The organism is Agrilactobacillus fermenti, from assembly GCF_021030645.1.
Classification (GTDB): Bacteria; Bacillota; Bacilli; order Lactobacillales; family Lactobacillaceae; genus Agrilactobacillus; species Agrilactobacillus fermenti.
Genome location: NZ_JACGCJ010000025.1, coordinates 1 through 41,125, shown reverse-complemented (window position 1 = coordinate 41,125; position 41,125 = coordinate 1). Strand labels below are relative to the sequence as shown.

Genomic DNA, 41,125 nt, shown 5'->3' with positions numbered 1-41,125 from the left:
TCACAGCCCATCAAGAAGTTACTGAGAAGACGGGGATCGAGTTTTACTTTCCAGATGCCCATGCTCCTTGGCAAAGAGGAACTAGTGAGAATACCAATGGTTTGATCCGGGAATATTTACCCAAGGGCCAAGATATCACAGCTTCCGATAGAGAGATTGCTCAATACACAAGCCAATTGAATCACCGGCCAAGGAAATGTTTAGGTTGGGAAACACCCTACGAAGTATTCTACGATAAGAGTTTGCGTTTAATTTGACAATTCAAGACCTTAAAAGCGACTGCAAACAAATTCTGCAGTCGCTTTTAATATGCTTATTCTAGCGAAGAAGTGATCGAATAGGTCATTGTTGCGGTATATTTACCACTTTTTAGGACATTTGGTGAGCGCAAAGTCACATTATTGGTAGATTTTGTGTCTTCACCATCAGTACTATCATCACTGTTACTACTATTGGTGCTAGTAGTCTCTGGTTGATAATTTAACACTAGATTCGTTGGGGCCGTCTGATCCTCAATCGAACCATCGCGATAATAAACTACTTGGGCAATATTATCTGACGTTAACTCTTGACTCGTATGATACGTTTCAATTTGTTGTAAAGTTTGACCTGTGTAGTAATCACTTAAATTATAGGCTTCATCAGATCCCGACTTATCGGCGTCGTAAAGACTAGGCTGCCCCAGATTTAACTTAAAGTTATTAGTAATCTCGGGGTCATTATCAGTACCATTGAGTTTGAAAGGCGACAGTTGTGCACTCAAGGTCCAATTGCCCTTATAGCTGGCTGGGTTATAAATCATTAATTGAGCCTGCTTTTTGCTAGCATCAGTCAAATTAAAGTTTGTATCGGTACTGACTTTGTGTTGCCCAAAGTCCAAAGTAGGGACCGATAAAATAGTTGGGGCAACAGTCTTACGCAACGTCACGGCATTAGATTGCCCTAGGGTAGCTGATCTATCGCTACGCTGGATAACATCAGTTAAAGTCAAGGTATCTGTTTTGAATTTATCGATATCAGAAATCTCATAGTTATAGGTATAAGTGACTGTATCACCTTGCTTCAAGGTTGCGCCTTTGAGTTGATAAATGGCAAACTGATTACCAACAAAATCGCTTTGTTGTATTGGAGAAGCAGTACCAGCTGAGCTTTTGACATCGGTGATATCGGCAAAAGTATTCATTGTATCTTGAGCAGTGCTACCAGGCTTAGGTATCATGACTATTGGATCTGTCACTTCTGTGTTACCTTTGTTGGTGATTGTGGTTTTGACATGGATCACTTGATTAGTCGCAAATACCGGCTGAGTCGTATATTCATATTTACCATTATTGCTTGTAAAACGTTTTCTGACCGTCAATTTTTCAGTAGGTGTGGTATCACTTACACTGTACATGGATTCATTGGTTACATCGTTATTTTTATTGATATCAGCCTTATCAGGATCATAACCGGCGACGCTGTAATTGGTATTGCTACTATCACTAGTGGTGCCACCAACAAGCAATCCAGAACGCCGCAAACGTGTGGTGATCATACCGAAAGAATTATCAGCATTGATGGGAATGTAAATATCAGAGACAAGACCATTTTTACCAGTTTTGACCTCACCAGTGTCAGATGAACTTTTCTGGGCATATAAATGTACCTTAAAGTGGACCTCACTAGCACCATTATTCGTAGCTACGGGGATGGCCCCATTAGCTGTACCAATATTTTTAAAGACCCAAGCGCCTATTGCGTCATAGTCTTTATCACCATAACCTAAAAAGGCAAAGGTATCTTGACCACTCGGATTTGTACCAGAGCGCTTACTAGCATTATCGGCAAAGGGATCATAAATTGTACCTTGATAGACATAACCGTTTTCTTTATCTTTTAGTTTATCTTTAGTTAAAGCTAAAAATTGAGGTAATCCTAGGTCAAGTGTAGGCCTTGAATCTTGGCTGATATTCAGTTGATTATCTAGTAGCGGAATTCCCGTTACTGTATTAATACCGGTGTATTTGATTTGACTAACTTTGTCGGTACCATTGACGTCATAAGGTGTTGAGTCACTTTGGCCGCTTGGGGCACTTTTGTCAGGAGTTTTGCCACTGGTACTTTTAGGATTCTTAGCCGTGATCTGAATGTTTTTGGCATCACTGTCGGTCGGTTTGACTTGAGTTGGATTCACATGCCCAGAACTGTCAAAATAACGATAAACTTGGGTGAACCGTTTTGGCGTGACACCCGCGGTTAGGCCCTCTTTGTAATCGTCTAAGCGATTCGACACATCGTTAAAAGTGTAGGTGTCGGGGGTGCTGACATCACTTAAGTTATATGTTGGATTGTTGTTGACCAAAAGCCCATCTTTACCAAAATCTAAAGCAGCACGTCGAGAATTGATTGAATCCGTCAACGGTGCCTTGGCATTCGGTGAGACTAAGTTGCGGTCGGTCTTTTCGTCTGCAAAGAGATTGTCAAAAGGCACAATAAAGTCGTTCCAAGATGTGAAGTTGGTATAAACAGGGTAAGCCGTCCCCTTGTCAATTTGGTCTTTTTGAATGACCGCATAGTCCATCGGCATGTCACCCGGCCATTTGGTAAGTGATTTCTTTGCTTCCAGTTGTGGCAGTTTAGTTGGATCATAATCAAAATTATACGTAAGTTTATCTTTGGTGGGGTCAGGATCACCTGAATCTGATTCCCGTTGCCAAATGTTACCCCACCAACGGGTTACCTTATCATGTTGAGTTGAGTTTTTGCGATCAGTTGTTGGATCATTTCCTAAAGGTTTATAGCGATCACCCATAGGCGGTTTACCCGTATATTTAGACTTAGTTAATGCTTTATATGGATCATACAACTGATCACTACCATATAATGATATTTTTAATGATCCATTACCATTACTATCATTGAAAGAGCCATCACTCTTAGCACTTGGAAAAAGCCGACCAGCTGTTAGGGATTTGAGGGCACTCTGAGTTTCTGAGGAGATAGAGTTGTTACCTGTGTTGCCTGAATTACCTGTATACTTGGACATGTCAAAGTTAAAGTTGATTGAAGCTTGTCCAACAAAGCCACTGGAGGTTAAATTCTGGAATAAGCTTGCGATTGTACTATTTAGTATTCCATAACCTGTATCGTAATAAGGCTGAATACCGTTAATCAGTGCTGCTGAAAAGCCTAGCATTTTAATTTTAGAAGCAGCACCTCCAGGGGAAACAAGTTCCGCTAGCCAGCCAAGATTAGATAGATCGGGTTGCCAAGCTTTTCCTTGACTAGCAGTTACAGGATTGCCATCATTGTCTGGCAAAACTGATGTACCATCTGCAGTGACGTTATTACGATAATCGGTTAAATCTTGATCTGGTGATAAGATGTGAAAGGATGCTGTTGAACCGAGAACACCATCTGCAGAATCTATACGATATGGAATTCCCTTGACTTTTAAGTAAAAAGTATTGTCAGAATTAGGATCCATATAAACATGATGGTCGAATTGCATAGGAAAGTTCATAGCCTTCGCAATTTTTTGGACGTTACTATCCAGTCCAGTAATTTTTAAGTTAAAATAAGATTGAGTCCAATCAATGGTATTGGTAAATGCTTTGACATCGACGTCAGGTGGCAATTGAACTTTGACCATAACACCATAGTTACCACTAAAAAGATTCATCAATGCTTTCATATCTGGCTGAATTTTGACATAGATAGGGACGTTACCAGCAATATTTAGGTAACCACCTGAGTAGTTCTTATTACTAGCGGTATCTAGCTTCCAGGTACTATTACCATTGCTAGAATTAGTTTGGACCATTTTATTACTATTATCATTCTCATTTTTAGTAGGTTTAAAGTTACGAGCACCATCTAAACCGCCTAAACCGTTTGAGTCACTGAAACTCATGAACCCGGGTTTTTTACCGTTGGTATCAAGATAGTTTATGACAAACCAAGGCTCAGTATCCATGCTATTTTTAGGCACCTTACTCTTTTGATCTGCTGTCAAATAAGGCCGAATCAACACAGTGGATTCACTGGAACTGTCAAAATCAGAACCGTTCATCTTGACTACTGGTGCCCCATCCGTTTGCTGGTCTGTTTGTACGCCGGTGGCAGCTCGAATACCTTGGCTAGGCGTGTACTGAAGTCCAGTATCGGGATTTTGGCGCATGTCTAGTGGTGGTGTACTCGAGGTGTTGTCGACTTCTTTGGACGAAGTTTCAGCGTGCGCACCACTTGTTGGCGCCAGCAAGGTGAATAATATCACAAACAGACCCAGAATAACTAGTTTGTGGGCAAAAGGACATTTATTTATTTTCATGAGAAGTTTATTTATTTTTACTAGATGCATTAGGTATATCTCCCCCAGAAAATCAAGCAAATACTACTACTTAAACTACTCCAAATTATAACATACCAATTTTATAATTATCTGCAAAATTTATAAAGATACTTATAATAAAATGAATTGTTTAATTTATGTAAGATTTTATTTTTGCTTTTATTTTAAAATAATTAAACATTATTTGGAATCTAAAAAAAACAAAATATTTATTTTACAAGGAATTACTTTAGACTATGATTGATTTTTTTAAAACAAAAAAGTTGTCTGATTCCTAATTTTTAAGGAACCAAACAACTATTTGATTGCAACAAAATATTTATATAAATTTAGTTTTCTGAGCGGGTTAGCGACCAGTCGATTTCACCAGCGTATTGCCCAACCTTCAAGTCACTACGATTATCTTTCGTGATGCGTAAGATTGGACCACTGCTTTGATTGTCAGCAGTACGGTCAGCTTTGGCAACGTTAGGCCACCACTTGTTAGAAAGATCCACATTACTGGCAGCATCAGTATTGGCATAAACGGAAACCATTGTCGGTGTTAAAGTGATCGTTTTGTCACTATTTTGATACCCTAAAGCGTCTGGAATGGTCTTGGTGGCATCTGTCTCATTAGTCAGATGCTTAGAAACTTTTGCTTGGACAGTGAACTTGTGGTCAGCGGTGGTATCTTTGACAGTTAAATCAGGGCCATCCATGCGAACAATGTGATAGTCGCCAATACTTAGTGAAGTTGGATGCTTACCAAAGTAGAGTTTGGTGGGGAATGAAGTGAACTGGGCGTAGCCACTGTCATTGTAATAATAGTTGATATTCATTGGAGAGCCATCTGTATCAGGTGCTAGTGTCCCTTTACCAGTGGTTGGTAAATCAGCAGTATCGCTAAGTAAGGTGTATTTATCCTTCAAATAAGCCGGCGGACTACCTAAAAGGTCTGTTGCTGAAGTAGTAGTGGTAGTGTTTGGACTCCCATTATTGAAGTTATAAGTATCACCCACGTAGCCTTGCTTCGTAACCGGATCAATGATATCCGCTCCAGTTGCTCTGTCTCTAAAATGTAGGCTGACATGAGCCGGTTCATTAACAGGAATGTTTAAGACGTTTGATAGTAAAACAACATCTTGATTATAGTCTTGTAGAGAACTATCTGAAGTTTGAAAAGTCGTGTCATAAGCGTACAGATAAATATGATGGGTTTGACCGTCTTTGAGTTTAGCCACCTCTGCAGCGTCTGTGATCTTACCACTGAAACTCTTGTATTCTGAGTGGGGGACCGTTTCATTAGCAAAGGAAACGGAAGCCAACTTATTGCTAGAACTTTCAGCTGGTGGATTGCCGCGGTCAATTGGGGTGTCAATAGAATAGTAGATATGCACGTTAGGACTGTTGATATCTGACGCGGTACCATTGATCGTTACTGAAGTTGCATCAGGCTTGACCCGTAAATAACTATCGGCACGAATTGTAGGGGCGTAGATATTGCTAAGCCCACCATTAAATGCAATGTTCTGAGTAGTATTCGGCGAGAAAGTACCTACTCGATTCCGGGACCATTTCATATCAATTGCCGAGTCATAATCACCACCGCTAATATCCCCAGTACTATTCGGATTCCCAAAAGCTAACGTATCGGGCGTATGGAAAGATGAATTCTCACCAGGATCATCAGGACCGCTGAAAATTTGAAAAGGCGGGATATTACTTCTAAATGACAAACGACCGGAAGTATTGATGAAATCTGAACTTCCCAAAAGTGCGCTGCCTTTGTCAGTATACCGTAGATTTGCAATCCAGTGAGTCCCTAGCCAGCCATCAGGTGCATTAGGATAATCAAAATTGAAATTCATCACATAGGGGGAATTTAACGAGGGTGACCGGAAATAGACGCCAGTATTTTTACCAGCGTTGACCCCGGTTGTGATTTGATTGGCATAATAGATTGGTACGTCATCGCGTCGATTATTATCTGGCCCCATCTGGGTGTCAAACTGTCGTGCGTAATAGATGCCAGTTAAATCGTTATCTGCCGCAGTGGCCCCAGAGTTGGTTTTATTTGTTAATTGTTCGGTCATAGCCATCTGATCGCCATTGTTGTTGGGGTATAACGTATTTTTAACATGAATTGTAATGGGGTTAGTATGAGACCCGAAGCCTTTTATAAAATAGCCATCATATTCTAGGTGAATCTTGGTCACATCACTAGAATCTTGCCACATATGGACATGTTTAATTTGATCAAATTTGTAAAGTTGATAATAATCTGACCCAGTTGCTGGGGCGATTGCCTTTTGTTTAAAATCACCCATCATTAAAGCGGATGTCGTAGGTAAATAAAATGTATCGATTTTCGTAGCCTTTACATCATTAAAAAGAGAATAAACTCGTTTGCCATCAGGTGTAAGCATGTTGAAATTTGGAATATCAATGGCATTATTTGTTGGCGTGGTGTGAGAAATAGCAGTTGGATTTCCGGTATAGTAATTATTAAACATATATTGTAGTTGGTACCCATTTCCTACATTTAAAGTGACGGAGGGTCGTTGAATCGAAGTTCGCCAAACGTTAACGGTTAGTTTAGTTGTTGCGCTAGAACCGTTAGTGACATCAACAATTAATTTTTTACCTTCCGGTGTTAATTTTTGTATGCCAGAAAATGTGATTGAAAAGTCCAGAGTGACATCATCGGTGCTAGCATTGTAAGACGCCGAAGTAAATTGATAATCGTCCGAAGTTAACTCAGAGCTAGGATCTAAAGTAAAACTGTATGGCATTAGATTACTAAAATCGCCATCACTGAAATTCGGGAAATTAGTACTTTTGGGTAGTACAATTTCAATATTTGATTGTGCAGCTTCAACATCAGCTGTGGCATTCGTAGTGTCATTAGCACTAGCCGTAGCTAAATGTGTACTTGCGGATGCGATCAATAAGGGACTCAAAGTATCAGTGTCGCTGTTATCATCAGCTTGCTTGGTACTCGGGTATTTGGTTAGTTGACTTTGCAGGCTTGACGCTAACTTAGATTGCGTTGGATGTAAATAGGCTTGTATCGCTTGCTTTTTAGCATCAGGCAACGCCAGATATTGGTCTGGCGTGTAATTGGTGCCTACAATAGCTTTGAGCAGCCAGTCAGGGTACTTTGGCGGTGCCAACTTATAATTGGCTTTATTATTGATACCGACTTGTTGGGTTGTGGGTGCAGCGTGAATCGAGTTGATATTGGTATGGCTAAAAATTAAAAGTATGATCGATAAACTCAAAGATAGTAGAACCAGCCATTTATTAACTCTAGTCATAATAATCCCCATCCCAAAAATAAAATAAATAATAATATGTTAGTTTAAGTATAGCCTAATTATTTTTGAAATAAAGTTATTTTTTTAAAATAACAAGTATAAAATTATTTCAATTTAAAATAATCAATTATTTATTAGTTAAATCATTTGAGTAATTAGACCAATTTTGAGTTGCACACTATTTTTCCTTATATTCAGATTTAAAAATGTTGATTTATCTATCCTTTTTTAACTAATTCAAGCTAAAAAAAGTATAAAAAAACAGGGCAATTTAGGCTGCCCTGCCTTGAAATTCGACTTATTAATTGGAATATGGAAATGCATATCAATGTGTAATGAAATTTTTTCTAACTAAACGCGCTTTATTACGCTTTAGTTTTAAGCGCCTTTTGTCTCGCTTTGTTTATCAGCGACATCTTTCAAAAGAACTTGCCACTTCTGCCAAACATTGTCAGCAGTATATTTCTGAGCTGCTTCATAGGCACCATTGCTGAGTTTTTGTTGAAGGAAGCTATCCTTTAAGAGGTCAGTCATCTTTTCAGCTAATTGCTCGACGTTGCCGATTTCCACCAGATAGCCACTTTCACCATCATTGATGATTTCATCGGGGCCATAATTGATGTCATAGGCGATGACAGGCACACCATGACTTTGAGCCTCGATCAAAGCCAGTCCGAAGCCTTCACCACGACTGGTCCAGGCCAAGGCAACACTGTCATTGTAAATCTGGTCCATTTGATTGGTATAGCCGGTGTAGTAGACGCTATCGGCGACATCATTATCGATAATGGTTTGTTTCAATGAATTATAAGAAGCTTGATCTGCGTACATGCCAACGATGGCTAATGTTGCCTTAGGGACAGCTTTGTGAGCAATAGCAAAAGCCCGCACGATTTGGTCTAAACGTTTTTCAGGTGCAATTCGGGCCACGGCGACTAATTGACCAGCTTTACGATCGGAGATTGGGACCTTTTTGATGTCGGCATCGATGTAGCCACTAGGCACAGCATAGACGGGGTGCTTGAAATGGAACCGGTCGTCTAGCTGACGTTTTTCTTTTTCTGTAGGGACGATCAAGCCGTCAAATAAATTATTGTGACGAATGCCATAAGCATAATTATAATTTAACTTCTTATCATTAGGGTCATCGGGATCCACCGTAAAGTTAGAATGAAGATAAACATATTTGTACGCCTTCGTCTTCATGGCGCCGACAGCAGGGGTAACTTCATAACGATCAGAAATAAAGACATTATTTTCGCCGTGTTCCTTGTTCAAGAGATCAAAGAAATATTGTTCTATCCCAGTGTTATTACTGAAAATCCGCATTTCGTCATGCCAGGCCAAGGCCACACGATTCATTTGCTCTTGATTTTTATGATAAGAATAGAAAAATTTCAACGGCTTTTTGCCATCAGGTGTTAGATAGGTCTGCGCTTTCATGCGACCAGTATTTTGATCAATATCAAAATGAATCGACTTGAAGCCGCGGTAGTCATAAACGTCGGATTCTAATAATTTGCCGCTAGCATCAGCATAAGCAACGGAATCCAATTGGTTTGTTTCCTTGTCGACCCGAATCATCGCCTGCTTGCCATCTGGATATTGGGCCAAGTAACCGGTAACGATATAATCTTTATTTGACCGCTCTTCGCCTAGTGGTTTGGGTTTAGGCAACTGCTCAGCTTTCAAGAAGTCTTCTAGTGTATTGGTTTTAAAAGGGGCATTCAGTGTGCCTAAAAAGTAATCAAACATATTAAATGAACGGGCATCTTCTAAGCCGTTAATGTTAAAGTCATAGTGAAACCGAGAATAGTACATGGTTGAAACGATCGCTGCGCCTTCATCATGAGCCAAAAATAAATTCAGCCGTTTGATCATGGCATGTTCGATACCAGATGATTGATTACCAATACTGTTTGTGACAAAAAAATTCATTAGACTTCCTCCGTTAAATCAAAAATGTTATTCCGTTGTTAAAGTGTTAAACAGCCATTCTTGCGCTAACTCAAACCATTTGGCCACATGGGGCAGGTCGGTACCTTCTCGCCAAGCCGTTTGGGCATTCGCCAAAGCTAGGCCATGTGGTCCGTGATCAAAGATATGTAATTCTTGGGGCACACCATGTTGGTTCAAAGCATTAGCATATAACAAACTATTTTTTACTGGGACCATTTGATCATCGTTTGTGACCCAGATGAATGTTGGTGGATTTTGTTTGTTGACGTGCTCATCAGCCGCATAGGCGTCCAAGTCATCAGCGATAGCTAGGGCATCTGACTTTTCTTTGGGGAAACCAGCTTTGAGGTTGATCACTGGATAGCCTAGGACTAGAGCAGCCGGTTTGCGTGTATCAGCAGTGGTACCCGTTTGTTCGTCCAGCCATTTGGCAGCCCAGTAGTCGCCATAAAGTGCGGCAACTTGACCACCTACAGAAAATCCGGCCACAACGATGCGATTTGCCTCTAAAGCTAAGTCGTCGCTGTTCTCATAAAGATAATGCATGGCATTGGCTACGTCAACCAGTGGTGCTGGCATCAAGGGTGCTTTTTCATCAATAAAGTGGTAACGCAAGTAGAAAGCTTGATAGCCTTGAGCATAAAAAGCTTGAGCTAATATTTCGGCTTGGTGTTCAGGAATGTGCGTGTAAGAGCCACCAGGAATAATGACGATACCGGGATAAGTTTGACGGTCGATCTCCGGATTTGGTTCGTGCACATAACCTTGAAGATATGCTGGCGCATGATCTGGTGTTTCCTGCTGTGTTGGTAAACTTTGTTTGAGTAGATACATAAACAAGCAACCTTTCTTAAAAAAGTTTTCTCTCCTATTGTATACTTTTTTGAGTAAGGACTTAAACCGATTCGAGGGATAAATTTTATGGAATTTCAACAACTATTAGTCGATGATTTACGCATTCGACCGTTTCAACCAACAGACATCCAAGATTACTGGGCAATTTTGAATGATCCTTTAAATGAACAAATGGGTGGTCAGCCGCGCCCACAAGATTTCGAGCAAGCCAAACAATGGTTACAGACCGCCATCAGCGCGCAAACTTTGGCCATTGAGCGGGTACCGGAAGCCAAGGTGGTTGGTCTGATCGAACAACAGCCTCGGTTCAAAGGACAGCCACCTTTAATAGATGAAACCGAAATTCAACTCGGCTTCTTGATGAATGCCAATTATCGCCGTCTGGGCATCATGTACCGCAGCTTGCAACAGTTACTTACCTATTATAAAAGTCAAAACTTGAAAGCTGTTTGGGCAGGTGTATTCCCAGAAAATCAAGCTTCTATTAAGTTACTCACGAAACTTGGTTTTCAGTACCGATATACGGTTGATTTATCACACTTTGCATTGGATAGTCATAATAAGGAAGGTTATTACGAATTAACTCTTTAAAAATAGGTTAGAACTAATTTCTGAAAAATGGATATGTTATAATTGAAGCGGACTTGAAAAGGAAGGGATGCGTCTGTGTTGTATCAAGAAACGGCCTTAGAAAAAGCATATGAAACTAGGCTCAAAGCAATTGAACAGGATCCAAGCTTAACGATTCTGGAGACGATGGATCAACCACAAACCGATCCAAAAGACAAAGTAACACAATATATTGTTTATACTGATTTTACAGGAACGAGTAAAACAGCCAAAACAGCTTCAATTTATGTGTATACACCGTTGGAAAATATCGATCACTACCATAATAATAAGGTAGAGTATCAAAACCAATTGCTCTTTGAATATGACCCCTGGGATAAAAAAATGCATATCTCAGTCTTGGAAACACTAGGTGCTGCTTCTAAATTAGCTTTCTTTGATTATCAAAATCATGGCTTGGCTGAGTTAGCCCTCCAAACATTGATCAAGTTGGCGAAAAAGCATGAGATTCAAGCCATTGACGGTATGCTGTCCTCATTTGATGGGGATGATTGGGATCGCGTCAACCATTTGTTTGGTAAATTTGACTTCACTACATTGGCTTCCGATAAGCAGCGTGGCATCGCGATTTATAAACTAGAATTACACTAAAAAAGCCATGAAAAGTTCATACTTATTTCACATTTAGATAAGATTCCTTATTAAAGTTGGCACGCTCTTGTAAACGAAATTGGTATTATATAACTTGTACGAAGGTTTCAAATGTCACTTCTATTTGGGAGGGGTCGTATGAGATGAAAAATAGATCTGTTTCTAAGAAACGGCCTATCTGGAAAAAGTTAGTGGGTATTGGAATCGTCACAGCCATCATTTTCGCAGTTGTAGCTGGCGCCAAGTACACCGTTGCGTGGGCTGGTTCTGGATATGACTACAACGGAAACGAGGTGAGACGTGCGTTACCGGTTGCAGCATCTGAGAAAGGGCCCGCAAAGGGACAGTCGTCAGCACAAGTTGTCGTAGCTGATAATAGTAAGAACAATGGGACTGGTGGGAATAGTGAAAACGAGAACCCGGGCCAGGAGAATCCATCTAGTGGTAATAGTACTGGTGGCAATGTTGTGAATACTAATACTGGTTATGTTCCCCAAACCCCAAGTCTTAATGTGTCAACCAATCCAAACGCGCAATATCCGCAAACTAGCGATGACGTTAATATTTGGTTACCAATCGTTGGGATGACGTTGGTACTTGGATCAAGTATGATCGTATTTCGCAAAACTGCTAGCTTATAAGATTTCATAATAACTTCATACTAACTTCAACTTTTGAAAGAATTCTTTTTCAAAGTTGGCGCACAAATATCAAAACAGGAGTTATAATAATTTTTGTAAGTTGGCAATGAGTCAACTGGCCGAAAGGCTAAACTATTTATAAATTTATGGGAGGAAAGAATTATGAAAATGAACAAAAAGACTTTAGTTAGTTCTTTAGCTGTATTAGCAGCCGCTGCTGGTACATTGGCTCCTGCAGCAGCAACATTTGCCGCAACTGGTGCTAAGGCTGATGGTACTGCTTGGAATACTATTGATTTGTCAGATCGCCCTAATGGTACTGTCGCAGCTTATCCAAGTACTGGTGATGCAAAGATGGGTGCTGTTGCTTCAAGTGGAGAAGACAAAGGTACTGCTACTGCTAATTCTGAAGCATATGTAAACGTTAAGAGTGGTATTTTAACGCTTGATGCCGTACCAGATTTTGATTTTGGTGATGGTGTTGCTGGATCAACTGTTGGTTTAGTTGATAACAAGAGTGTTATTAATAATGATGGTAATGCACGTGGCTTGTTGCAAATTACTGATGCACGTACAACTGCTCAACAAACTGCAACTGGTGCCGGTTATCAATTAAAGCTTAGCGTTAATCCATTTGAAGATGGTAACAGTAACAGTGATGCTTATAACGCTTCCGCTGCTAATGCTGCTTCAACTGATGCTTGGAAGAAGAACTTCGATCTTTCCTTTGATGATGGCATCAATAGTACTTTTACACCTGCACCTGGTAACAGTGTTACATTGAATAGTGGTAAATATCAAAGTAATGCAGCTGCTAAGACTTTCTTAGATGCTACAACATCTAAGGGTCGTACTAAGATTTCTCTTGGTGGTGCAAATGAACAGTTTATCCATTTGGATATTCCAGAACAAGCTCAAGCTAAGACATATGTTAGTGCTTTGACTTGGACTTTAACACCAGGTCACTAATCTTTAAGCTAGGTTTATAAAAAAGTCGGGGATATTTATTCTCGACTTTTTTTATTTCGTTTTTGAAGGGTGAAGAAGATGCATTCGTTGAAGAAAATTTCGAAAGTTATATTTATTTTTGTAATTGGTATGGCTACGTATCTGTTGTTGCCACAGAATAAAATTGAGGCGGCAAATACGGATTTTGTAGTAACACCAGAGGCACCACAGTCACAATTACCAAATAGTGAAGGCATATTTAATTTATATCTCCAACCAGGACAAACTGAAGATTTGAATCTTCGAGTTGAAAATAAAGCGGATAAAGCACGAACGATGTTTGCACAATTGAATACTGGTTATACGAACGATAACGGAACATCTGTGTTCGACTCTGCTAAAATACCCAAAGAGCCGACATTAAAGTATAATCTGAAAAATCAACTAGCAATTGGCAAAACGAATTTACGTGTAAAAATGAAGGCACACCAAAGTGGTTATATTTCATTTAAGATTAAAGCACCAGATCAGCCCTTTAATGGTGAGATTTATGGTGGTGTCACTGCCACAATTTATAACGCAAATACCAATGTCACTGACAACGGCACATTATTAAGAAATAATTATCAATATGCGATTCCAATTTATTTAACTAATGTGCAAAATATTTCTGGTGTACAACCCGATATTAAATTAGGCACGATTAAGCCTGGTATTAATAGTGGCGATCCTGCCGTTCTTGTTCAAACAAGAAATGTGAAACCAAAATATTTGAGAACGATGGATGTTAAGGCCAAAATAACAAAGAAGGGCGAGTCTAAGGTTCTTCATCGCCAAAACCAAAAAAATGTTAGCATGGCACCTAACTCTACCTTTAACTATGCAATTGGGTGGGGCAAGAATCGAATTGAACCAGGACAATATCACTTGAGTTGGACTGGTCAAAGTCAAGGTGTTAAGACTTGGCACTTTGAACGTGACTTTACAATTTCTAATGATCAAGCAAGCAGAATCAACAACTTAGCGGGCTTTAAACCTAATTATTTGTGGTTATGGATTTTATTAGCTGTTCTATTAGTTATACTACTGTTGGTTTTGGGTATCTGGCTGGGTAGAAGAAATTCTAAAAGCAAGAATGCAGGTAATCGTCGGAGACAAAGATAATGAAAATCAATCAATACCTCGCTTTAAAGAGAATTCTCACTATTAATATTTTGGGCTTCTTGTTGATGTTGGGTATCTTGATTATTAATCCGACTCAGACTTACGCAGATATAAGTAGTCTGACAGTTACGCCCTTAATTGAAAACAGTGATGTAACAAACAAATTTCAGCTGATTGTAAAACCGGGTGAAAGTCGTGTTTTGAAATTTTCTATTACAAACTTTGATAACAGTTCACAGACAGTAACTATTCAGCCTACTAATGCTACAACGTCAAGTACAGGACAGATTATCTACGAACGACCTGTCCCAAGAGGGGAAAACGATTTAAAGTATTCATTTGCCGGGGATATTGCTGATGCTCGTAATCAAAAAACAATAAAAATCAAGTCACAAGAAACAAAAGATATTGCCTTAAGAATCAATATTCCCAACGAACGTTTTTCCGGATTGATTCTCGGCGGCTATAGATTTTTTGAGGGTGGAGACTCAAGTCAGGCTGTTTCAGTTCCGGTATACATTACTGAGACAAATAAAGCAGTAGGTGGCGTTTTAATACTTAAGGGACTTTCAGCAGCTGCAACTAATCAACAACCGTATCTTTATGCTAATTTATCAAATAATCAGCCTGGGCTCATGAATAATGTATCTGTGCATATGACAGTTGAAAGAAAAGGAATTGCTGAATTCTTCCATCTTGGGTTGAAACCACTTCAAGCGGACCAAGAGTACAAGAATATTGCACCAAATTCAACAGTTCCAGTCGCATTTAATCAGAAACAGACGCCGATTAAAGCGGGCACATATGTTGTCAATGGTAGTGCAACCAGTGGGAAGACCCACTGGAAATTTAGTGGAAAGTACCATATTAGTAAGCAGCAGGCTGATAAAGTTAACAAATCTTCTCGTAATTTGATTTATGATAAAACATGGATTTTCTTGTTAGTTATTTTGGGTGTAGTTTTATTAATTGTCATTATACTGACTAGTTTACATTTTCAATCGAAAAAAGCTGCAAGAGGAAATTCTAAATAATTAAAAATCTTATTGAAGGTAAACATGGATTTTGAAGTGCCCCATAATTGTTAGACAAATACTCTAACGATTGTGGGGCACTTTTGGAATACGGTTAAAATAAAACTGTTCGCAAAAAATAAGTGGTATCTTGAATTAGATGGAAGAGAGCTCTAAAATAATTCGCTAAAGTTTATTAATCTAGCTCTACTACTCAGATATTTGGTTTCTAAATAGAGAAAAATAGTTATTGGAATGTGACACGAAAATAGTAAATGATGGTTTATAATATAATTGATTATTGGTAACTAATAAATTTATTAGGAGGAAGTATGATGTCAGATAAATCTGGGGAAAAGATTAACATAGCGAAGCTAAAGAATAGAGCCATATATATAGGCGTAGCAACAACCACTTTAGCTATAGCTGTTTTTGGGGAATTTTTCAATTCGAGCACGGCCAAAGTTCATGCAGATACAAATAATGACAATGGAACTACTTCTAAGTCAAAAACACAGACGGTAAGCCAGAGCGTTGATACACAGGAGAATCTTCACATAAGTACAAGTAATGAGGACAGTAGCGCCACAAAAAGTTTAGAAAATTCTAACACAACTACAAATCAGTCTGAATCTGTAGGACAAATAGTAACAATGAGTAGCACTGGTCATTCTCAAGAAAATAATGAGGTGGATAATAAAACCAATACTCAGCCAAATTCAAATCAGGCTGTTAAAACTTATGAGGGTAACCCACTAACTGAGAACAGTAGTTCTAGCAATTATGACGATTCAACTAATAAAATTCAGAATGATGTTGCAGATGATAGGATATCTTCCACTGCTTCTGATACTCAGGGTGCGGCTGCTGATGCTTCTACTTTAAGATCTGATCAAAGTCAGGATCAGGGTAATGATACGAATACCAACAAATCAGTAAACACCAATAATAATAATAAGGAAAAAGCATCTCTTATTGAAAAGACGAGCAATGAAAATAGTTCTGAAAAATTAAATGAAATATCGAAAGATAATCAAAATAGCGGTGATATACAGAAAGATAATGTAATTGATCATAAGGATACATCTGTAGATGATAGTAACAAAAATGATGCCAGCACTGCGAAAAATAAAATGCAAAGTGATGTTACCAAAAAACTGATAACTCAGCAGCAAAAAAATATCCAAAATTCAGTAGAAGTAACTATGGTTGACAAGAACACAGGGGAGAGCCTGGGCAGTACGTTTAATTTAAAGCCAGGGGAACGACTACCAAGTATTGTTAAGGGTGGGATTGTGTATTTACCTGTTGGTTATATTTATGGTTCTGGAGACGATAGTAATGGCCGTACTGTAACTTCTTCAGGATATATCCTTTTAGAGCTCATCAACGGCTATGGCATTGAAAATGATATTCTTCGGCCAAAGTTAACAAGTTCGGACATTGATATATTAAAACAAAGGGCAGGTTCTGCTGACAGTGTTTCTATGTCATATATTGCCGTGAATACAGTGCCCGTTACCTCAGATAACTTCCTGCCATATACACCGAGGGGCTCGAATAATTATAAACCCGTCTGTGGCAATGGGGCTGTGGTAGCAAATAATCCATCAGTTGGCGTTGATATTACCCATGCACAAAGTGTTTATCGGGATGCTACAACAAATCAGTTACAGAGTAGTAATATGGAGTTTGGCTACACTGATAAAAACACAGCCGTTACGCCTGATACAGATCCTGATTACAATTCGCCGGCAGATTGGTATGACGCCAATTTTCTACCATCTAATAATGCTAATTGGTATTACACTGGAAATAACGATCCATTCCCATACCCTAACTATCCTAGAGTAACTAGACTGTTAGTGGGTATTAATAGTTATAATGATAATAAGAAAATAGTTACTTTTACAACACAAACAATTAGTAATCCCAACGACACAACTATAAATAGTTTAGTGAAAAGTCAACCGTACGAAACGAATAATAATGGATTACTTATTGATAAAAACGGGAATATTCTTCGCTTTCGGGTTGAAAACGCAACCGGCAAGGTATATACCGACCAGTCAACAAATGGAAATTATGTTATTCAAGATTTAGGCAATAATTCGTATAAACCAAGCGAAGCTGAATTTAATGAAGGTAAAATCGAGTCAAGATATTATACACACCCTGATTGGGTAACCGATGTTACGTATGATTCAACCTCACAGAAATACGGTATAAAGGTTGATAGTGACTTATTACAACAAGAACTTAGAGCTGGCAAAATTCATAGTGATGATGTATTTACGATTAGTTATTTTGCTAGGGGGGCACTCAACCATGATGTAAACTTTAAACTCTATAGTCCCATAGATTTTAACTATGCCATTAACGGTGTCAATATTGGAGAAATTGGTCAAAATGGTTCCGGTAAGACTTATGTAAGTATTGGTTCCAATATATTTGATGGGATAAATAGTCTAAATGGTCAAGACAAAATGTCGGATAATCAAAAATCTAGTGTTGATGGTCTTAACATAAGGGACGTTCATTTGAGTGGTAATATTAGCATTAAAGGTGATACAGAAGCACTTCCGGCTGATGGAACCAAAATAGTACCAAGTAGCAATGGACAAGAGCGATTGTTAAATTCAGTTGTTGGTCTTGGAACAAATAGCATCACTTTTAATTATGCATCTCAGTCTGAGCAGTCCGCATCGCAGAATTGGACAATTGATACTTCAACAAATGTATCAACAGGAAGTACAATAGGTGTCGATGGAGATACCGCTGCTTTTGATGCAACGACAAACGGTGCGGCTGGAGCGAATACATTAAGTGATGCACAAGTTCAAGAGGGCTTGTCTGATTTAGGATTAGATGTCTGGAGTCATGTAGTTGACAACGACAAGTTAGAACAGAAAGGCTTGAAGCATCTAACCTATGACGCCACGACTAAGAAGTTGACAGCTACTTTTGACAAAGATCATGCCCAGCCAAATTACAATATCGAAATTAAATTCGCAGGTAATCAGACATATACAGTCAACTTAACATTACAAGGTAAAGTGGAACAACACGTTTATGTCAATGGTAGCGATAAAGGACAGCTTGATTCCGATACTGAAAAACTCGGACAGGACTTCACAGTCTTAACAGGTGCTGGTGCTACGACTGAAGCGGAATCGAAGAATATTCATGTAGAGGGATTATATTTTGCAAATATATCAAATGGTAATAATCAGATTACAGGTGGTAGCACAGTTAAATTTATCTGGGGTACTCAAATCCTGAATTATAATTTCACTGATGTGCAGGGCCAATACACAGGTTCAATAGATACTGGCTATTCAGACTTTATCGATGGTCAAATTGTTATAGATCCCTATGATCGTGATTCATATAAATATGATAACTGGACAGAAGGCGTAGTTGATGGCAATGATGATAAAAATATTAATTTCAGCTCTGTTCAGTATAGCTCTAATCAAACCAATGGAATGACAGTGACTGAGTTAAACAATGTTTTGAATTCGATGAAAAATGATGGTCGAGGTACTGTTCTTTATGATAGTAACGCGACTGAGCAATCTGAATATGTTGACGTTAAACCTGCAGGGGTTAAAACCATTGCCGTTAACAAAGATGGTCTTATTGTGGTTCAGTATGACTTGAATAATGCTGCGACACAGTTAGCTAATGGCAGTGAGTTTCTCATTAAATTAGATGATGGACATGAACTCAATGTTAAGTTAAATTTCGATGTCAGAGTTTCCCGTCAGATAAAAGTTGATGACACTCAGACGGTCGTTAAGAATGAACTTGTTCCGTTAGGCTCTAAGACCTATGTACAAGATCATAGTGATTTTGAAGCAGGTCTGTCAGACGCGGTAAAGCCAAAAATTGCCGGTACTGATTTTGAAAAGGTTATTAGCGGAGCAAATGAGAACTTAGCTGAGGCTTCTAGTGTAGGTGCTAATTGGGGACAAAATGATATTATCTATGTTTACAAAACTAGTGATATTCCAGACCAATCTAGCAATCCGAACGCTCCCAATAACCCTGTTATTCCAACAAATCCAGACAATCCTGACACACCTAACAATCCAACACCAGATCAACCAGCAGAGCCTGAGCCTGAAACCAAACCCAACGCGGAAAATTCAAGTACGCCGGAAGTTCCAAGTCCAAAACCAAATCCTGGAAATCCGGCAACACCGCAAAAACAGCAACTAGAAAATCCAACGGGTACATCAAATCAAAATGTTGCAACGCCTCAAGGCAGTCAAACTGCTGGACAGGTACAGTTGAGTAACACACCTACACAGCCAACAACCGGAACACCAGGATTAAATCAAGTTGCTGAACAAGTTGTTGGTAACAATTCAACAAATCCGACATCTAAAGCTCAACCAGAAGTTGGCAAGCAATTACCACAAACTGGCGACAATAAGCAACAAGGGACAGCTTTGTCTATGATTGGTGGGACTTTAGCAGCCTTGTCAGTATTATTCGGTAAGGGTAAGTTGAAGAAGAAAGACGACGATTAGAATCCGTACGATAAAAAGAATGGTTAAAGCCATTCTTTTTTATTTTTGCAAAATAACACAATATGAAACAGATACTAAATTGATTTAACAATCATTGTGATTAAAATAATTTGTGATTTTGGCTTGAAATATAACAGGAAAGTAGTATTATTTGAAACAGATTAATTCATTGAAGGAGACTGTTATGGCTAAAAAAAAAGATTACCGCGGCGCCGATGCGATCGTGGATAGCTTGAAGAATCACGACGTTGAATATGTATTTGGGATTCCGGGTGCTAAGGTGGACCGCGTTTTTGAAGCTTTAGAACATTCAGATGATCCTAAAACGCCTAAGCTGATTGTGACTCGGCATGAACAAAATGCAGCTTTCATGGCAGCAGGTATCGGCCGAATCTCTGGCAAACCTGGCGTAGTCATGACCACTTCTGGACCAGGGGCATCTAATTTAGCAACTGGTTTGGTTACGGCTACAGCTGAAGGCGATCCAATGTTAGCCATTTCTGGTCAAGTACCCCGGGCCGACTTATTGCGTTTGACCCACCAAAGTATTCGGAGTGCGGCTTTATTTGAACCAATCACCAAATACAGTGCGGAAGTTCAAGAGCCAGAGAACGTTTCCGAAGTAATTGCCAATGCTTGGCAAGAAGCCAGTTCTTCTAAGCAAGGTGCCAGCTTCATCAGTGTCCCTGGTGATGTGGTCAATGCACCTGTCAACAACAAACCAATCGCACCGCGACAGGAGCCAACTTTGGGCCCTGCCAGTCCGGCTGAAACAACTTTATTAGCTCAAGAAATTAAAAGCGCTAAGTTACCGGTATTATTGGTTGGCATGCGTGCTTCTTCGCCCGAGGTAACCCAGGCTATCCGCAATATTTTAGACGTCACTGATTTACCTGTTGTTGAGACTTTCCAAGGTGCCGGCGTCATTTCCCGTGAATTTGAAGATAAGAACTTCTATGGTCGGGTCGGTTTATTCCGGAACCAACCTGGGGATCAATTGTTGAAACGCAGTGACTTAGTTATTGCCATTGGTTACGATCCCATCGAATATGAACCCCGCAACTGGAACGCTGAGCGTGACGCTCGCATCATTGTGATTGACGATGCACCGGCACAAATCGATCATAATTTTGAACCTGAAAAAGAATTGGTTGGCGATATCGCTCAAACTTTAGATTTCTTATTACCATATTTGCGTGGTTACGAAATCGATGGCGACGCGCATAAATATCTGGGTGAGTTACGTAAGAAATTACAAAATCGGGATATTCCCCCTAAGGTTGATGCAAATACGGTTGAAAGTCATCCGCTGGCAATCGTTCAATCATTACAAAACCACGTAACTGACGATATGACAGTAACCGTGGATGTGGGTTCTTTCTATATCTGGATGGCCCGCCATTTCAGAAGTTATGAACCAAGACATCTCCTGTTCAGTAATGGGGCGCAAACCCTTGGCGTAGCTTTACCATGGGCGATTTCTGCTGCCTTGTTACGGCCAGAAGCCAAAGTTGTTTCTGTTGCTGGTGATGGTGGCTTCTTGTTCTCCAGTCAAGAATTGGAAACAGCCGTGCGGTTAGGCTTAAACATCGTTCAGATCATTTGGAATGATAATGGCCACTATGATATGGTCAAATTCCAAGAAGAATTGAAGTACGGCCAATCTGCCGGTGTTGATTTTGGCCCGATCGACTTTGTGAAATACGCTGAAAGCTTTGGTGCTACCGGCTTGCGCGTAAACAAAGCAGCTGATTTAGATGCTGTCATGGACCAAGCCTTCAAGACACCAGGTGTCGTGGTCGTTGATGTACCCGTGGATTATTCTGGCAATAAAGAACTAGGTAAGACCTTGTTACCAGATCAACTATAATCAAAGAACAGAATGAGACGAAAGGCGGTCAGCGACCGAGCACTAACAAGAATCGCGACAAATGGTGGTTCTGCCATTTAAGCGATACGTCGTTAGGAGAGGGCGTTGCCTTTCGGGACACGTTTAAAGTGAAATCGGACTTAACTCAAAAATGTGGCTGAAAACAGAATGTTCGTTTTGTTTCAGCCACGTTTTGCTAAAATGAAAGAAACGCTATAATAAGAATTGAAAATATGTTTGTGAGGCGTAATGAATGGATAAAGAAGATGTATTATATCAACATGGTACTTTAGCATTGTTGGTTCCTGGCCTATTTAGCGGGACGTTGCCTGTTGGGGAATTGCTCAAGCATGGGGATTATGGGATTGGTTCCGTGGAAGCCTTGGACGGTGAATTGATCGTCGTTGATGGTAAGCCGTACCTAGCAAAGAGTACGGGTGACGTTTTAGAAGTCTCTGATGATGAGTTAGTCCCATTTGCCAACGTACATTATGATCGACCAACGGATAAATATGACCGCGAAAATATCTCTCAGAGCGACCTAGAAAAAGAAATTCTAGCCAATCATGACTATCATAATTTGTTCTTTGCCGTTAAAATTACTGGGACCTTCAAGAAGATGCAAACACGCGCCTTTATTGGTCAGCGGCCTTACCCAACGTTAGCGCAGTTAGCTGACAATCAGCGGACCTTTGAAGCTGATAATATCGATGGTACCGTCGTAGGTTACTTTACCCCGGAATTGTATCAAGGTATTGGCAGTGCCGGTTTTCATGTTCATTTTTTGAGTGATAATCATAAATTTGGTGGGCATATCCTTGGCTTTGAATTGGCTAAGGGCACAGTGACATTACAAACTTTCACGGATCTAGATTTACATTTGCCAACTCATGACTCGACTTTCCGCCGCCATGAGTTTGATTATGATGGCATGGACTCAGCCATCCGCGGCGCCGAAGGTTAAGCACAGAGCGCGACAAAAGGCGGTCAGCGACCGAGCACTAACAAGCATTACGATAAATGGTGGGTTTTCCATTTGAGTAATGTGATGTTAGGAGAGGGCGTTGCCTTTTGGCGCGCGTTTAATATAGGATGTACATGAAGGCGGTCAGCGACCGAGCACTAACATATAAAATTCAACCCCCAAAAGTTAGACTTAAAATCTAATTTTTGAGGGTTTTTGTCTGAATAGGTTTGCCGGTTTCATTAAAATAAAGAAAAACTTTCTGAAATTAATGCTTGTCAGAAAATTTTATCTGTATAATGATAGATGAAACTTAACTTACCATGAGGAGCTCGTTGTATATAATGACAAGAAGGATCAGGATACTGCTAATTAGTTTACTGAGCCTGATAGCTGTGTTCATGTTATCAAGTTCGAATGTGTCGGCCGCAGATAGTTCACAAAGTAGTTCAAGCAGTTCAAGTGAGCGGCAGAAGTCGAGTTTTACGGTTCAAGCTATTATTCCCGATGAACAGCAGAACAAAGACCTCGGTTATTTTGACTTAACCGCTAAACCTAATTCGGAACACACACTAGGTTTACGGATCTTTAACACAGGTGTGCGGCAACTGAATGTTAGCGTTGAACTGAACAATGCATACACGTCTGATGGTGGCGTGGTGGCCTATGATCGGCATAACCAAAAACTAATCGATCCTACAACGAAATCGATGGCGGATTTGGTTGAAAATAAACGGCAACAGACGGTCAAACTGGCACCAGGAGAACTAAAGACGGTCAATTTCAAAGTGAAAGCACCAGCTGAGCGATACAAAGGTATGATTTTGGGCGCCGTGGTAGCCAGCGCCAAAGTAGATCCTACCAAGTCGGAATCAGTCACGATCAATAATCGAATTTCTTATAATATTGGGGTCGTTCTCCGCCAAGATGACACGGATGTGAAGCCAAGTATTCTAGTTGGTCGGGCCACGCCGGGTATTCGTCAATTGCAGAAAGGTATTTTATTACCGCTACATAATCGAGCCGCGATGAATGCTTCTCGGATGGCGATTAATGCGAAGATCTATCACAGTGGGCAAGTAATTAAGACGATTAATCGAGCCAATATGCAGATGGCACCTTTTTCAAAGTTCACTTATTTCTTGCCCGTAAAATTAAAAGCTGGAAACTACCGTATCAAGGGGAGTATTATCCCAACGAATGGTGGTCAGCAAGACTTTGATCAGCGCTTTACAGTTACTAAAGCTGAGGCTAAGCGCTCGGCTATACCAAAAGCAGCCCGTCAATCCAGTAATTTAGGTTGGATCATCTTGTTAATTGTGTTGGGCATTATTTTGATTGCTGTGATTTGGATCGCAATATACTTCTTTGCGGTGCAGTCTGGTAAGGAAAAACGTCAAGTTTGGCAACAAAGACGGCAAAAACAGCGCCATTCATCTCGGGAAGATAAGGCAAATGATTCACGGTCAACTCGAAATAAGCGGCACTAAAGGATAAAAATGGTTATGAACTGCAAAAAAATATAATATTTCAATGCAAAATTGAATTATTTAAATGTGAATAATTTATTATACTATTTATAGATTTGAAGTTAGGATTTAAGGGGAGAGAAGACATATGAAAATCAAGTATTTAGGTGCGGCAGCAGTTGCACTTTTAGCTGGGGCAACAATTGCACAAGGCGCTCAGATAGCTCAAGCAGCTGATGCGACAACTCCAGAGGGTTCAGCACTACAAGGTGTCCAAGGCGTTAGTGCTGGTCAAGATGGTGGTGCTGAGAAAGCTGGTAGATCTGCGGTAACAGATACGGAACATGCTTCTGGTCAAAGTTCTGTTGGGGTTGGGTTCAAGGTGAGTGATCAAGGTGGCCTAACTTTAAACTTCGTACCAAATTTTGACTTTGGTACAAACCATGATATGGGGACTGGCTCTGAAACACTGAATTTATTTAGTAAAGGTGCACCAACCACGAAAGACGAGCCTGGACGTGTGCTTGCAGTGACTGATTTCCGTGGGGCAACTGATGCAAAAAATGGGTATACTGTTCAGGTTTCTATGGGTAAGTTTTATAAAGTTAAAGATAGCGACAATACACTAGATAAAAGTACACCTTATCTAAATGGAGCCACGTTGACTCTGGGAGATGCTAACGGTGCTACACCTATTAAAGGTGGGGTATTGACAGAAAATGGTATAGATAACTACGGTACATCATCAGTGCCAAAGCCTGCGACACTAACAACTAAGCAAGTAAAATTACAACAAAACGACGCACTTCAAGCTATAATGACGAGTGCGAAGAGCGAAACTCCTGCCGTTGGTACTTGGGCAGTAGACTTTAGTGATAAGAATTCTGCTGAATTAGACGTGCCGGCAGCTGTTCAAGATCATGGTAAATTCGTTGCTCAATTGAATTGGGATCTCGGAAGTGCAACAAATTAATGTCATTTAAGCATCTAAATGATAAAAAAATAGCTAGGGAGTTTGCTCTCTTGCTATTTTTTTCCGTGCTGATGTTAGGCGTCAGCTTTAATCCCAAAAAAGTACAGGCTGTTCAAGTGCCAGATATCCCAGTTTCCGTTGAACCGGTCTATCCGGATATTCAAAAAGAAACGTCGAGTGAATACTTTAATTTTAGTGTTAAGCCTGGGGATGTCGTGCCGACCAATTTAAAGTTAGTAAATACCAGCGATAAATCAGTGGTCCTTAGAATTCAACCAGTGCCAGCCACAACCACGCCAACTGGGGATATTGATTATTCACCGCATAAAGGTACTGTGGATGGCAGTTTAAAATATAACTTCGCTAAATTAGGACCAACCGCTGAAAAAATAACATTAAAGCCTAAGGAAACGCGGATCATTGATCAGAAAGTATCCTTACAGCCGGACATGAAATTTAAGGGCATGATTTTAGGTGGTTTTTATATTTGGTCGCCTTCGGTCAATGCGTCGGCTCAAAAAGCAGCGATTAAACGTCATAAAACTGGCGTCTACAATACGTTTGGCATGTATATCGGCGTAACGATGCATGTGGGCGATGACAGTAGTGTCTTTCCCGACTTTAGGTTGCGTACGGTCAAGCCGTCGATTCAAGGTGCTGAGCCAGTAGTTTTGGCAAACTTACAGAATTTTAAACCTCAAGCAGTCACCAACAAATCAATGACGATTAAGGCCAAAGTTTACCATCGTGGTGGGCAGTCGGTTGTCAAAGAAACAGGTAATCTGAAGTTTAGTTTTGCGCCGAACTCTAATACGGATATTCCGATTAGTTGGGGTAAGAGTCGCATGGCGCCTGGAAAATATACTTTAAAAATGACGGCTAAGACTGGTCTGCGGACTTGGCATTTTACGCGGAATTTTACCATCACACCACAACAATCCGCAGCAGCAAATAAATTGCTGCCAAAGACTAGAAGTTACTTGTGGTTATGGATTCTATTAGTGGCGGTTGTTGTGCTTTTAGCGATTGCCAGTATGGCCTATCTATACCGTCGAGGTATTAATAAAGGGCGCAACCAAACTGGTGGTCGGAGTCACAGTCATCGTCATAGATAGAATTTGAATAAGAAAACTTACAGAAAATGAATTTATTGTAACTAGATATTTGCTATAATAGACATAATAATTGATAAAGAGAGTAACGTGGGGGGAAAAATATGAAACGCACAGCATACACATTTGCAGCTATATTGCTAGCAACAGCTTCATTGGGGTCAGCAACAACAGCCTTTGCGGCAGGTAATCCAGATCAAGCGCTATCTAATGTAGCAACTAAAGGTCAAGAGAACGGGGCAGAATTAGCACCAAACGGTACCGTTACAGATACTAAGAATGGTTCTGGTTCAAGTTACATTGGTATTGGTTTCAAGCCAGGCAATTTGACTTTAAACATGGTGCCGAACTTTGATTTTGGTGGTAACAATGATTTTATGAAGAGTACATCATTTGATTTACACGCAGCAGGCATTGATTTCGGAGCTGGTAAATCAGATAGCACTGGTGCACACTCACCGCGAGCTGCCATTGTTACGGATGCTAGAGGTAATACTGACGACCGGACAGGGTGGAATTTGAAGGCTAAATTTGAAGGCCTTTTGACTGATGATAGTAATAAAGCGTTGGGTAAAGCAAGCTCTGATGGGAATGCGGCCCCAATCTTAGTTTTGCATACTAAAAAAGCAATCGTTCAGGCTGGAACTTTTGATGATAATGGCGGTGCCTTTGGGGATCTTTTGAACCCTGGTGCTGCACAGACCGATCCAGCTAAACCATTGTACACAGGTAGTGCACCTAATCTAGTCGGTGATGGAAATAACGATGTATCGATTTATTCAAATAAAAATACAGATGGCGATTATGTACCTGTCTGGAGTGCTGATAAGACTCAAGGGCTTCGCTCTTGGGGTATGAACTTCAAAGATAAAGATACAGCGACATTGAAGATTCCAACAAGTCAACAAGATATCGGTGTGTTCCACGCAAAATTGAACTGGTCTTTAGGTAATGGACCACAGTAATGGAGGCAGTTTTTTGAAACAGAATTTGATGGCAAGGTGCTTTGGCATCTTGCTTTTTTTGGTAAGTGGTTTCTTCTTTGGCTCGAAGCAGCCCGTACAGGCGGTTCAAGTTGGGAATATTCCCGTAGATGTACAGACGGTATTACCGCCGCAACAAAGCAGCCAAGTTAAAGATTATTTTGATATTGCACCGGAACAGGGTCAGACGACAACAATTGGGTTGAAATTGGAGAACCTATCCAAGCAAAAACAAAGTCTGCGTATCCGGGTGGCCAATGGCTCCACCACCTTTCAGGGTGAATTAGAGTATGCACCCAATGCAGGTGTTAAAGACCATTCACTGAAATACCCTTTGAATAAGTTGGTCAATCCTAGCAGCCAAAAGGTTGAACTGGCCCCTAGAGAAACTAGAACGGTTAATTTTACGGTTCAGACACCGGCCGCACCATATAATGGCATTGTTTTGGGGTCTTTATTTATTGATTCACCACGGACTGAAAAATCAGCGGTAGCTAAGGCTAAAAAGTCAAAAGTGGAAATTGTCAATACTTATTCCATGTATCTTGCCGTAGTTCTGAGACTCAATAATTGGACGCAAGTACAACCCGATTTTCAGTTAAATACAGTGGCACCAGCACTAATTCTAAACAATCCTGGAATACAAGCTAATTTACAGAACTTTAAGCCAGCAATGATCAACAACAAAGAATTGAAGATCAAGGCTTATGTGACTCGGCGAAATAGCACTAAGAAAATTAAGTTGCATAATTTAGATGCCAGCTTTGCACCAAATTCAACGCTACGTTACCCCGTTTCTTGGGGCAAGTCACAGATGGTGCCTGGTAATTATACGCTTTATATGAACATGGTTTATCATGACCAACAGTGGCATTTGAAACGGAACTTTACGATCACAGCTAAAGTTGCCAACAAGTTAAACCAAGCCAACCAAGCACGGCCAAATTATACCTGGCTATGGATCTTATTAGCTGTGCTGTTTGTTATTTTGCTGACAGTATTTATCACTTACATTTATAAACGTGGTCAACGCCAGGGTGCTGCTAAAGCAAATCGTGGGCGTTCGCGGCGAAAACGATAGCAGCAAGAGTGTGACAAAAGGCGCTCAGCGACTGAGCGCTAACAAGAATTACGACAAATGGTGGGTTTTCCATTTGAGTGATTCGTCGTTAGGTGAAAACGTTGCTTTTTGGAACACGTTTAAAAGCAAATTGTTCATACGCAGGCAGAGATTGGGTAATCACCCAAAATTAGAAAAAAATCTTATGCATTCTTGGCATTAGTAAAGCCTACGTTATAGGTATAATATAAACGTATAATATTGTAGATATTTGGGAGGAATGAAAAATGAAACAAACGACAAAAATGGGCGCCAGCCTATCAGCAGCATTACTATTATTAGGTATTGCTGGACAATTTGGCACGGTTAACGCCGCAACAACAACGACAATTGAACCAGCCTTAAAGGGTGTGCCAGGCGTTAGTTCCAATCAAGAAAGTGGGTCTGAAATTGATGCGACCCATATCACGAATACACCAGATGCTAACGACCACAAAAATGATAAGGGTACTGGCTGGTCCACTGCTGGGATCGGTTTTGCACCCGGTAACTTGACATTGAACCAAGTTCCAAACTTTGACTTTGGGAAGGCCTTTACGATTCATAGTGGCCAAATTGATTTCAATATGCAGACTGATGCTAAGCCACTAACACGTTCTCTAGTGGTAACCGATCAAAGAAGTGATAAGGGTGGGCCTTGGGTCATAACTGCACAATTAGAAGACTTTAAGAAGTTGGATAATGACAATAAACAAACTTCAACAACAATGGGTAGTACAGATGCCACTCACGCTACTTTGACGCTGACTGGTAGTGCCGATAATACGGGCAAAGGAGCATATTTGGTACCGGGATTGTGGAATGAAAATGCTGCAGCCGGTACAACTAAGTATACGACTGACCCAAATGGCGATGCTCGGACGAATAAACCTGAGCAACTGGGAACGATTGCGCTAGCAGCAAATGCCAATAAAGCTACGAATCTTTGGCAAGCAAATGCTGATAACGGTTCCGGTACTTGGGGCCTTGATTTCAGTAAGGCAACAAGTGCAACTTTGAATGTGCCAGACAGTCTACAAAAACAGGGCGACTGGACAGCAAAGATTAATTGGACTTTACAAAATGGATCAGTTAACTAATATTGATTAGATAGGGGATTTATTCCGGATGCATTTACGCACACGAGCAATTCGAGTTAGAGTGATTTATAGTGTTCTGAGCCTGCTTACTTGCTTGTTCACGATAGGCATTGTGACGAATCGGGTTCAAGCCGCTGACGATGGTATCGGCTTTCAGGTAAAGGCGGTACCACCAGCTCAACAAGAGGATCAGAACAGTAATTACTTTAAGCTGAATCTTGCACCGGGACAAAGTACCCAGATGAGTGTTGATGTTTTAAATGAAACCAATCAAGCTCAGAGCTTTAGAGTTCGACCAATTGTCGCTGTGACTAATGATCAGGGGGCAATTATATATACGGATACGAGTAAAAGCCGAGATTCATCACTGAAGCTGGATTTTTCGAAATTGGGTCCGGAGACAAAAGTGTTCAAAGTTCCTGCTGGTCGAATAGGTCGTTATACAACCGATGTCACAGTTCCAAATCAACCGTTCAATGGCATGGTTTTAGGCGGTTTTTTTGTTGATTCACCATCATTGAATCAAACGGCTGAACGGCAGAAGCGTTCGAAGAATTCATTACAATTGACCAACCAGTATGGTTTTGCCATTGGGGCTCAATTGAACGTTGGGAATGTTGCAGCAGTAAAACCAGATTTGCGGTTACAAGTGGTTCACCCAACAGTCTTGGACCAAAAAGGTACCGTGCAAGGTGTGGTGCAAAATTTCAAGGCAAATGCGATTCAAAGTCATCGGTTGAACATGCATGCCCGAGTTTACAAACGGGGCTCAAATAAAGTGTTGCATAGTAATCGGGTTAGCAACATGAGCTTTGCGCCTAACTCACATTTGAATGTACCTGTGTCTTGGGGTAATGACCCAATGGCAGCTGGAGATTATACGATGAAGATTACTTCCGTCTTAGGTGACAAAGGTGCTCGTGATTATCGTGTTTGGCATTTAACTCGGAACTTTACGATCACACCATCGCAAGCTAAGCGGGCCAATCAAAATCCAAATCTTAAAAAGAATTATTTATGGCTAATTATTTTGCTGATCATTTTGCTAGTCCTATTAGTTGTTATCCTGTTAGTATATGTTTACAAACGTGGCAAACGGGCAAATAATGGTCAGTCATCAACACAAAGCCGTACACGGAAGCGGTAAATCAATTGAAGGGAGGGGATTGAATGAAACTAATGCATAAGAGTTTCTTAGCTAGCTTAAGTGCCATATTTTTGGGATTAAGCACGGCTACCCTTTTCTCTTTTTCAAATGTTCAAGCCACAGCAACCACAAAAATTTTAGATGATACTAGTGTTGAGACTGCGGCACCTGGCAATACCATTGCCAGTGATGCGCCAACTGATGCAACCGCAACTGGTACGTCACAAGCAGCCATTGGCTTTAAAGAAGGCGGTATGCAGGTCTTCGCACCAAATTTTGGTTTTGCTGACCTGCCGTTAATGGCAACAGATACAACATATTTAAATTCAGATACGGTTAATAAAGAAAAAATACAGTCACCGGCTACTAGCAAGTATCGCTTGCTGACGGTTAACGATTATACGGCAGCTAAAGACTGGAATGTGTCGGTAGCAGTTGGCCAATTCAGAAAGTTTGATAAGAATGCTGGTACTCTAGATAATTCTAAGGTTCTTAAGGTTTCATCATTATCAATGGATTTAAGTCAGACGCGTTTATACCATGGAACACCATTAACTACAGATGATTTTGGCACTACTGATCCCAATCGCATTGAGTGGACTCGTGCCTATCAATATGATAATCAAGATCAACCAATAACAGACAATGGCAAAATTAAAGGCACAAATGATGTGCCCTTAAACAAGGCGCCTTGGCAGTTTGAAGATACATCTGATGCGCCTAGCGTTCATAATGTGTCAATTACACCATTTGATGATAGTGATGCAACGGCTACGGATGTGCATAATTTTAGTGAAGCCGAGCGTGAGCCAGATGCCTATTATCCTGACTGGACGAAAGATGCGCATGGAGATTATACTCAACATGATTATACACAGGTAGAGAAAGAGAAACATGAATCTATTCTGAAAAGATTTAACGGTACAGCCACTAAAGGCCTAAATGGCGATGCCTTCCGAAATAACTTTAAAATTATTTGGGGGTCAGATCCAGCAACAACAAATGAAGGTCAAGACCATTATTATGGCAAAGGTTGGTGGGCTTTGGATTTTCATTCAAAGACGGCTGCAGAATTACATGTACCTACTGATAGTCAGGTCGAAGGTACATACAAAGCAACGATGTACTGGGTATTGAGCAGTGCACCAATTGCATAGACAATATTAAGGTCGTAAAATGAACTGAGTTGTCAACCGAGTTTTCGGTTCAGATTCAGTTCTTTTTTTATTGAATGAGAAAGGTAATGGGGAAGTATAATGCAGGAAGATAAATTGATTATTGTGATGCCGGCTTATAACGAGGCGGAAAATATTGCGGAAGTTGTCAAAGAGTGGCATCAGTTATTACAACAGGTCAGTCCAACTGGCAAACTGCTGGTTGTTAACGACGGGAGCAAGGATCAAACTTTGACAATTTTAGAGCAGCTTAAAACAGCCTACGCTCAATTAGAAGTCGTCGATAAACCTAACTCGGGGCATGGCGCAACAATCCTTTTGGGTTATCAGCGTGCTTTACGACAGGAACCAGATTATATTTTTCAGACAGATTCTGATGGGCAGACGACGCCCCTTGATTTCAAACAATTTTGGGTGCATCGGCAAGATTATGATGCTCAATTTGGACTACGGACCAAGCGAGAAGACGGTATCAGCCGATTGGTAGTGACTCGGGTGTTAAAGTTGGTTGTTGGGGGAGCATTTCATGTTTGGCTGCCAGATGCTAATGTACCTTATCGATTAATGACGGCAAGTTCATTGGCTGAAGTGCTTGAGAAGATTCCTGCTAATTATTTTTTAGCCAATGTATTAATGACGGTGCTTTATAAAAAACAGCATCGGCGTATGCGCTTCTTGCCAATTACGTTTAGGCCACGTCAGGGCGGACAGAACAGTATTAATTTGCCTAAAATCATTAAAATTGGTCAAGATTCAGTGCTAGATTTTCTACGCGTGGAACATAAATTAAATAATAAAAAGTGATCGAAAACGATCTGTTCACATACATAACTCTTTTAATACCAGTATTTTGGGACCAAATGAATTAGCCATTATTAGTGGGGCAATATTATTATTTGTTTCATTTTTAATAAGAATTGTTATTACAGATTGGCAGTAAACAGGCAAACAGATTGTGTATACTTTAGAGTGAATGATAGAGGGGGGATGTAGTAGTGCGTAAGTGGGAGAAACTCTTGTTAGTCAGTGTAGGTGTGATAGGGGCACTGAGCACTGCTGCAGAAACAAAAAAAGTTGTTCGCGCCGATGGGACGACGGCCACTACATCAGCAAGTGTTGAGTTTATTGGTGGCCTGTCGTTGGTACAAGTTCCAAACTTTGACTTTGGGTTTAATGCACCTGATTATGATACGAGTCATGGGTTTCAATTGTTGGATGAGGCGAGCGATTCGACTGATAGTGATGGTATGGGTCGTTCGTTGGTCGTCCGTAATGATGGTGGAATGAATAAGTGGCAGGTCACTGCAAGTTACAGTACATTTACCAATAAACTGGCAGATAGTAGTAATACACTACCAGCAGATACTTATATGAAGTGGTCAATTGATAAGGATCAAATGCAAAAGATAAAGACGGATAATAGTAATGATACCTGGGAATCCACAGATATTATTTCGGATGATACCTCATCAGGGATTATTCGACAGGGTGAGACAAAACAGGTTTTTTCTAGTGTTGGTAGTAATGGTGCAGAGGCTGGAACTTATCGAATCTCATTTAATCCTAAAACATCAGCTGAGTTTTATATTGGTCCAAATTATCAAAAGCAAGGCCAGTTTGTGGCGCCAATTACTTGGACGCTTTCAGCAAGCCCGAAAAGCCCAACGACGAATGGATAGTATTTTACGGCCTAGATCTATTTAAGTGAACTTAAAAAAACAGTTATTTTAAAACAAATATTAAATAAGTATAGTTAGACAGGGCTTTGAAACAAGACGATGGTTTTGTTTTAGCCCTATTTTTGTAAGGGATTGATTTGTTGGTAAATAAACGGAACGCTATTATCTTGGGTTTGGGTGCTACGTTAGCTTTTTTTATGTTGATATTGGTGCCGAAACAAGCAGTTCAAGCAGCAGCACCATCATTTACGGCTCAGGTAACATCTGATGATCAATCGACAATGGATAATCAATATTTTGAGTTGAATCTTCAAACGGGTCAGCAAACCACCACGCAAATATTGGTTCAAAATCTAATGGCTGTACCCAACAAAATTCAAGTTAAACCAATTGTGGCGACTACTAGCTCAGATGGTCATGCGGTCTATACGAGCCGGCCAGGGAAGAGTGATAAATCGCTGAAACATAAGTTTACCCAGTTGACTGGCCCAACTCAGACCATCACACTGCCCCCACATGGCGAACAAACGGTCACGTTTAATGTGACCACACCCAAAGATAAAGATTTTGTGGGTTTGATCATGGGGGGCTATCAAGTGTCATCTTTAACGGCGGGGAGCGTGAAAAACCCTGGTTCAAGCAAAGCTGATATCACGAATAAAGTAAATTATGCCTTTCCAGCTTTAGTCAGTGTGAATGGCGGTCAGGAAAAAATTCGCCCCGAATTAACGGTAGGGCGGCCGCAAATCAATGCCTACGCCACCATGCCTTATTTGAATACTTTAGTGCGTAACATTAAACCAAATCTATTGACGGCCATGACATTGAAGTTTCAAGTGCGCACGAACAAAGGTAAAAAGGTATTTTCAACGCAACAGAGCAATTTGAGTATGGCCGCTAATTCTAATTTTGAGTTATCCTTGTGCTGGCAGCCCAACCGAGTTGTGGCTGGAGATTACGAAGCAATTTATGATTTTAAAACGAAATCGCAATCTTGGCGGTTTCGTCGTCATTTTACTATTACTGATCAGCAAGCTGGACAGTTAAATCGCCAAAATCAGCAGATCCAACCGAATTATTGGCCGCTATTCATCATTGCGGGGTTGCTTATTTTGATATTACTGGTTGTCTTTAGTTGGGTTATTTACTATAAAGGTAAAAAAAGAGGCGGCCGTTGATTAAGCAGATACCAGTTATTGAAAGCATTCTTTTGTGAAATTGAATGGCAAAATAGGTCTAAAAAAATTATACTAAAGAGTAGGAATATTGGGCGGAAGGAGGTATCACCATGAAGATTAGAAAATTATCACTTTTTTCAAGTGTGCTTATTTTGAGTTCATTGGTGTTACCGGTAACTAAGGCATTGGGTGCAGGGACTGACCCTAGAAGCGCTTTAAACGGCGTGGTGCCTGCTGGTGAAGAAAGTGGATCTGCACGTCTCTCAGATAATGACGCGGTGGTTCCAACCGATGGCAGTGCGTCAGGTATCTCACAATTAGGTATTGGGTTTGACTACAGTAAGTATCCGGGTAATTTAGCTTTGAATTTTGTGCCGAACTTTGATTTTGGCTTAGGCAATGCGATCTCTAATTCAGATACCTCAACTAGTACACCAATAACTTTGGGGACGAAGTTGCCACTGGCTGCAGCAGGTTCTAAATCAGGTCCTGGTCGAAATTTGGTTGTTACTGATGCCCGAACAGATCAAGCAGCAAATGCTCAAGGCTATAATCTGACGCTAGCATTGAAAAGTTTTAAAGCGGTCAATAGTCAAGGACAATTGGATACATCCAATGCGACTTATTTGAACCATGCAGTATTATCTTTTGATGCCAGTAATATCAAGGTGGGTCCAGGCACATACTCGTCTCAGGGTGATGGCACGTTTAGTTATGCAGGGACTTCGGATCATGCACCAACACTGCAGTCGGATTTGAGTGTTTCACCTGGGGGCGAGATGAAAGTTCTAGCAGCTGACCAAGGTCAGGGCACCGGTACTTGGGGCGTTGATTTTTCTAAGAACGAGTCGGCTCATTTATTCGTACCGATTACAGATCAAGACAAGGGCCATTATGTGGCACGAATGGACTGGAGCTTGGGCAGTGGCCCATTTTCATAGTGAGAGGATATGTATGAATCAGTTTGGTAAAAAAAACAAGTTACATTTTGGGCTTGTTTTTTTTTGGATCATATTTGGTGTAATTGGTGTATTGGTACGACCTAAGTCAGCATTTGCTTATAGTGTGCCGAATGTGCCAGTGATTATTCAGCCAGTTATTCCGGAACAGCAAGCGCAGAAGAATACGGCCTACTTTGATTTTAAGTTACAGCCGGGGCAAAGTGTACCGACAAATATTGAACTGCAGAATACCTCCAATAATGAGGTTTCTTTAGTGATCAAACCAGTCTTTGCCTCAACGGATAATCAGGGCAATATCAGTTACGTACCGCATCAAGGACCAGGTGATCCAACTTTACCTTTCAAGATGGCTGACTTGGGCTTAAAAACCCAGCGAATCACCTTGGAACCTAATGAACACCGAATTTTGACGCAACAGCTGACCATTCCGAGAACGACGAAATTTGCTGGGCAGTTGTTGGGTAGTTTTTATATCTGGTCGCCGGAAGCTAATCGACAGGCTTTAACAGGGGCTATGAAACGAAAACACATCAGCACGTATAATACATATGGGATTTACATAGGTTTAGGTGTTGGGGTTGGCGATGTTGCTCAAGTTTTGCCTGATTTTCGTTTGCGGCAAGTGACCGTCCGTGCGCAGGGCCCAAATCCAGCGGTTTTAGCTAATTTACAAAATTTTCAGCCACAAGTGATTTCAAATAAAAGCTTGAATATTCAAGCAGCTGTGTATCGACGCGGCAGTTCTGAGATCGTAAAGCGAGCGGCCAAATTAAACTATAGTTTCGCTCCCAATTCCAATACCAATATCCCTATCAGTTGGGGAAAACGCACGATTCAACCTGGAAACTACACTTTACGAATGACTTTAAAACAGGAGACGCGAACTTGGAAATTTAAACGGAACTTTACGGTTAGTGCAGCTCAAGCGCAGCAAGCTAATCGGTATATCACACCGAAACATGATTATACTTGGCTGTGGGTCTTACTAGGACTTAGCGGGTTAATTTTAGCTGCTGTTCTGATGGTGTTTTTATATCGACGGGGTATAAATGCTGGTAAAAAAACAAAGCGTCAATCAAAACGGAAACGCTAAACATACCAATGAGCCATTCGTTATTCGGTGAGGGCATTTCCTTTTGAAACACGGTTAAAATTTAATTGTTGTAAAACAAATAGGGGTCTTGAAACAAAGCGGAAGTTTTGTTTCAGGATCCCTATTAAGTAAGCATATTTTTAGTGAACACTTCTAGCGACTGATTTTTTCTAAAAAACGATGTTTGATTTTTAAATATAAATTGTAAAAATCAATATCTCGGGCGTCTAAGTTCCATTTGATGACTTTGTGCCGATCAATATTCGGTGGTAAGACATCGTCCAATTGGGAAGGCGTGTCCAAAGAAGTGATGATCAGATCAGCATCATCCAAAGGGGCGTTTCGAGGTAGGATCGTGATGTTATTCAAATCTTCTAAGAAAATGAAAATATCACGACTGACCAAATCACCGCGTTCAATCAGGACTTTGACTTTGACTAATTGACCAGTCTTTAAGACTTTTAGATACGGTAACATTAGATAGTAAATTTCACTGGTTAAGGATTCTTGAAAGGGCATTAAATTTTCAAAACGATGCTGCCGCTTTTTACGTTCAAAAAATAAGGTGATGATATCCCACAGGGTAGATTGTTTATATTCTAGGCGTTCAGGATCATAAAAATCGATTAATTTAATCCGAGGAATTTTCATAACTTCGTAGCTCAAGACTAGACGCATCAAATTACTGACGAGTTGGACATTCGTGTTTAAAGCGCGCTCCTGGACTTTAGAATTTACATCATAATAGTCGGCAATAAAATCAAAAAATTCATCTGTAAATTGCCAAAGCACCGTATTATGTTCGCGGTTATATTGATATAAGTAGCGCGTTGATTCGTCTGGTAAATGTTCCACGCGACCGGTCACGATATCATAGAAATAAAAATACAAACTTTCATTTAATAGATCATCATAAGTTAACCGCGGATAGTCATCGTTAGTTAGGAAAGGGTGCTGTTTTTCGTTATCATCATAGAAAAACGAATTGAAGGCACTCATGTCTTCAATTAAATAGCCATTAACGATACGAACGCGGGAGATGGCAAAAAATAAAATGTTTTGTAACTCTAAAATGGGATCATTCACTGCCGTGTTGGCCCGGCGGACAACAGGACGTACGGAGTTGAAATCAATAAAACGCAAGGGCCATTCTTGTCCGTGAAAGCCGATCCAGTAGATACAAAAAATAAAGAAACGGACTTGGCGTTCGTCACCTTCGAAACGTAAATTGGTGGTTGAGATCGACATGGAGTAGCTATTCATAAATTCCCGTAATTTAGCCATTTTTCGCAAAAGGGTCGATTTACTAATAAAGTGTGTGTTACAGAATTCATCAATTGAAGGGGTTTGTGTTTGAAAAGCGTAGTCAAATGCTTGAAAAATAATACTGCCTTTTAGTAGAAAAAGACGGTAACTATCGACTGACACAGGAAAATTGGCTGCGGAAATATTTTTTTTGTTTAAATTCTCTTCTTTAATTTCAGGATCAAGGGCAAACATATCATCTAGTAGACCTTGGTAGATATTGTAGGTCTTTTGATAGGACATATGCATTTCCGTACCAATATCGTTAAGTGTGAATGTTTCGGCATCCAGGGTGTTTAGCACACGAAACATTTGAAATTTTTCGTTATCTGCTTTGTTAAAAAATAATTCTTCGAAAATATGACTCACCAACTTCCAAGTGATTTGGTGCAATAAATGATATGAATCCCTAACGTTTTGAAGCACATTCAACTTCATTATAGGAAAACAAAATTAAAAGTACAATAGTGGACATATTGACGTTTAGCTTTTTTTAAGATAATCTAATTTAGTTATTAATTCGTAATCGACGTAATTTGCTTAGGGGGCAAAGTTTTGAATTCAAACACGCATGACGAGGTCAAACGAGAACTAAAAACCCGTCATCTATCCATGATCGCCATGGGCGGTAGCATTGGGACTGGCTTATTTGTAGCTAGTGGTTCTGCTATTTCCCAAGCTGGTCCGGGTGGGGCATTAGTTGCTTATATCGGTATCGGGATCATGGTTTACTTCTTGATGACCAGCTTAGGTGAAATGGCAACATTTTTGCCAGTTTCTGGTTCATTTGCCACATATGCCACTCGATTTGTCGATCCAGCACTTGGTTTTGCACTGGGATGGAATTACTGGTTTAACTGGGCAATCACGCTGGCAGTAGATATTAGTACGACAGCAATTATCGTACAATTTTGGTTCCCAAGTTGGCCAAACTGGGCAATCAGTGTCTTCTTCCTAGCTTTGATTTTTTTGATCAACGTTATTTCTGTCAAGTCGTTTGGTGAGACGGAGTATTGGCTGGCCCTGGTCAAAGTCATGACAGTTATTATCTTCCTGGTTGTTGGTGTTTTAACTATTTTTGGCATCCTCGGCGGTCATGGTCCAGTAGGCTTGAAAAACTTTACATATAAACAGGGCCCGTTTGTTGGGGGAATACCTGCTATTTTGAGTGTCTTTGTTGTTGCTGGCTTCTCATTTCAGGGGACCGAATTGATCGGGATCACTGCTGGTGAATCAGCGACACCGGAAAAGAGTATTCCTAAAGCTATCAAACAGGTATTTTGGCGCATCCTTCTATTTTATATTTTAGCGATCTTCATTATTGCTGCCTTAATTCCTTATACGAGCCCTAAATTATTGGGATCCAGTGCACAGGATATTGCTACCAGTCCTTTCACGCTAGTGTTCCAGCGAATTGGTCTGGCAGCAGCAGCTAGTGTGATGAATGCGGTCATTTTAACTTCAGTTATTTCAGCGGCTAACTCTGGTATGTACGCCGCAACACGTATGCTTTGGGCAATGGGCAAAGAGGGACAAGCTGCAAGGACGTTTTCACGTACTAGCCGGCGTGGTGTCCCATTGATGGCGCTATTGCTCACAACTTTTGTTGGCGCCTTTACACTACTGACGAGTATTTTGGGGCCACATGTGTATACTTTACTTGTGGCAGCCAGCGGGTTGACTGGTTTCATTGCTTGGCTAGGCATTGCAATATCTCATTATCGGTTCCGTAAAGCTTTCTACAAACAAGGTTATGAGATGGATCAATTAGTTTATAAGGCCAAGTGGTTTCCTTTTGGACCCATTTTGGCGATGGTTTTAAGTATTATCGTCATTGTGGGACAGGATATTCCGGCTTTGAAGACATTGAATTGGGAACATTTATCGATTAGTTATATGTCGATTCCGCTATTTCTTGTCCTTTATATCTACTATAAAGTTAAATATAAGACAAAAGTGATTCCGTTAGAAAAAGTGGATCTAACACCCCACAAGGATGATCCTGACTTTGCTAGAAAGCAGGCCGCTAAGCGTGCTAGAAATGCAGAAAAGCAAAAACAAGCACATTAAAGGGGCGTGTAAATGGTGCAACTACCAAATAAGTTCCGCTTATTTTTGGTGTTGATCGATCAGCAAGAATTCACAGCGGCGGCTGAGCAACGGTACTGGTGGGATCGGTATCGGATAAATTTTACGTTTTACGTGAATTTTGCTCAGCGTTTGCACTATCTAAGGTTTGGTGATGAACCAACTGTCACAACAGATGGCACAGCACAAGAGCTAACTCAGACAAAGGTTTGCCAGTTGACGCCAAAAGGACAGCGGTGGGTAGCTGGGTATCGGCACTACCGCTTAGTTCACGAAAACTTTATCCCTGGCGTCGTAGATCTGAAGCACATGGCACGTATTTGTCGGCGTCACCCAGAAGGGAAACCCTGGGAGTGGATCTTGAGTTTGTTGGATCATGGTGTGCAGCAAGCACAACAACGTACCGATATGCTGACAGCCTTGCTGCTGCAAAAACATAAAATCAAATTATTACAACATTTAGGTAAATATGATGCTGCTTTAGAAACCTTGCAGGCGGTATTTTATCATGAATTAAGTGAGCCATCTTCAGGCTATGAAGGGATACATGGGTGGCAATTATCGCAAAAGTATCCAAGCTATGAGATTCAAGAGCTGCGCTTCTTTTTAGAACAATTAGATCTTCAATTAGAGGATTTTTTGTTGAGATTTGGTTCGTGGCTGCAAAAGCGTAATATGACGCATAGTTGTTTTACCAGACTGGAGATAATGGCTATCGTGATGTTTGCTTATCTTGATGATGAAATGAGTTTGGCAGCAGTTTTTGCTCGGGCAAACGCACGCCGAAATGATGAATCCAGTAATATTATTTCAAATAAATGATATAATGATGGCTATACTCCTACTTAAGTAGACAGGTAAATAATTAAAACCTGTTTGCTTAGGAAGGAGTATTTTTTATGGGCCGAAAAGGTTCCAGATATTCTATTGATGAGAAACTTCATTTCATTGGCCTAC

The 41,125-nt window shown here is 40.4% G+C and carries 30 protein-coding genes; 25 read left to right on the top strand and 5 right to left on the bottom strand.

Annotated features, from left to right (window positions below):
- The coding region (locus tag FHQ08_RS09530) for an IS30 family transposase (RefSeq protein WP_230914182.1) at positions 1-257 on the top strand (257 nt) is incomplete at its 5' end.
- 56 nt (positions 258-313) lie between these two features.
- Here the strand turns inward: FHQ08_RS09530 and FHQ08_RS09525 are convergent.
- The 4 genes from FHQ08_RS09525 to FHQ08_RS09510 form a co-directional block, all read right to left on the bottom strand.
- Positions 314-4,312 (bottom strand): hypothetical protein, encoded by a 3,999-nt coding sequence (locus tag FHQ08_RS09525; RefSeq protein WP_230914181.1) that lies wholly within the window; start codon positions 4,310-4,312, stop codon positions 314-316.
- Positions 4,313-4,662: 350 nt separating this feature from the next.
- Positions 4,663-7,632 carry a hypothetical protein gene (locus tag FHQ08_RS09520; protein ID WP_230914180.1) on the bottom strand — a complete coding sequence of 990 codons (2,970 nt, stop codon included), beginning with the start codon at positions 7,630-7,632 and terminating at the stop codon, positions 4,663-4,665.
- A gap of 378 nt (positions 7,633-8,010) precedes the next feature.
- The gene (locus tag FHQ08_RS09515) at positions 8,011-9,570 is read right to left on the bottom strand and encodes a glycosyltransferase (RefSeq protein ID WP_230914179.1); all 1,560 of its coding nucleotides are present in this window, start codon (positions 9,568-9,570) and stop codon (positions 8,011-8,013) included.
- Positions 9,571-9,597: 27 nt separating this feature from the next.
- Complete coding sequence (locus FHQ08_RS09510) at positions 9,598-10,425, bottom strand: alpha/beta hydrolase (RefSeq protein WP_230914178.1); 828 nt, start codon at positions 10,423-10,425, stop codon at positions 9,598-9,600.
- An 87-nt stretch (positions 10,426-10,512) separates the two neighbouring features.
- On the opposite strand from FHQ08_RS09510, the gene FHQ08_RS09505 reads away from it, so the two are divergent.
- The 22 genes from FHQ08_RS09505 to FHQ08_RS09400 all read left to right on the top strand — a co-directional run bounded on the left by FHQ08_RS09505 (position 10,513) and on the right by FHQ08_RS09400 (position 36,775).
- Entirely contained in the window at positions 10,513-11,037 is a 525-nt protein-coding gene (locus FHQ08_RS09505) for a GNAT family N-acetyltransferase (RefSeq protein WP_230914177.1), read from the top strand.
- A 78-nt stretch (positions 11,038-11,115) separates the two neighbouring features.
- Positions 11,116-11,667: a hypothetical protein gene (locus tag FHQ08_RS09500; protein WP_230914176.1), complete on the top strand. Its 552-nt coding sequence runs from the start codon at positions 11,116-11,118 to the stop codon at positions 11,665-11,667.
- Positions 11,668-11,810: 143 nt separating this feature from the next.
- Positions 11,811-12,308, top strand: coding sequence for an LPXTG cell wall anchor domain-containing protein (locus FHQ08_RS09495; RefSeq protein ID WP_230914175.1), 498 nt, complete (start codon positions 11,811-11,813; stop codon positions 12,306-12,308).
- A 162-nt stretch (positions 12,309-12,470) separates the two neighbouring features.
- The gene (locus tag FHQ08_RS09490) at positions 12,471-13,277 is read left to right on the top strand and encodes a WxL domain-containing protein (RefSeq protein ID WP_230914174.1); all 807 of its coding nucleotides are present in this window, start codon (positions 12,471-12,473) and stop codon (positions 13,275-13,277) included.
- Positions 13,278-13,406: 129 nt separating this feature from the next.
- On the top strand, positions 13,407-14,420 hold the full coding sequence (locus FHQ08_RS09485; protein ID WP_230914173.1) for a DUF916 and DUF3324 domain-containing protein: 1,014 nt from the start codon (positions 13,407-13,409) through the stop codon (positions 14,418-14,420).
- On the top strand, positions 14,420-15,454 hold the full coding sequence (locus FHQ08_RS09480; protein ID WP_230914172.1) for a WxL protein peptidoglycan domain-containing protein: 1,035 nt from the start codon (positions 14,420-14,422) through the stop codon (positions 15,452-15,454). The genes FHQ08_RS09485 and FHQ08_RS09480 overlap by 1 nt, the downstream gene beginning before the upstream one ends.
- Positions 15,455-15,768: 314 nt before the next feature.
- Entirely contained in the window at positions 15,769-19,971 is a 4,203-nt protein-coding gene (locus FHQ08_RS09475; RefSeq protein ID WP_230914171.1) for a hypothetical protein, read from the top strand.
- Between the two features lie 184 nt (positions 19,972-20,155).
- Positions 20,156-21,841, top strand: coding sequence for an acetolactate synthase AlsS (gene alsS / locus FHQ08_RS09470; protein ID WP_230914170.1), 1,686 nt, complete (start codon positions 20,156-20,158; stop codon positions 21,839-21,841).
- A 253-nt stretch (positions 21,842-22,094) separates the two neighbouring features.
- Positions 22,095-22,805 (top strand): acetolactate decarboxylase, encoded by a 711-nt coding sequence (gene budA, locus FHQ08_RS09465; protein ID WP_230914169.1) that lies wholly within the window; start codon positions 22,095-22,097, stop codon positions 22,803-22,805.
- Between the two features lie 401 nt (positions 22,806-23,206).
- Positions 23,207-24,295, top strand: coding sequence for a DUF916 and DUF3324 domain-containing protein (locus FHQ08_RS09460; RefSeq protein ID WP_230914184.1), 1,089 nt, complete (start codon positions 23,207-23,209; stop codon positions 24,293-24,295).
- Between the two features lie 127 nt (positions 24,296-24,422).
- On the top strand, positions 24,423-25,247 hold the full coding sequence (locus FHQ08_RS09455) for a WxL domain-containing protein (protein ID WP_230914168.1): 825 nt from the start codon (positions 24,423-24,425) through the stop codon (positions 25,245-25,247).
- A 50-nt stretch (positions 25,248-25,297) separates the two neighbouring features.
- The gene (locus tag FHQ08_RS09450) at positions 25,298-26,362 is read left to right on the top strand and encodes a DUF916 and DUF3324 domain-containing protein (RefSeq protein ID WP_230914167.1); all 1,065 of its coding nucleotides are present in this window, start codon (positions 25,298-25,300) and stop codon (positions 26,360-26,362) included.
- Between the two features lie 101 nt (positions 26,363-26,463).
- Complete coding sequence (locus FHQ08_RS09445; RefSeq protein ID WP_230914166.1) at positions 26,464-27,324, top strand: WxL domain-containing protein; 861 nt, start codon at positions 26,464-26,466, stop codon at positions 27,322-27,324.
- A 13-nt stretch (positions 27,325-27,337) separates the two neighbouring features.
- Positions 27,338-28,423 (top strand): DUF916 and DUF3324 domain-containing protein, encoded by a 1,086-nt coding sequence (locus tag FHQ08_RS09440; protein ID WP_230914165.1) that lies wholly within the window; start codon positions 27,338-27,340, stop codon positions 28,421-28,423.
- Positions 28,424-28,689: 266 nt separating this feature from the next.
- Positions 28,690-29,541: a WxL domain-containing protein gene (locus FHQ08_RS09435; RefSeq protein ID WP_230914164.1), complete on the top strand. Its 852-nt coding sequence runs from the start codon at positions 28,690-28,692 to the stop codon at positions 29,539-29,541.
- Positions 29,542-29,635: 94 nt separating this feature from the next.
- The gene (locus FHQ08_RS09430) at positions 29,636-30,688 is read left to right on the top strand and encodes a DUF916 and DUF3324 domain-containing protein (protein WP_230914163.1); all 1,053 of its coding nucleotides are present in this window, start codon (positions 29,636-29,638) and stop codon (positions 30,686-30,688) included.
- A 23-nt stretch (positions 30,689-30,711) separates the two neighbouring features.
- Positions 30,712-31,845 (top strand): hypothetical protein, encoded by a 1,134-nt coding sequence (locus FHQ08_RS09425; protein WP_230914162.1) that lies wholly within the window; start codon positions 30,712-30,714, stop codon positions 31,843-31,845.
- A 99-nt stretch (positions 31,846-31,944) separates the two neighbouring features.
- Positions 31,945-32,667, top strand: coding sequence for a glycosyltransferase family 2 protein (locus FHQ08_RS09420; RefSeq protein WP_230914161.1), 723 nt, complete (start codon positions 31,945-31,947; stop codon positions 32,665-32,667).
- Between the two features lie 191 nt (positions 32,668-32,858).
- Positions 32,859-33,542, top strand: a complete 684-nt coding sequence (locus FHQ08_RS09415) for a WxL domain-containing protein (RefSeq protein WP_230914160.1) — start codon at positions 32,859-32,861, stop codon at positions 33,540-33,542.
- Between the two features lie 140 nt (positions 33,543-33,682).
- On the top strand, positions 33,683-34,720 hold the full coding sequence (locus FHQ08_RS09410) for a WxL protein host-binding domain-containing protein (protein WP_230914159.1): 1,038 nt from the start codon (positions 33,683-33,685) through the stop codon (positions 34,718-34,720).
- 110 nt (positions 34,721-34,830) lie between these two features.
- On the top strand, positions 34,831-35,661 hold the full coding sequence (locus FHQ08_RS09405; RefSeq protein ID WP_230914158.1) for a WxL domain-containing protein: 831 nt from the start codon (positions 34,831-34,833) through the stop codon (positions 35,659-35,661).
- A 13-nt stretch (positions 35,662-35,674) separates the two neighbouring features.
- Positions 35,675-36,775: a DUF916 and DUF3324 domain-containing protein gene (locus FHQ08_RS09400; protein ID WP_230914157.1), complete on the top strand. Its 1,101-nt coding sequence runs from the start codon at positions 35,675-35,677 to the stop codon at positions 36,773-36,775.
- A gap of 153 nt (positions 36,776-36,928) precedes the next feature.
- Here FHQ08_RS09400 and FHQ08_RS09395 read toward each other — a convergent pair whose 3' ends face one another.
- Complete coding sequence (locus FHQ08_RS09395) at positions 36,929-38,449, bottom strand: helix-turn-helix domain-containing protein (RefSeq protein ID WP_230914156.1); 1,521 nt, start codon at positions 38,447-38,449, stop codon at positions 36,929-36,931.
- A gap of 243 nt (positions 38,450-38,692) precedes the next feature.
- Between FHQ08_RS09395 and FHQ08_RS09390 the strand changes: the two genes are divergently transcribed.
- Positions 38,693-40,150 (top strand): amino acid permease, encoded by a 1,458-nt coding sequence (locus FHQ08_RS09390; protein WP_230914183.1) that lies wholly within the window; start codon positions 38,693-38,695, stop codon positions 40,148-40,150.
- A 12-nt stretch (positions 40,151-40,162) separates the two neighbouring features.
- On the top strand, positions 40,163-40,990 hold the full coding sequence (locus FHQ08_RS09385; RefSeq protein WP_230914155.1) for a hypothetical protein: 828 nt from the start codon (positions 40,163-40,165) through the stop codon (positions 40,988-40,990).
- The last annotated feature ends 135 nt before the right edge of the window (positions 40,991-41,125 follow it).

Coding starts and splice junctions, on each gene's coding strand:
- FHQ08_RS09485 (WP_230914173.1), top strand. CDS start 13,407: ATGGCTACGTATCTGTTGTTGCCACAGAATAAAATTGAGGCGGCAAAT.
- FHQ08_RS09455 (WP_230914168.1), top strand. CDS start 24,423: ATGAAAATCAAGTATTTAGGTGCGGCAGCAGTTGCACTTTTAGCTGGG.
- FHQ08_RS09490 (WP_230914174.1), top strand. CDS start 12,471: ATGAAAATGAACAAAAAGACTTTAGTTAGTTCTTTAGCTGTATTAGCA.
- FHQ08_RS09385 (WP_230914155.1), top strand. CDS start 40,163: ATGGTGCAACTACCAAATAAGTTCCGCTTATTTTTGGTGTTGATCGAT.
- FHQ08_RS09480 (WP_230914172.1), top strand. CDS start 14,420: ATGAAAATCAATCAATACCTCGCTTTAAAGAGAATTCTCACTATTAAT.
- FHQ08_RS09475 (WP_230914171.1), top strand. CDS start 15,769: ATGTCAGATAAATCTGGGGAAAAGATTAACATAGCGAAGCTAAAGAAT.
- FHQ08_RS09515 (WP_230914179.1), bottom strand. CDS start 9,570: ATGAATTTTTTTGTCACAAACAGTATTGGTAATCAATCATCTGGTATC.
- FHQ08_RS09425 (WP_230914162.1), top strand. CDS start 30,712: ATGAAACTAATGCATAAGAGTTTCTTAGCTAGCTTAAGTGCCATATTT.
- FHQ08_RS09445 (WP_230914166.1), top strand. CDS start 26,464: ATGAAACGCACAGCATACACATTTGCAGCTATATTGCTAGCAACAGCT.
- FHQ08_RS09400 (WP_230914157.1), top strand. CDS start 35,675: ATGAATCAGTTTGGTAAAAAAAACAAGTTACATTTTGGGCTTGTTTTT.
- FHQ08_RS09495 (WP_230914175.1), top strand. CDS start 11,811: ATGAAAAATAGATCTGTTTCTAAGAAACGGCCTATCTGGAAAAAGTTA.
- FHQ08_RS09390 (WP_230914183.1), top strand. CDS start 38,693: ATGATCGCCATGGGCGGTAGCATTGGGACTGGCTTATTTGTAGCTAGT.
- FHQ08_RS09420 (WP_230914161.1), top strand. CDS start 31,945: ATGCAGGAAGATAAATTGATTATTGTGATGCCGGCTTATAACGAGGCG.
- FHQ08_RS09460 (WP_230914184.1), top strand. CDS start 23,207: ATGTTATCAAGTTCGAATGTGTCGGCCGCAGATAGTTCACAAAGTAGT.
- FHQ08_RS09435 (WP_230914164.1), top strand. CDS start 28,690: ATGAAACAAACGACAAAAATGGGCGCCAGCCTATCAGCAGCATTACTA.
- FHQ08_RS09405 (WP_230914158.1), top strand. CDS start 34,831: ATGAAGATTAGAAAATTATCACTTTTTTCAAGTGTGCTTATTTTGAGT.
- FHQ08_RS09505 (WP_230914177.1), top strand. CDS start 10,513: ATGGAATTTCAACAACTATTAGTCGATGATTTACGCATTCGACCGTTT.
- FHQ08_RS09520 (WP_230914180.1), bottom strand. CDS start 7,632: ATGACTAGAGTTAATAAATGGCTGGTTCTACTATCTTTGAGTTTATCG.
- FHQ08_RS09510 (WP_230914178.1), bottom strand. CDS start 10,425: ATGTATCTACTCAAACAAAGTTTACCAACACAGCAGGAAACACCAGAT.
- alsS (WP_230914170.1), top strand. CDS start 20,156: ATGGCTAAAAAAAAAGATTACCGCGGCGCCGATGCGATCGTGGATAGC.
- budA (WP_230914169.1), top strand. CDS start 22,095: ATGGATAAAGAAGATGTATTATATCAACATGGTACTTTAGCATTGTTG.
- FHQ08_RS09525 (WP_230914181.1), bottom strand. CDS start 4,312: ATGAAAATAAATAAATGTCCTTTTGCCCACAAACTAGTTATTCTGGGT.